The 57,074-nt window shown below is 63.3% G+C and carries 50 protein-coding genes (2 of these 50 cut by a window edge); 24 read left to right on the top strand and 26 right to left on the bottom strand.

Annotated features, from left to right (window positions below; genetic code table 11):
- Positions 1-1,142, bottom strand: partial view of a methionine adenosyltransferase gene (metK, locus tag XI08_RS32510; RefSeq protein WP_027545107.1) — the 5' portion only. The gene continues 55 nt to the left of window position 1, outside the view; the window shows 1,142 of its 1,197 coding nt (coding positions 1-1,142); its start codon is at positions 1,140-1,142; its stop codon lies off the left edge, out of view.
- A gap of 63 nt (positions 1,143-1,205) precedes the next feature.
- Positions 1,206-2,561: a hypothetical protein gene (locus tag XI08_RS32505; protein WP_271577525.1), complete on the bottom strand. Its 1,356-nt coding sequence runs from the start codon at positions 2,559-2,561 to the stop codon at positions 1,206-1,208.
- A 168-nt stretch (positions 2,562-2,729) separates the two neighbouring features.
- On the opposite strand from XI08_RS32505, the gene XI08_RS32500 reads away from it, so the two are divergent.
- Both XI08_RS32500 and XI08_RS32495 read left to right on the top strand, forming a co-directional pair.
- Entirely contained in the window at positions 2,730-3,818 is a 1,089-nt protein-coding gene (locus XI08_RS32500) for a retroviral-like aspartic protease family protein (RefSeq protein ID WP_271577524.1), read from the top strand.
- Between the two features lie 98 nt (positions 3,819-3,916).
- Positions 3,917-5,635 carry a caspase family protein gene (locus XI08_RS32495; protein WP_271577523.1) on the top strand — a complete coding sequence of 573 codons (1,719 nt, stop codon included), beginning with the start codon at positions 3,917-3,919 and terminating at the stop codon, positions 5,633-5,635.
- Between the two features lie 172 nt (positions 5,636-5,807).
- Here the strand turns inward: XI08_RS32495 and XI08_RS32490 are convergent, their stop codons facing one another.
- The 6 genes from XI08_RS32490 to XI08_RS32465 form a co-directional block, all read right to left on the bottom strand.
- A complete protein-coding gene (locus XI08_RS32490) occupies positions 5,808-6,926 on the bottom strand; it encodes a cobalamin-independent methionine synthase II family protein (protein WP_027545103.1) in 1,119 nt (372 codons plus the stop codon).
- Between the two features lie 72 nt (positions 6,927-6,998).
- A complete protein-coding gene (locus XI08_RS32485) occupies positions 6,999-7,715 on the bottom strand; it encodes an ABC transporter ATP-binding protein (RefSeq protein ID WP_271577522.1) in 717 nt (238 codons plus the stop codon).
- Positions 7,708-8,463, bottom strand: a complete 756-nt coding sequence (locus XI08_RS32480) for an ABC transporter ATP-binding protein (protein ID WP_094891507.1) — start codon at positions 8,461-8,463, stop codon at positions 7,708-7,710. The genes XI08_RS32485 and XI08_RS32480 overlap by 8 nt, the downstream gene beginning before the upstream one ends.
- Positions 8,460-9,488, bottom strand: a complete 1,029-nt coding sequence (locus XI08_RS32475) for a branched-chain amino acid ABC transporter permease (RefSeq protein ID WP_027545100.1) — start codon at positions 9,486-9,488, stop codon at positions 8,460-8,462. The genes XI08_RS32480 and XI08_RS32475 overlap by 4 nt, the downstream gene beginning before the upstream one ends.
- Before the next feature lie 8 nt (positions 9,489-9,496).
- The gene (locus XI08_RS32470; RefSeq protein WP_271577521.1) at positions 9,497-10,366 is read right to left on the bottom strand and encodes a branched-chain amino acid ABC transporter permease; all 870 of its coding nucleotides are present in this window, start codon (positions 10,364-10,366) and stop codon (positions 9,497-9,499) included.
- A gap of 133 nt (positions 10,367-10,499) precedes the next feature.
- The gene (locus XI08_RS32465; RefSeq protein ID WP_271577520.1) at positions 10,500-11,678 is read right to left on the bottom strand and encodes an ABC transporter substrate-binding protein; all 1,179 of its coding nucleotides are present in this window, start codon (positions 11,676-11,678) and stop codon (positions 10,500-10,502) included.
- A gap of 532 nt (positions 11,679-12,210) precedes the next feature.
- Between XI08_RS32465 and XI08_RS32460 the strand changes: the two genes are divergently transcribed.
- Positions 12,211-12,495 (top strand): hypothetical protein, encoded by a 285-nt coding sequence (locus XI08_RS32460; protein ID WP_271577519.1) that lies wholly within the window; start codon positions 12,211-12,213, stop codon positions 12,493-12,495.
- 118 nt (positions 12,496-12,613) lie between these two features.
- Here XI08_RS32460 and purU read toward each other — a convergent pair whose 3' ends face one another.
- Complete coding sequence (purU, locus tag XI08_RS32455) at positions 12,614-13,477, bottom strand: formyltetrahydrofolate deformylase (protein WP_271577518.1); 864 nt, start codon at positions 13,475-13,477, stop codon at positions 12,614-12,616.
- Positions 13,478-13,635: 158 nt separating this feature from the next.
- Here purU and XI08_RS32450 point away from each other — a divergent pair, with 158 nt between their 5' ends.
- Positions 13,636-14,478 (top strand): uroporphyrinogen-III synthase, encoded by an 843-nt coding sequence (locus tag XI08_RS32450; RefSeq protein ID WP_271577517.1) that lies wholly within the window; start codon positions 13,636-13,638, stop codon positions 14,476-14,478.
- 34 nt (positions 14,479-14,512) lie between these two features.
- On the opposite strand, the gene XI08_RS32445 is transcribed toward XI08_RS32450, so the two are convergent.
- From XI08_RS32445 to XI08_RS32430, 4 genes are all read right to left on the bottom strand, one after another.
- Positions 14,513-15,958: an adenylate/guanylate cyclase domain-containing protein gene (locus XI08_RS32445; protein WP_271577516.1), complete on the bottom strand. Its 1,446-nt coding sequence runs from the start codon at positions 15,956-15,958 to the stop codon at positions 14,513-14,515.
- Positions 15,959-16,100: 142 nt separating this feature from the next.
- Positions 16,101-16,781, bottom strand: coding sequence for a redoxin domain-containing protein (locus XI08_RS32440; protein ID WP_271577515.1), 681 nt, complete (start codon positions 16,779-16,781; stop codon positions 16,101-16,103).
- Between the two features lie 32 nt (positions 16,782-16,813).
- Complete coding sequence (locus XI08_RS32435) at positions 16,814-17,494, bottom strand: redoxin domain-containing protein (protein ID WP_271577514.1); 681 nt, start codon at positions 17,492-17,494, stop codon at positions 16,814-16,816.
- 21 nt (positions 17,495-17,515) lie between these two features.
- Complete coding sequence (locus tag XI08_RS32430) at positions 17,516-20,839, bottom strand: adenylate/guanylate cyclase domain-containing protein (RefSeq protein WP_271577513.1); 3,324 nt, start codon at positions 20,837-20,839, stop codon at positions 17,516-17,518.
- A 285-nt stretch (positions 20,840-21,124) separates the two neighbouring features.
- Between XI08_RS32430 and XI08_RS32425 the strand changes: the two genes are divergently transcribed.
- Positions 21,125-22,375, top strand: coding sequence for an MFS transporter (locus XI08_RS32425; protein ID WP_271577512.1), 1,251 nt, complete (start codon positions 21,125-21,127; stop codon positions 22,373-22,375).
- On the opposite strand, the gene XI08_RS32420 is transcribed toward XI08_RS32425, so the two are convergent.
- Positions 22,372-23,046 carry a Crp/Fnr family transcriptional regulator gene (locus XI08_RS32420; protein WP_027545089.1) on the bottom strand — a complete coding sequence of 225 codons (675 nt, stop codon included), beginning with the start codon at positions 23,044-23,046 and terminating at the stop codon, positions 22,372-22,374. The genes XI08_RS32425 and XI08_RS32420 overlap by 4 nt on opposite strands.
- 337 nt (positions 23,047-23,383) lie before the next feature.
- Between XI08_RS32420 and XI08_RS32415 the strand changes: the two genes are divergently transcribed.
- The 7 genes from XI08_RS32415 to XI08_RS32385 all read left to right on the top strand — a co-directional run bounded on the left by XI08_RS32415 (position 23,384) and on the right by XI08_RS32385 (position 30,537).
- A complete protein-coding gene (locus tag XI08_RS32415; RefSeq protein ID WP_027545088.1) occupies positions 23,384-24,205 on the top strand; it encodes an ABC transporter ATP-binding protein in 822 nt (273 codons plus the stop codon).
- Positions 24,202-26,133 carry a long-chain fatty acid--CoA ligase gene (locus tag XI08_RS32410; protein WP_271577511.1) on the top strand — a complete coding sequence of 644 codons (1,932 nt, stop codon included), beginning with the start codon at positions 24,202-24,204 and terminating at the stop codon, positions 26,131-26,133. Before XI08_RS32415 ends, XI08_RS32410 begins: the two co-directional genes overlap by 4 nt.
- The gene (locus XI08_RS32405) at positions 26,130-26,255 is read left to right on the top strand and encodes an ABC transporter (RefSeq protein WP_271577510.1); all 126 of its coding nucleotides are present in this window, start codon (positions 26,130-26,132) and stop codon (positions 26,253-26,255) included. The genes XI08_RS32410 and XI08_RS32405 overlap by 4 nt, the downstream gene beginning before the upstream one ends.
- Positions 26,252-27,145 carry a branched-chain amino acid ABC transporter permease gene (locus tag XI08_RS32400; protein ID WP_027545085.1) on the top strand — a complete coding sequence of 298 codons (894 nt, stop codon included), beginning with the start codon at positions 26,252-26,254 and terminating at the stop codon, positions 27,143-27,145. Before XI08_RS32405 ends, XI08_RS32400 begins: the two co-directional genes overlap by 4 nt.
- A gap of 3 nt (positions 27,146-27,148) precedes the next feature.
- The gene (locus XI08_RS32395; RefSeq protein WP_271577509.1) at positions 27,149-28,222 is read left to right on the top strand and encodes a branched-chain amino acid ABC transporter permease; all 1,074 of its coding nucleotides are present in this window, start codon (positions 27,149-27,151) and stop codon (positions 28,220-28,222) included.
- A 46-nt stretch (positions 28,223-28,268) separates the two neighbouring features.
- Positions 28,269-29,552 (top strand): ABC transporter substrate-binding protein, encoded by a 1,284-nt coding sequence (locus XI08_RS32390; protein ID WP_271577508.1) that lies wholly within the window; start codon positions 28,269-28,271, stop codon positions 29,550-29,552.
- A 145-nt stretch (positions 29,553-29,697) separates the two neighbouring features.
- Complete coding sequence (locus tag XI08_RS32385) at positions 29,698-30,537, top strand: ABC transporter ATP-binding protein (RefSeq protein WP_027545082.1); 840 nt, start codon at positions 29,698-29,700, stop codon at positions 30,535-30,537.
- A 60-nt stretch (positions 30,538-30,597) separates the two neighbouring features.
- On the opposite strand, the gene XI08_RS32380 is transcribed toward XI08_RS32385, so the two are convergent.
- Positions 30,598-31,752, bottom strand: coding sequence for an AGE family epimerase/isomerase (locus XI08_RS32380; RefSeq protein ID WP_271577507.1), 1,155 nt, complete (start codon positions 31,750-31,752; stop codon positions 30,598-30,600).
- 86 nt (positions 31,753-31,838) lie between these two features.
- On the opposite strand from XI08_RS32380, the gene XI08_RS32375 reads away from it, so the two are divergent.
- Together XI08_RS32375 and XI08_RS32370 are read left to right on the top strand one after the other, a co-directional pair.
- Positions 31,839-33,062 (top strand): phenylacetate--CoA ligase family protein, encoded by a 1,224-nt coding sequence (locus tag XI08_RS32375; protein ID WP_271577506.1) that lies wholly within the window; start codon positions 31,839-31,841, stop codon positions 33,060-33,062.
- Between the two features lie 434 nt (positions 33,063-33,496).
- Entirely contained in the window at positions 33,497-33,703 is a 207-nt protein-coding gene (locus XI08_RS32370; RefSeq protein ID WP_271577505.1) for a hypothetical protein, read from the top strand.
- A 162-nt stretch (positions 33,704-33,865) separates the two neighbouring features.
- Here the strand turns inward: XI08_RS32370 and XI08_RS32365 are convergent, their stop codons facing one another.
- Positions 33,866-34,051, bottom strand: coding sequence for a hypothetical protein (locus XI08_RS32365; RefSeq protein ID WP_271577504.1), 186 nt, complete (start codon positions 34,049-34,051; stop codon positions 33,866-33,868).
- Between the two features lie 511 nt (positions 34,052-34,562).
- Here XI08_RS32365 and XI08_RS32360 point away from each other — a divergent pair.
- The 3 genes from XI08_RS32360 (at position 34,563) to XI08_RS32350 (ending at position 37,011) form a co-directional block, all read left to right on the top strand.
- Positions 34,563-35,090, top strand: a complete 528-nt coding sequence (locus tag XI08_RS32360; RefSeq protein WP_271577503.1) for a TVP38/TMEM64 family protein — start codon at positions 34,563-34,565, stop codon at positions 35,088-35,090.
- Positions 35,091-35,178: 88 nt separating this feature from the next.
- Positions 35,179-35,604, top strand: a complete 426-nt coding sequence (locus XI08_RS32355; protein WP_271577502.1) for a hypothetical protein — start codon at positions 35,179-35,181, stop codon at positions 35,602-35,604.
- Positions 35,605-35,799: 195 nt separating this feature from the next.
- The gene (locus XI08_RS32350; protein ID WP_271577501.1) at positions 35,800-37,011 is read left to right on the top strand and encodes a glycosyltransferase family 4 protein; all 1,212 of its coding nucleotides are present in this window, start codon (positions 35,800-35,802) and stop codon (positions 37,009-37,011) included.
- A 271-nt stretch (positions 37,012-37,282) separates the two neighbouring features.
- Here the strand turns inward: XI08_RS32350 and XI08_RS32345 are convergent, their stop codons facing one another.
- A complete protein-coding gene (locus tag XI08_RS32345; protein ID WP_271577500.1) occupies positions 37,283-38,239 on the bottom strand; it encodes a class I SAM-dependent methyltransferase in 957 nt (318 codons plus the stop codon).
- Positions 38,240-38,562: 323 nt separating this feature from the next.
- Between XI08_RS32345 and XI08_RS32340 the strand changes: the two genes are divergently transcribed.
- The 6 genes from XI08_RS32340 to XI08_RS32315 all read left to right on the top strand — a co-directional run bounded on the left by XI08_RS32340 (position 38,563) and on the right by XI08_RS32315 (position 46,471).
- Positions 38,563-40,206, top strand: coding sequence for an ArnT family glycosyltransferase (locus tag XI08_RS32340; protein ID WP_271577499.1), 1,644 nt, complete (start codon positions 38,563-38,565; stop codon positions 40,204-40,206).
- A gap of 4 nt (positions 40,207-40,210) precedes the next feature.
- Complete coding sequence (locus XI08_RS32335) at positions 40,211-41,359, top strand: glycosyltransferase family 4 protein (RefSeq protein ID WP_271577498.1); 1,149 nt, start codon at positions 40,211-40,213, stop codon at positions 41,357-41,359.
- Positions 41,360-41,363: 4 nt separating this feature from the next.
- Positions 41,364-42,632, top strand: a complete 1,269-nt coding sequence (locus XI08_RS32330) for a polysaccharide pyruvyl transferase family protein (RefSeq protein WP_271577497.1) — start codon at positions 41,364-41,366, stop codon at positions 42,630-42,632.
- Positions 42,632-44,551, top strand: a complete 1,920-nt coding sequence (gene asnB / locus XI08_RS32325) for an asparagine synthase (glutamine-hydrolyzing) (RefSeq protein WP_271577496.1) — start codon at positions 42,632-42,634, stop codon at positions 44,549-44,551. Before XI08_RS32330 ends, asnB (XI08_RS32325) begins: the two co-directional genes overlap by 1 nt.
- Positions 44,541-45,461, top strand: a complete 921-nt coding sequence (locus tag XI08_RS32320; protein ID WP_271577495.1) for a class I SAM-dependent methyltransferase — start codon at positions 44,541-44,543, stop codon at positions 45,459-45,461. The genes asnB (XI08_RS32325) and XI08_RS32320 overlap by 11 nt, the downstream gene beginning before the upstream one ends.
- Positions 45,462-45,535: 74 nt before the next feature.
- Positions 45,536-46,471 carry a lysylphosphatidylglycerol synthase transmembrane domain-containing protein gene (locus XI08_RS32315; RefSeq protein ID WP_271577494.1) on the top strand — a complete coding sequence of 312 codons (936 nt, stop codon included), beginning with the start codon at positions 45,536-45,538 and terminating at the stop codon, positions 46,469-46,471.
- On the opposite strand, the gene XI08_RS32310 is transcribed toward XI08_RS32315, so the two are convergent.
- Genes XI08_RS32310 through XI08_RS32295 form a run of 4 tightly spaced genes read right to left on the bottom strand, consistent with a single transcriptional unit; the run spans position 46,453 to position 52,078 of the window.
- Complete coding sequence (locus XI08_RS32310; protein WP_271577493.1) at positions 46,453-48,450, bottom strand: hypothetical protein; 1,998 nt, start codon at positions 48,448-48,450, stop codon at positions 46,453-46,455. The genes XI08_RS32315 and XI08_RS32310 overlap by 19 nt on opposite strands.
- 25 nt (positions 48,451-48,475) lie before the next feature.
- Entirely contained in the window at positions 48,476-49,183 is a 708-nt protein-coding gene (locus tag XI08_RS32305) for a class I SAM-dependent methyltransferase (RefSeq protein ID WP_271577492.1), read from the bottom strand.
- 11 nt (positions 49,184-49,194) lie between these two features.
- Positions 49,195-51,072, bottom strand: a complete 1,878-nt coding sequence (gene asnB / locus XI08_RS32300) for an asparagine synthase (glutamine-hydrolyzing) (protein WP_271577491.1) — start codon at positions 51,070-51,072, stop codon at positions 49,195-49,197.
- Position 51,073: 1 nt separating this feature from the next.
- Positions 51,074-52,078, bottom strand: a complete 1,005-nt coding sequence (locus XI08_RS32295) for a glycosyltransferase family 2 protein (RefSeq protein WP_271577490.1) — start codon at positions 52,076-52,078, stop codon at positions 51,074-51,076.
- Between the two features lie 281 nt (positions 52,079-52,359).
- On the opposite strand from XI08_RS32295, the gene XI08_RS32290 reads away from it, so the two are divergent.
- Positions 52,360-53,589, top strand: a complete 1,230-nt coding sequence (locus XI08_RS32290; protein WP_271577489.1) for an aminotransferase class III-fold pyridoxal phosphate-dependent enzyme — start codon at positions 52,360-52,362, stop codon at positions 53,587-53,589.
- Positions 53,590-53,651: 62 nt separating this feature from the next.
- Here XI08_RS32290 and XI08_RS32285 read toward each other — a convergent pair whose 3' ends face one another.
- The 5 genes in view from XI08_RS32285 to XI08_RS32265 are tightly spaced (at most 49 nt apart) and all read right to left on the bottom strand, a layout consistent with a single transcriptional unit that may run on beyond the window.
- A complete protein-coding gene (locus XI08_RS32285; protein ID WP_271577488.1) occupies positions 53,652-54,311 on the bottom strand; it encodes a hypothetical protein in 660 nt (219 codons plus the stop codon).
- Positions 54,312-54,315: 4 nt separating this feature from the next.
- Positions 54,316-55,092: an imidazole glycerol phosphate synthase cyclase subunit gene (locus XI08_RS32280; protein ID WP_271577487.1), complete on the bottom strand. Its 777-nt coding sequence runs from the start codon at positions 55,090-55,092 to the stop codon at positions 54,316-54,318.
- A 5-nt stretch (positions 55,093-55,097) separates the two neighbouring features.
- On the bottom strand, positions 55,098-55,736 hold the full coding sequence (hisH, locus tag XI08_RS32275) for an imidazole glycerol phosphate synthase subunit HisH (RefSeq protein ID WP_271577486.1): 639 nt from the start codon (positions 55,734-55,736) through the stop codon (positions 55,098-55,100).
- A 49-nt stretch (positions 55,737-55,785) separates the two neighbouring features.
- A complete protein-coding gene (locus tag XI08_RS32270) occupies positions 55,786-56,967 on the bottom strand; it encodes an N-acetyl sugar amidotransferase (RefSeq protein ID WP_271577485.1) in 1,182 nt (393 codons plus the stop codon).
- 37 nt (positions 56,968-57,004) lie between these two features.
- Positions 57,005-57,074: the end of an SDR family oxidoreductase gene (locus tag XI08_RS32265; RefSeq protein WP_271577484.1), read on the bottom strand. 743 nt of this gene lie beyond the right edge of the window; 70 of the gene's 813 nt are visible here — the last part of the coding sequence; its start codon lies off the right edge, out of view; the stop codon is at positions 57,005-57,007.

The raw sequence follows: 57,074 nt of genomic DNA, 5'->3' as shown, positions 1-57,074 counted from the left end.
CCCTCGTTGTCGGGCGTACGGCCGAAATGGCCATAGGCCGAGGTGCGCGCGTAGATCGGGCGGTTGAGGTCGAGATGGCTGCGGATGCCGCGGGGCGTCAGATCCATCGCCTGCGCCGCCGCCTTCTCGAGCTGATCCTCCGGCACCTTACCGGTGCCGTGGGTGTCGATGTAGATCGACAGCGGCCGCGCCACGCCGATGGCGTAGGCGAGCTGGAGCGTGCAGCGGTCGGCGAGACCGGCGGCAACGATGTTCTTGGCGACGTAGCGCGCGGCGTAGGCCGCGGAACGGTCGACCTTGGTCGGATCCTTGCCGGAGAACGCGCCGCCGCCATGCGGGGCCGCGCCGCCGTAGGTGTCGACGATGATCTTGCGGCCGGTCAGGCCGGAGTCGCCGTCGGGGCCGCCGATGTAGAACTTGCCGGTCGGGTTGATGTGCCAGATGGTCTTCGGCGTGATCCAGTCCTTCGGCAGCGCCTCGCGCACATAGGGCTCGACGATGTCGCGCACCTGGTTCGAGGTGAGGTCCGGCACCAGATGCTGGTGGGAGACCACGATCTCGCGCACGCCGACCGGCTTGCCGTTCTCGTACTGCACGGTGACCTGGCTCTTGGAATCCGGGCCCAGCACCTTCTCGCGGCCGGAGTGGCGCGCCTCGGAGATGAGGCGCAGGATCTTGTGGGCGTAGAAGATCGGCGCCGGCATCAAGTCGGGCGTCTCGTTGGTGGCGTAACCGAACATGATGCCCTGGTCGCCCGCGCCTTCTTCCTTGACCTCGCCCGGCTGCAGCGCATCGACGCCCTGGGCGATGTCGGCCGACTGCGGATGCAGCAGAATCTCGATGTCGCAGGTCTTCCAGTGGAAGCCTTCCTGTTCGTAGCCGATGTCCTTGATCGCGGCGCGCACGACGCCCTCGATCTGCTCGTTGGTGACGGACTTCGGGCCGCGGGTCTCGCCGGCGATCACGACCTTGTTGGTGGTCGCGAGCGTTTCGCAGGCGGCGCGGATCTGCCACGGGTCGATGCCGGCTTTCGGCCCCTCGCGGTAGAACAGATCGACGATTTCATCGGAGATCCGGTCGCAGACCTTGTCCGGATGGCCTTCGGACACGGACTCGCTGGTGAAGAGATAGGACGCGCGCATCAAGAAACCCCTTGTTCCGCCACTGGACGGCGGTTCGTTTGCGATGTTTACCTTTGGATTATGTCAATCACGCCGGCGCGAGATGACGTAGGATTCGTCAAGAAACCAGAGCCCGTTGTACTTTCTCAGCACGTCCCTGGCGGCATCCAGAGTGCGGCCGTTTTGAGTCATTTCTGTCAACCGGTCGTCCTCGATTTGAGCGACATACACCGCCGCATTCCACGCTGCAAAGGCTGTCGAGGTTCCGATGGTACCCGTCACCTCGTTGGGCAGCGCTTCCATATCATACCTGAAGATCGAGCGGTTGTCCGCATAAGCATTAAAATTTAGGTCGCGGCCCAACGATCCGAGCTCATACTTGACTGCGCGCAATAGCTCATGACGGCTGACCGCGAAAGGATTTTCTCCAGGCCAGATTGCCTGAATCATTTCCATGCCGGGATCGTGACCATGAGAGTGAATACCGATCAGGCGCCCCCCCGGCCGCAATGCCCGCGCCAGAGGCGCAATGATCCGCTTTGCCCGGAAATTGACCGAGGACAGCGCGCGGTATGGCTGGGATGCAATAACGAGGTCGAAATTGGCCTCGGTCTGGCCCGGCCGCGGAATGGTCGAATCCAGCAGGAACCGATGGTCCTCGCGATAGAGCACCAGGACGACGGGCCGCTCGTAGAGCGGCATGGCCGTGCGTGGGCTGATCGCGGCGCGCCAGTTCTGCTCCAGGAACGGCCGCAGCTCTGCGATCTGCTGCTCGAACTCGCCCGACGAGGCTCCCCGTAGCGGAACCTCGTGCCAGACGGTGGCGGCCGCCGCTGCGGGCGATGCCGGGGTGAGCCAGGGCGCCTCCGAGTAGAACATGTTGGTAAAGACGAACACCGACGCAGGATGCTCGAAAATGCGATCCGGCACCTTCTCCAGCGTCAGGCGCAAATCCTCGAGACTGAGCTCCTTGCCGGCCACATAGAACGGCATGTGTGGATAGCGCTGATGCGTGGCGCGCAGCACCCGCGCGAGCACCGTGCCGTCGCCGACACCGGCGTCGAACACACGCAGCGCCGGCGGGCGCGGATGGATCGCGGCGAGCTCCAGCGCAACCCTGTCCGCGATCACCCGCTTTTCGCTACAGGTGTGGACGAACAGCAGATATTTCTGCCGGTTCTCGAAGAAACGGAAATTGCCTCGCGGATCGCGCTTTTCCGGGGGCACCTGAAGCCCGCGCGGCGGCGGCAGGCCGCCGGTCGTCGATGCCGCGATATAGGCCTGGATCCGCTCCAGCGTGTCGATGGTGATGCGCTTGCCCTCGCGCAGGCGCTGCACGAGCTTCCCATCGTTCACGGCGCGCCGGCCAAACGTCGATTCCGCCATGTCCGCCGTGCGGCAGAACTCGGTGATTTGGCTCAGGATTTCGTCGTTTTTCATCTAGTGGGATTACGGTGGGCAGAAAAGTTGGGACCCACGTCCTAGCAAATTCTGCCCACTCAGGGAATACCCTCTGGAATTGCTCTACGCCCAGTCGCCCCCATCGTGCATTTGGCCGCGCCTACACTTGTCGGTATAGGTGGCGGATGGGGAAGTTCGGGGCTGGATATGTTCAGGGTGATTTGGCTCGCCGCTTGTCTTCTGGCGGCAGTATCGGGCGGCGCGCACGCAGGTTACCTGGACGAGAACCCCGACGAATTATTCGCATCGGTCTATGAAAGGATCGGCGCCCTGCCCGTGGCGGCGGCGCGCGACCCATTTGTCTGGCTGCGTCTGGAAGAGCTGAAGCGCGAGCCATGCGACCAGAAGAGCATCGGCGATCTTGCCCTGATGCTGGACAAGCTCGGCTACCGGCGGCAGGCCGCTGACGGGCTTTACAAGTTCGTCATGAATTGCGGCGCGCCGATCACGGCACTGCATCGCTCGATCAACATCTATCTCAAGCTCACGGATTATCCCCGAGCGGTCGAGGTCGCCGACGAGTTCATCCGGCGCGCACCAACCAATCACGACGCGCATTACTTGCGGGGCGTCGCGCTTGACGGCGTGCAAGACTACCGCCGCGCGCTGGCCGATTATTCCGACGCCATCGAGCTCTATGGTACGGACAAGAAATCGATCTCAAGTCGCGTCTTCCTGCGCATGGCAGGCGCCTATGCCGCTCTCAAACAGTTCTGCGAGGCAACAGCGCCGATCAGTCTATGGGTTGCGCTCGATCCAGCCGCCCGCGATACCAGCCAGACGCGAAAAATCATCGCGGACTACGAGAGCCAGGGCAACTGCGTCGCTTCGACCGGATCACGCAAGGAGAGCTTCCCTCTGCGCGGGGGAAAGGACGTTGTCACGGTGAAGGCTGCGATCAACGGCGTCTCCGGACTGTTCGTCCTCGATACCGGCGCGAGCTATGTGTCCGTGAAGGCCGCGTTTGCCAGCCGCGCCAAAATCTCGGACGCTGGCGCAAGTGAGATCACGCTCATCACGGCCAACGGCCAGAGCAAGGCAAAGCTCTCCAGGGCCGACAAGATTGCGCTGGGCAAGCTGGAGGCAGCCAACGTGCCCGTGGCAATTCAGACCACGGACGACAAGAGCTTCGGTGCCGGTGTCGACGGTCTCCTCGGCATGAGCTTCCTGTCGCGGTTCGAAGTCCAAATGGCCGGCGGCGTCATCGAGGTCCGCCCCCGCCAACCGAAGAAGTAGACCTGCATCCGAAAGCACAGGATCTGAACCGTCGGTCCCTTCGGGGCGACAAAGGGGCACGCCCCTTTATCTCTCACGTCGCCGGCATCCGAGGCCCCATGCGCCGCCTGTTCTTGGCACTCTGCTTGCTCACCGCAGCGCTATGGTCGGCGCCCGCATCCGCCCAGTCGCGCAACCAGCTCGGGCCGCTCTGCACCACCGAGACCACGCCGGCGGACCAGATGGTCGACGCCTGCACCAAGATCATCGCGCTGAAGGTCTTCAAGGGCGAGCAGCTTGCGCCCGTCTATTTCTGGCGCGCCGTGGGCTGGAACAAGAAGGGCGACTACGCCAAGGTCATCGCCGATACCACGGAGGCGATCCGGCTCCAGCCGAGTCAGGCGGTCTATAACCTCAGGGGATCGGCCTATTACGACAAGGGCGACTACGACATCGCGATCACCGATTTCGACGACGCCCTGAAGCTCGGCCCGCCCAGCGGCATCATCTTCCACAACCGCGGCAACGCCTGGCGGGGCAAGCACGACTATGCCAGGGCGATCGCCGACTATGACATGTCGATCAAATCAGATCCGAGATCGGCGTTCTCGTTCCAGAACCGCGGCATCTCGAAAGAAGCACTCGGCGATCTCGACGGCGCGCTCGCCGACATCAACCAGGCGATCCGGCTCGACCCGATGCTGCCGCAGCCGCTGATCAACCGCACCTCGATCTGGCGCGCCAAGGGCGACCTCGATCGCGCCATCGCCGATGGCAGCGAGGCGATCCGACTCGCCAGGGAAAAGCCGCCGGCCAACATCATGACGCCGCCGAACAGCGTGCTGATCTCTGGCTACACCCATCGCGCGCTGGCCTACGAAGCGAAAGGCGACTACGCCCACGCGCGCGACGACTACAAGGCGACGCTGGCGATCGTGGCCTCGGACGCCGGCAGCAAGGCCAATCAGGCGACCGCAAAAGTGCGGCTGTCGCTGGTGAGCGATGCAGCCGTGCCGATCCCGCGCGACGCGCCCTCGCCCACAACGCAGCCAACAGCAGCCCCTGCCCCGCAGCAGACCGGCGCGGCACCTGCGCCCCCGCCTGCTCCGGCCGTGCGCGGCACGCGCATGGCGCTGATCATCGGCAACGGCGCCTATGCGCATGTGAAGGCGCTGCCCAATCCACCCAACGATGCCCGCGCCGTTGCCAAGAGTCTGCGCGACATCGGCTTCACGGTGTCGGAGGGCGTCGACCTCGACCGCGCCGCGATGCAGAAGATGACGCGCGACTTCTTGCGCGATGCGGCGCGGGCGCAAGTTGCCGTGGTCTACTATGCCGGCCACGGCGTGCAGGTGGACGGCCGCAACTATCTCATTCCCGTCGACGTCGAGCTCAAGCCGGGCACGGGCATGACGGAGGCGATGATCGACATGGATACGATCATGGCCGGCCTCGACGACCAGGTCCGCACCAACATCTTGATCTTCGATGCCTGCCGCAACAATCCGATGGCACAGCAGGTGGCTTCCGCAGGCAGCAGTCGCGGCATCGAGGGCGCCTCGGGCCTCGCCGCTCCAACCAGCCTCGGCGCCGGCGCGACGCTGGGCGCCGGCACGCTGATCGCCTTCGCCACCGCGCCGGGCCAGGTCGCGCTCGACGGCGAAGGCGCCAACTCGCCGTTTTCCGCCGCCCTCTCCCGCCATATCGGCACGCCCGGGCTGGAGGTGCAGCAGATGCTGACGCGGGTGCGGGCGGAAGTGGTGTCGACCACGAAGAGCAAGCAGGTGCCGTGGTCGAACTCGTCGCTGCTGGGTGAGGTTTACCTGGCGGAGAAATGAGGGCGGGTTTGCGCTACTTAGCGTAAGCGTCTGCACTACCCGCCACGCTCTCGGTTGTCATCGCCCGCGAAGGCGGGCGATCCAGTATTCCAGAGACGGCGATGGATGCGGAGAGGCCGCGGCGTACTGGATTCCCCGCCTTCGCGGGGAATGACAGCGCAGCAAGCGGAGCTCAGTTGCCCCACACTTCCTTCGCGATCTCGACCGCCAGGCTCAGCTTGGCCCACTGCTCCTCTTCGGAGAGGATGTTGCCTTCCTCGGTCGAAGCAAAGCCGCATTGCGGAGACAGCGCGAGCTGCTCCAGCGGCGCGAATTTGGCGGCTTCTTCCAGACGGCGCTTGATGTCGTCCTTCTTCTCGAGCTCACCGAACTTCGAAGTGATGACGCCGACCACGACGACCTTGTTGCCCTTGGGCAGGAAGCGCAGCGGCTCGAAGCCGCCGGCGCGGTCGCTGTCGTATTCGAGGAAGTAGCCGTCGTAATTGGTGCCGGCGAGCATGGTCTCGGCCACCGGCTCGTAGCCGCCCGAGGAGATCCAGGTCGAGCGGAAATTGCCGCGGCAGACATGCGTCGTCACGACCATGTCGGCGGGCTTCTCGGCCAGCGCGTAGTTGATGATGCGCGCGTAGATCTGCTGGAGGCCGTCCGGATTGTCGCCGCGCTCGCGCGCCTTCTGCAATTCGTCCGGCGAGCAGAGATAGGCCCACACGGTGTCGTCGAACTGGAGATAGCGGCAGCCGGCATCGTAAAACGCCTTCACGGCCTTGCGATAGGTCTTGCCGAGGTCCTCGTAGAAGGCCTCGAGATCGGGATAGACGTCCTTGGAGATTGCCTTGCGGCCGCCGCGGAAATGCAGCACCGCCGGCGAGGGAATCGTCATCTTGGCGGTGACGTGGGCCTGGTCGGCGCACTTCTTCAGGAAGCGGAAATGATCCAGCATCGGATGGTCGTCGGGGAAATCGAGCTTGCCAATCACGCGGACCGCGTCATGCCGCGTCTCGACACCCGCGAACTGGATGCCGGTGTCCGGGTGGAACATTTCGCAGCCGGTGAGCTTGGCCAGGAAGTCGAAATGCCACCAGGAGCGGCGGAATTCGCCGTCGGTCGCGAGCTTCAGCCCGACCGAGGCCTGCTTGTGCACGACCTTCTCGATCTCCATGTCCTCGATCTTGCGCAGATCGTCGGCCGAGATCTCGCCCTTCTCAAGCCGGCTGCGGGCTTCCTTGATCTTGGCGGGGCGCAGGAGGCTGCCGACCTCGTCGGCGCGGAAGGGGGCTTTGGTTCGCTGCATTTCTTGTCTCTCCCGTAATTTCAGTCGGCGCTCGTTGTACTCTCTCTCCACACCTGCGGGGAGAGGCGAAGATTAGTGGGCCACCGCCCCTGCGACGCCGAGGTGGCGCTCCAGGACCGAGGGGTCGGCCTTCAGCGCAGCGCTCGGGGCGTCGTGGACGATCGTTCCGCGTTCCAATATCACAACGCGGTCGGCGAGCCCCAGAATCTTTTGTGCATTCTGCTCGACGATGATGGAGCAGATGCCGCCGGCACGGGTGATGGTGCCGATCGCCTTCAGGAGCTCTTCGACGATGATGGGGGCGAGGCCCTCGGTCGGCTCGTCCAGCAGCAGGACCTTCGGGTTGAGGGTCAGCGCGCGGCCGATCGCCAGCATCTGCTGCTCGCCGCCGGAGAGCTGGTTGCCAAAATTGCTCCGCCGCTCCTTCAGCCGCGGAAACATCTCGTAGACCCTCTCGACCGTCCAGGGACCGGGCTGGGCCACCGCGGTCATGTTCTCCTCGACTGTGAGCGAGCGAAAGATGTTGCGCTCCTGCGGCACCCAGCCGATGCCGGCGCGCGCCCGCTGGTCGGGACGGAGCGCGGTGACATCCGTGCCGGCGAGCGCAACGGTGCCGGAGAATCGGCGGGTTACGCCGACGATGGAATTGATCAGCGTGGTCTTGCCGGTGCCGTTGCGTCCGAGCAGCGCCAGCACCTGCCCTTCGGCGAGGCGCAGGGACATGTTGGGCAGCACCACCGCCTCGCCATAGCCGGCGCGAAGTGCGTCGATTGCGAGCAGGTCAGACATTGACCGCCTCCTCGCCGAGATAGACCGCCTTCACCTGCGGATCGCGCGCGACCTGTTCGGGCGGACCTTCGGTGAGCAGCGCACCGGAGACCAGAACCGAAATCCGGTCGGCGAAGGAGAACACAAGATCCATGTCGTGCTCGATCAGCAGCACCGTGACGTCGCGCGGCAGGCTACCTACGACGGCGAGAATGTCGTGGCGCTCGCTCTCGGGCACGCCGGCGGCGGGCTCGTCAAGCAGCAGAACGCGCGGTTTGGCCGCGATCGCGACCGCGATCTCGAGCAGGCGCTGCTTGCCGTAGGGCAACGTCACGGTCTGTTCGTTCATGACGTCGAGCAGATGGAAGCGCGCGAGCAGATCGGCGATCTCGCCGTTGACGTCGCTGCGCGTGCCCATCCGCCGCCACCAGTCGCCGCCATGGCCGAGGCGCTCGGAGACGGCAAGGCCGATGGTTTCGAGCGGGGTCAGGTCGGGATAGAGTTGGTTGATCTGGAACGTGCGCGACAGGCCGCGCAGCACGCGCTTGTGCACGGGCAGGTCCGTGATGTCCTGGCCTTCCAGCAGGATGCGCCCGGAATTCGGCTTCAGCACGCCCGTGAGCTGGTTGATGACAGTGGTCTTGCCGGCGCCGTTCGGGCCGATCAGCGCATGGCGGGCGCCCTGCTCGATCTTCAGGGACAGATCGCGGGTGACACGGAGACCACCGAACTGCTTTTCGAGGTTCTGGGTTTCGAGCGCGATGGTCATGCGTCGCTCTCCGGCACGGCGACGACCGCCTTGCGACCGGCAATCTGCTTGATGATGAGGTTCGGCACGTACAGTACCCAGCGATGCAGGCGCTGGCGGCCGACCAGCACGATCACGACCAGCACGAGGCCGATCCAGAACTGCCAGTATTGCGGGGTGATGGTGGAGAACAATTCCTGGAGCAGGCGGAACACCACCGCGCCGATCAGCCCGCCATAGAGATAGCCGGTGCCGCCGATCACGAGCACCAGCATCAGGTCGGCAGAGCGCTCGAAGGCGAACACGTCGAGCGAGGCGATCGCGGTGGTCTGGGTGAACAGCGCGCCGGCGATGCCGGCATAGAACGCCGCCAGCGTATAGATCGCGATCAGGCGGCGGTTGACGGGAATGCCGATCGCGGCCGCCCGCAGCGGATTGTTCTTGATCGCACGCAGCGACAGGCCGAACGGCGAATGCACGACGCGGCGGGCGAACAGGAACAACACGAACAGCACTGCCAGCGAATAGAAGAAGCCGGCCTTGCCGAACATGTCGAACGGGATCTCGCCGAGGATCGGCTGCATCTCGATGCCCTGCAGGCCGTCGGTGCCGCCAGTGATGTTGGAGAAGCGCTCGGCGAGCGCTTCCAGCAGCAGCGCGATGCCGAGCGTCACCATCAACCGGGTCAGGTCGACGCCGCGGATCACCAGGAAGCTGGTGGCAAAGCCCAGCACCATCGCGGCCAGGCCGGCCACGATCAGCGCGAGCACCGGCTCGTTGATGATGCCGTGAAGCGCAAGCAGGCCCGCGGCATAGGCCCCGACGCCGAAGAAGGCGGCGTGGCCGAGCGAGACGATGCCGGCATAGCCGAGGATGAGATCGAGCGACATCGCAAACAGCGCCAGCCGCAGGATGTCGGTCATGATCAGATAGCGCGTGGGAAATGCAAAGCCGCAGGCCAGCACGATCAGCCAGAAGGCGACTTCGCCATAGTGCCAGCGCGCCTGGCGCTGGGCATGATAACCGACGTCGGAAGAAGCGCTCATCGGCGAACTCAACGCGCGGCCGTGCGGCCGAACAGGCCGTTCGGGCGCCAGATCAGGATCACGATCATCATGGTGTAGATCACGAAGGGGCCCATCTTCGGCACGTAATACTTGCCGGCGACGTCGCCGATGCCGAGCAGGAGCGAGGCCAGGAACGGACCAGTGATCGAGGACGAGCCGCCGACGGTGACCACGATCAGGAAGTAGATCATGAACTTCAGCGGGAAATACGGGTCGAGGCCGAGGATCTCGGCGCTGAGCGCGCCACCGAGGCCGGCAAGCCCGCAACCAAAAGCAAAGGTGAAAGCGAACACCTGCGGCACGTTGATGCCGAGGCCGCTGGCGGCGCGCGGATCGTCAACGGCGGCGCGCAGCCGGCTGCCGAAACGCGTCTTGGCCAGCACCATCTGGAGCGCGATGGTGAGCAGGCCGCAGATCACGATGATCATCAGCCGGTAGCGGCCGATGCCGACGCCGAACAGCTCGAACTGGCCCTGGAGCGCGGCCGGCAGGTTGATGAAGACCCGCGACGAGCCCTGGATGTAGTCGACGGCGGCGACCGACATGAAGGTCAGGCCGATCGTGAACAGCACCTGGTCGAGATGGCTGCGCGTATAGAGATGGCGGTAGAGCGTACGCTCGAGCGCGATGCCGATCGCCGCCGACGAGACGAAAGCCAGCGGCAGCGCGGCGAAGAACGGCCAGCCCATCCGGTTGACCAGCACCATGCAGACATAGCCGCCGGTCATGGCGAAGGCGCCGTGGGCGAGGTTGACGAAGTTCATCAGGCCGAGCGTGACCGCGAGCCCGCAAGCGAGCACGAACAGCAGCATGCCGTAGGCAACGCCATCGAACAGGTTGGTGAGGATAGAGGTCATCGTAAGCGGGTGAACCCTGGTAATCCCTCGTCATTCCGGGGCAGCGCGCAGCGCTGAACCCGGAATCCATTTCAACAATTTCGAGATCCCGGGTTCGCGCTGAGCGCGCCCCGGGATGACGCGCTTTCGCGCGTCACTTCTTGGTCTTGCCGAGGTCCTTGACGGCTTCGAAGGTCGCGAACTCGACGTTGTAGAGCTCGCCGTCGACCTTCTCGACCTTGCGGATGTAGATGTTCTGCACGATGTCGCGGGTCTCGGGGTCGATCGAGATCGGGCCGCGCGGGCTCTCCCACTTCTGGCCCTTCATCGCCTCGACCAGCTTGGTGCCATCGGTGTCGCCATTGGTCTTCTTCAGCGCCTCGTAGATGAGGTGGATACCGTCATAGCCGCTCACCGCCATGAAGCCCGGACGAGTGCCGAAGGCCTTCTTGTAGGCCGCAACGAAATCCTTGTTCATCGCGGACGGATGCGCCGCCGAATACAGGTGCGCGGTGACCGTGCCGAGCACGGCATCGCCCATGTTGTTGAGGAGATCGTCGTCGGTGACGTCGCCCGGTCCGATCACCTTGATGCCGGCCTTGTCGAGGCCGCGCTCGGCATACTGCTTCATGAAGTTGCCGCCCTGTCCGGCCGGCACGAACACGAAGATCGCGTCGGGCTTGGCGTCCTTCATGCGCTGAAGGAACGGCGCGAAGTCTGGGTTGGCGAGCGGCGTCTTGACCTCTTCGACCACCTCGCCGCCGCCGGCGGTGAAATTCTGCTTGAAGAAGTTCAGCGCGTCGTTGCCCGGCGCGTAGTCGGAGGTGAGCGTCGCCACCTTCTTGATGCCGTTCTTCACCGCCCAGTCGGCGATGATGGTCGAGGACTGCGCCAGGGTGAAGCTGGTGCGCACGATGTAGGGCGAGCGCTCGGTGATGATGGAGGTGCCGGCCGCCATCACGACTTCCGGAATCTTGGCCTGCGTTGCCAGCGGCGCGGCGGCGAGGGCTGCCGGCGTCACGCCGAAGCCGGCGATGAAATTGACCTTGTCGTTGACGATCAGCTCCTGCGCGGCCGTCTTGGTCTTGTCGGGAATCGCAGCGTCGTCCTTGAGGATGATCTCGATCTTCTTGCCGGCGACGGTGTCGCCCTTCTGCTGCATGTAAAGCTTGATCGCGTTCTCGATCTGCTTGCCGGTCGAGGCCTGGCCGCCGGTCATCGGCAGGATCAGACCGACCTTGACGGTGTCCTCGGCCCTGGCCGGCGCGACGGCCACCAGGCCCGCAACGGCGGCCACCGCGGCTGCCCAAGAAAGTTGTTTGCGTTCGAACATAAGAGTGTCCCTCCCCTTGATTCCTGACCTCTTGTGCGGCGAACCGAGTGCCCGGTCCTTGCCTCACTCTAGCTCACGCGCGAGCCTTATCGCGCGCCACATGGCGTCCTTGGCGCCCCCCTTGTCAATCGGACGTTTGGCGACCAATCGGCGCAAGCCGGGCGTCCCGTTTTCCGACGGCGGGGAGTGATGTTGCGGTTACGTCGAGGTGACCCGAACGCCCCCGACCTTGGCCGCTTTTATCTATTTGTACGATTGTACAAATAAAATGGACCTGTCAACGAAAAAGCCCCCTCGCCGGCCAAGCCACTTTGTCGCGAGCCCCGCGCCGCAGTCTAGAAACGCGACGGGCCGCGTGGATGGAAGATTTCGTCTTTCTTTTGCAGAATTGGTACATCCGGGGCCCCGGGCCGGCTCCAACTCGGTAACTTATTACCTACCTCGAATAAGTCTCTTTTACCTTGTTGAAGGCTACTCTCTCGGCGCCAGCCTGACCCGGCGTCCAACCAGACCGAACCCGCGCGTCCCCACAATGCCTAAGCCTTTCCGCTCCCTCCTGCCCCTCCTCGCGCTTGCCGCGGGACTGTCCGGCTGCGGCACGGTCAATGAGAAGCTGTCCGCCGGCATGGGCGATTACGTGCCGCAATGGGCCGGCGGCCTGCCGGCCGACGCCCCGCCGCGGGCAGGCACGCCGCAATACGACGCCTACATGAAGGAGCGCGAGCGCAAACGGCTAATGCCCGCGGCTGATCGCGAGAAGGAAGAGCAGGCGCAGAAGGGCGCGACGGGCGTGACCTCAGGCAACGCGGTGCGCTGAGGGATAGCCGTCATTCCGGGGCGATGCGTCAGCATCGAACTATGGTGCGCAATTGCGCACCTGAGAATCTCGAGATTCCGGGTTCGCCGCTTCGAGGCGCTCCGGAATGACCTTCGGATCAATCCATGAACACCACGGTTTTGCGGCCGTTGAGGATGACGCGGTCGTCGAGGTGATAGCGGATCGCGCGCGCCAGCACCCGGCGCTCGATGTCGCGGCCCTTGCGGACGAGATCTTCCGGCGTGTCGCGATGGCTGATGCGCTCGACGTCCTGGTCGACGATCGGACCCTCGTCGAGGTCGCGCGTGACGTAATGCGCGGTGGCGCCGATCAGCTTGACGCCGCGCTCATGGGCCTGGTGATAGGGTTTTGCGCCCTTGAAGCCGGGCAGGAACGAGTGGTGGATGTTGATGCAGCGGCCGGAGAGCTTGGCCGACAGATCGTCCGACAGGATCTGCATGTAGCGCGCCAGCACGACGAGATCGGTTCCGGTCCTGGCGACGAGATCGAGGATCTGCGCTTCCTGCTCGCGCTTGGTCTCCTTGGTCACAGGCAGATGATGGAACGGGATGCCGCCGAAATCGAGCCCGGCATAGACCTCGCGCGGATGGTTGGAGACGATCGCGGTCGGGACCATCGGCAATTCGCCGGTGCGCCAGCGATAGAGGATGTCGACCAAGCAATGGTCGGACTTCGACACCAGCAGCATCACCTTGCGATGCGCGGCGCGGTCGCGCATCTGCCACTCCATGCCGAAGCGCTCCGCGATCGCGGCAAAGCCGGTCTGGAGCGCGGACAGCTCCACGGCGAGATCGGCGGCGGTGAACACCACCCGCATGAAGAACTTCTTGGTCTCGACGTCGTCGAACTGCTGCGCGTCGAGAATGTTCTGTCCGTTGTGGGCCAGGAAGGTCGACACCGCCGAGACGATGCCGGGGCGATCCGGACAGGACAGGGTCAGGACATATTGATGATCGGGCATGGCTCTTGATGAAGGTTTGGGCAAATGATGCGGAACAACCCGCGATTTGCGCCCTGCTCTATCACCGACCCCGCCCTTGCGCCAATCCCAAGACTTGCTTCTACCTGAAACGCAGAGTCAGGATGAACGGACAATTGCGATTTATACCGGAGACGCCCATGGCCGACCGCTTGAACGGCTACCGCATCCTGATCCTGGAAACGCGCGAGGAGGCGCAGTTCTCAAAGCTCCTCGCCGAGCAAGGCGCCGACGTCGTGCAGTGCCCGATGTTCACCATCCACGATGCGCCGGACCCGGTCCCGGTCGAGGCCTGGATCCGCCGCGCCATCGACAGGCCCTTTGACGATCTCGTGCTGATGACCGGCGAAGGCCTGCGGCGGATCATGAAGCTCGCGCGGGCCCGTGGTCTCGACCAGGCTCTGGTCGCAGCCCTCGCCAAATCGCGAAAATTCACCCGCGGGCCGAAGCCCGGCAAGGCGCTGCGCGAGATCTCGCTCGAGGCGCAGCAGACCACGGAGAAGCCGACCACCGAGGGCGTGATCGAGATGCTGGGCAAGCTCGACCTGAAGGGGCATCGCCTCGGCCTCCAGCTTTATCCGGACAAGGACCATAGCGCACTGACCGGCGCACTCTCGGCGCAAGGCGCCGAGGTCGATACCGTGCTGCCCTATGTCTACGATCCCAAGGCGGCGGATGCCAACATCGTCGCCGCCATCGACGACATGGCGGAGGGGCGGATCGATTCCATCGCCCTGACCAATCTTGGTCAGGTCCGCCGCCTGATCGAAGCCGCCAAGGCGCATGGCAGCGAAGCAAAGTTGCACGCAGGCTTGGAGCGGACGCTGATTGCGTCGGTGGGCCCTGCCGTGTCGGGGGAGCTCGCCGCGCATGGCCTGCGCACGGACATCGCACCGGCCGATGAGGCCTATTTCATGCGGCCGCTGATTTCGGCGATGGCCGTAGTGCTGGCGGAGAAGAAGCCGAAAGTACCGGTGACATGAAAAATCTCCGGCAGGGTCGTGCCGGAGCAGGATCCTAACTACGCACGACACGATAGACGCACGCATTTCCTTCGACGCCGCGGAGAGGTGCATCAAACTCAACGATGGCGTGGCCTGCGAGGAGGCCGCTGACGCCCGGCGCCGAATAAAGCGCTTCCGAGAGACAGATTTCGCCGGCATCGGCCAACGCTTGCACGCGCGCCGCAACATTCACGGTCTGCCCGAAGTAGTCCAGATTTTCATTGAGGGTCACTGCAATCGACGGACCACAATGCGCTCCGATCTTCAGGATGATGCTCGGATCGCCATGCTCGCTGTTGTAGCGTTCTATCTCTCCGAGCATATGCAACGCCGCAGAGACCGCGTCTGTCGGGCGGGAGAAGACCGCCATCACGGCATCCCCGATCGTCTTGACGATGGCGCCGGAATGCGCCTGGACGGTCGCTCCCAGCAAGGCAAAATGCTCGCGGACCAGGGCATAGGCATTCAGATCACCGAGACGCTCGTACATCGCGGTCGAACCCTTGAGATCCGTGAACAGCAAGGTCACCTGCCGGATGCCGAGGCCTTCCCGCTCGTCGACGCGTTCCGAGCGGAACAGGCGGCGGAAGGTATGTCGCGCAAGTAACATGCCGCCGGACATATACGGTTCGAACTCGAGCGCAGGCTTGGTCGTCTGGGCCAGGACTTCGGGCGGCCAATTGATCAGGAGCAATGAGCCTCGCACTGCGCCGGAGTTCTCCACGTCGATCACAACGGGGCCGGGCGGGACGACGGACAGCGAAGGCGAAAAGCGCCGCGCATCATATCCGACCCGCAGGACGGTCGGCGCGGTTGCGGGTTCGCCTGCGACCGAGACCACGAATGCAGCCTGCGTTTGGATGTTGACGCCGGCCAGGGCACCGGGACCGAGGTCGGCGCGAAGAGATGTGGTCGAGCCCGGCGGCAAGAACGCAAGTCCGCGAACCAATCCACGCAGGAAATCGAGAAATCGGACCTGCTGACCGGGCATGCGCGCGTCGCCCAAGAAACGAAGCTTCCAGTGGAAATCCTCGATCGAAAGGGAATGAGGATCATGAAATGGAATCCGCCGGAGGTGCGGCGAGACCGTAAACGTAACCTCAATGAAATCGTCGAGGTTGGTCTCACCGCTGACGTCGCAGAGGCCGCAAACGTAATGGGTCTTCAGGGTACGCAGAGCGCCAAAGCTGTCGAGCACCATGCCGGACTGGGGACAAACAACGTCCCAACTCATCTCGAACAACCCGCTCCTGGTCGCATGGAGAAACAGGTCGATGCTTTCCGCCTCGGTAATGGCGCGATCACGCGCGAACGCCAGGGGATTGATCCGGTAGAGCGAGAGATCGTCACCGCTCCTGATAAGCGTTTCAAATTTCGAGATCACGCGTGGGCTCCAGGATCGGGCCTGCTCAATCTCGGTCATCTTGCTTTCGAGGAGTCGCTCCTGGATGTTGGTCATCGTGCGCCTGAGTCGCGTTTCAAACTGATGCGTATTTCACGCGGCTACGGATCTCCGCGATGGCGACAACGCCTGCGGAAAAGAAGCCGCGGGTTGCAGCGCGTTGAGGGCAGCATTTGCACCGCCAACCAGGCGACAATGCCTAGCTTGCCACCTGCGAGGCGGCCGACATCAACTCCTGGGGGCTCGGAGCCCCGAACATGCGCTGGCCGCCGTCGGGAACCTCGGTAAAGGTCCAGCGCACGATCCCCTCGCGATCGAGCAGGAACTGGCCGAACAGCTGGCCCTGGCCGGTTGCCGCCATGCGCTGATCGGCCTCCATCATCTCGTAGCCGTCCTTTTTGTTGAGGTATTCGGCAGCCGCCAACCGATTCATCGGCCCCGACGTTTCGCCGGGCATGTCGACCTGCATGCTCATGATGACGTCCATACCCACCTTGCGCGGCCACTCGGTCTCGTGGTCCGTAAACTCGAGATTGGGCAGGCCGAACGCGCGGTGCGAGACCCGGTCGGGGTCGGACGCGGCGAGCAGGTTGGGCAAGGGATGATAGCGGAAGTAGAGCCGCGCGCGTTCGATGGGCGTATTCACGACCGTGAGACTTTCGACGCCCTTTTCGTGCAGCGCTGCGCCAAGTTGCGCCTGTGCCGCGATATGGCGCCGACAGAACGGGCAGTGCAGCCCTCGAAACAAGCCGATCAATATCGGGCTCTGCCCGCGAAAATCTTCGAGCGCGATCTTTCCCTCGCGTGTGATGGCGTCCAGCACAATATTCGGTGCACGATCGCCCGGTTGAAGTGGTCCATCGGCATGACGTTCTGACATGGTTGAACTCCCTCACTTTTAGCTAACGGTGCTTAGCCTGCCACCTGCGAGGCAGCCGACATCAACTCCCGGGGGCTCGGCGCCTCGAACATGTGCTGGCCTCCGTCAGGAATCTCGGTGAAGCTCCAGCGCACAATCCCCTCGCGATCGAGCAGAAACTGCCCAAACAACTGGCCAAGGCCGGTTGCTTCCATGTGCTTGTCGGCTTCCATGATCTCGTAACCGTCCTTGTTGTTGAGGTAGTCAAACGCCGCCAGTCGATTCATCGGTCCGGATAATTCGCCCGGAATTTCGACCTGCATGCTTCTCACCACATCCATGCCCACCTTGCGCGGCCACTCGGTTTCGTTCTCCGTAAACTCGAGATTGGGCAGGCCGAACGCACGGTGCGAGACCCGCTCGGGGTCGGACGCGGCGAGCAGATCGGGCAATGGATGATAGCGGAAGTAGAGCCGCGCGCGCTCGATCGGCGTATTGACGACCGTGAGGCTTTCGACGCCCTTGTCGCGCAGGGCGGCATCAAGCTGCGCCTGTGCCGCGATATGGCGCCGGCAGAACGGACAGTGCAGGCCTCGATACAAGCCGATCAATATCGGGCTCTGCCCGCGAAAATCCTCGAGCGCAATCTTTCCCTCGCGCGTGATGGCATCCAGCACGATGTTCGGTGCGCGTTCGCCCGGTTGAAGCGGTCCGTCGACATGAAGTTCTGACATGGTTGAACTCCTTCATATGACCTAGTCAAGAAATGGCAGCACGATCAGCCCGGCGGGATCAAGCCCGTGGCGGGCGCAGACATCGTGGGCCAGGGCGAAATACCGGTCGGCCTCGGGCATGTCGCCTCGATCAAGGCTCAGCGTGGCGAGACCATCATAGCATGGAAAAAGCTGCTGCGGTTCGCCGGTTTCGTTCGCCACCTCGATTGCCTCGTTGTAGCAGCGGGCGGCGAGATCGGGGCGGAAATGGCATTGGTGGATTTGCCCGAGCACGATCAAGGGCACGGAGAGATGCTCGCGCTGATCGAGCGCACGGTCGATTTCGATCGCCTTTTCGGCAGCCGGCACCCCTTCCTCGGTACATCTGTCCGTGAAGGTGCAACAGGCAACGGCAAAATTGGCAAGCAGGCGCGCCTGGAAGCCGAGATCGCCGATACGACGCGCGACATCGAGCCCGCGCCGGCAAACCTCCACGGCCTTCGCCGGATCGACGATCGTGTAGAGCACGCCGAGATTGGTGTAGCCGCGGCAGGCAACGTTCAGGAGGCCGGCGGCTTCGGCGGCTGCGACACTTTGCTCCACCTCGCGCACTGCCTCCTGGTGTCGTCCAAGCCGCGCCAGCGCAACTCCCTTGGTGTTGAGGGCCTCCGCAATGGCACGTGCCGCCTCGAGCCCGCTTTGCTCGTCCGCGTCCGCCGGTACGGACCGCGCATGGCCGAGCGCCTCGTCTGCCCATCTTGCCGCGGCCACGTGATCGCCCGTCCGAAATGCGAGACGGCCGCGCTCCTGCAACAGATGCGCCCACTCGATGGGTGCGTCGGTCCCTCCCAGCAGGTTGGCCGCCTCGGCGTAATGCGTCTCTGCCTTGATCCGCTTGCCGGCGTCCCACAGCAATCGGCCAAGCTTGCGAAGAATTCGCGCTTCCCCGATCCGGTCCTGTATGGCGCGGTGCCCCTCCAACGCGCTCTGATAGTGCTCCTCGGCCGTGTTCCGGCGGCCAGCCGCGCCACAGAGGTCCGCAATCCGCTCATACAGGACCAGACGTTCCGGCTCCCGTTCGCCGCCGGTCAACAGCACGGCGAGGGCCTGTTGGTAGAGACGGATGGCATCGTCATTGGCATAGCTGGCGCGTGCGCGATCGCCGGCCGCGCGCAGATAGCGCGCGCCTTTCGGCTTGCTCGCGCTCAGACTGAAGTGATGTCCGAGCAGGATGAGATCTTCGAGGCGCTCGGGCTCATGGCCATAGAGCCTCTCGAGCGCCCCGCCAATCCGTCCATGAAGCTCGATCCGGCGCTGCAGAAGCAGGTTTTGATAGATCACGTCCTGAAGCATGGTTTGCGTGAAGCGGTAGGTTCGCAGCGAAATCGAGTTCGAGCCCGCGATCTCCTCGACGATTTCCGCGTCGCATAGAAGTTCGAGCCCTGCTTCCACCCTTGCCGGCTCGGTTGCCGCCGCACCGAGAGCAGCCGCATCAAAACGCGGGCCGATCACCGCGGCCTCCTGTGCCAGGCGGCGCACCTGATGCGGCAACCGGTCGAGACGCGCCAGCAACAACGCCTGAATGCTTGCCGGAATATCGGCGGCGGCTTCATCCGACGTCATCCGCCACTGCGCGCCGTCGCGCTGCAGGGTGCCGGCTTCGATCAGGCCGCGTATGATCTCCTCGAGGAAAAGCGGATTGCCGCCGGCGCGATCGAGGATTCGACTGAACAGACGTCCCGGTGGTTCACGCCAACCGAGACTGAAATAGGCCGCGAGCAGCTTTTGTCCGTCGGCGTCGCCAAGCGGGGGCAGCCGGAGGGTTGCGTGACTGATCCTGCTCGAACCGAACTGGTCCAGTTCCAGCATCGGCCGGTGCGTAAACAGCAGCATCAGCCGCGTCCGCTCCAGTCGGTCCATCAGGAAGCGCAACGCTTCAAGAGACACCGCATCGGCCCAATGCAGATCCTCGACGATGATCAGCAGTGGCGACAGTGCCAGGCGGCGTTCGAAGACGGTGCGAATCGCGAAGAATATCTGCCGGCGGAGCTGTTCGGGCTCGACATGCCTGAGCACGGCGTTGGGGTCGCCGAGGCCGAGTACGTGCAGATAGAGCGGCATCAGGCGGTCGGCCTCGTCAGTAGCGAGGCCAAGCTCCGACAGCGCTTCGGCGACCTTCGCCTCCGCCTCTGTGGCGCTCGCCTTCTGCGCGATGCCATAGGCACTGCGCAGCACGGCGGCGAGTGTGCCGTATGATTGTTCGCCGAGCGGCGAGCACGCCGCCTGCCGGATCGCCACGCCGGCGAATCGATCCTGATCGCGGATGTGCGCGACGAACTCCCTGACCAGGCGCGTTTTCCCGATGCCGGCTTCACCGACCAGCCGCACCAGTTGAGCTGCGCCGCCGCGCGCGCGATCTAGGCTGCCGATCATGCGCGCAAGCTCGGCGTCGCGCCCTATCAACGGCGCATTGAGGCCCAGCGTGTCGAGACCTCGCGCCGCACGGGGCGTGTCGAGCGGCTCCTTCAGACGATGGACCAGTACGCTGCCCATCTTGCCCTTGAGCGAGACCTCGCCAAGCGAGTCATAGGAGAACGCATGCCGCGTCAGACGGTGAGTCAACGGCCCGACCAGCACCTCGCCCGGAGCCGCCATCGATTGTAGTCGCTGGGCGGTATTCACCGTGTCGCCGGTCACCGAATAGGATTTGGCAACGCCCACACCGAGCCCGCCCGCGACGACGTGACCGGTGTTGATGCCGACATGGAGCAGCAGCGGTGAACCTGCATACGCCTTCGCGCGTTCGCTGAGGCGCGCCGTCCGGTCGATCATGTCGAGGGCAGCGCGCACCGCCCGCTCCGGGTCGTCCTCGTGCGCCGCCGGCGCACCAAACAGAGCAAGCAGCGCATCGCCGATGAATTTGTCCACGAAGCCGCCAAAGCTTTGCACCGCGGCCGTCAACTCCTCGAACAACTCGTTTTGAAGCGTCTGCATGACCTCGGGGTCGAGCCGCTCGCTCATCGCCGTGAAGCCGCTGAGGTCGGCAAACAGCACGGTGATGGTGCGGCGGTTCGCCTCGCTGTCGATCTTGTCGGACTGAGGTCGAAATGAGGCCTGAGCCTCCTCCGTCGGCGCGAGCGGCGGAGAGGAGGACCGGATCGGGAGCGTCGTCGGGCTCGTCCGCGCCGATGCCTGCCCTCCGCCTGTGGGAACCTCAGCGACGAAGGCGCCGCATTTCGGGCAATAGGCGAAATCCGGCGCGCATGGAAAGCCGCAGCCAGGGCACGCGTTCGGCTGCTTCGTGCCGCACTTCGGGCAGAAGGCAAAGCCGCTCTGGACCTCTAAACCACAGCAAGAGCAGTTCATGGGTCAAGACCTCGCGGAAGCCGCGATGGCGCATTCTACTGGACCTGCGGGCCCAGGAACCAGGCAAGCATGGCCTCGTCGCACGGGAAGAGCAAGCGTGGTTGGTCTACCCCTTCCGTATGGCTGTGCGAGGAAGCGATGCTGCGGGCGCACTGGCGCACCGCGCGTCGTCGGCAAGCATGGCGGCATGCGGTAGCGCCAATTGACAGGGGCATGGCCGGGGCTACCCTGCCGAACAGAAGAACAAAAATAAGGGGGAATCGCCGTGACACCCGTCATCGCATCTTGAGCACATCCGCACTCGCGCCATTCCGCATCCGCAACTATCGCTTCCAGTGGCCGTCCGACCTGCTCACCTCCTGGGCGTTCGAGATCGAAACGCTGGTGCTCGGCTGGTACATCCTGGTCGAGACCGGATCGGTGCTGCTACTGACCATTCTCGCGTCGCTGCAATATCTCGGAACGCTGATTGCACCGGCGCTCGGGATGATCGGCGACCGCATGGGTCATCGCGATCTCCTTGTCGTGCTGCGCCTTACCTATACGGCGCTGGCCTCCACCATTATGGTCCTGGCGCTCACCGGCCACCTGGCGCCGCTCAAGGTCATGATCATCGTGACGATCATGGGACTGATCCGCTCCTCCGATCTCGGCCTTCGCAGCGCATTGCTCGCCGACATCATGCCGGCCGAGCAGCTGGTCAGCGCGATCAGCATGTCACGCACGACCCAGGATAGCGCCCGCATTGCCGGAGCGCTGACAGGCGCCGGCCTCTTCGCCGTGCTCGGCATTGGATTGGTTTATGCGGCAGTCGCAAGCCTCTACCTCGTGGCCGCGATTCTCATGTCCTGCCTGACCCGACCGAAAAGGACCGTTGCCACGACGGACCTGCCGGCGAACAGCCACGCCATTTCAAAGCTGCTCGACGAGCTGAAGGAAGGGATTGTCTACGCCTGGAATGGCCCTGGAATGGGTGCCGCGCTGTGCGTCGCCTTCCTCGCCAATCTCACCGCATTTCCCTTCACAGGCGGATTGCTGCCCTACATCGCGCGGGAGATCTTTCATACCGACCAGACCGGCCTCGGTTATCTGTCGGCGAGCTTCGCCGTCGGCTCGCTGATCGGCTCAATCACGCTGAGCCTCGTCGGCGGACTGCGCATTGCCCGGCTGCTGATAGGCGCGACGCTGGCCTGGTACGCCATGCTGCTGGTGTTCGTCGAAATCAGGACCATGCCGGTGGCCATGGCCTGCCTTGCACTCGCCGGCATCGCCCAGAGCATGTCGATGATCTCGGCCGCCGTGATCCTGATGCGCACGGCGAGCGCGCATCTGCGCGGCCGCGTGATGGGCGTGCGCATGATGGTGATCTACGGTCTGCCGATCGGATTGCTCGCAGCCGGCAGCCTGATCGACGTGATCGGCTATTCCGCGACGGGTTCGCTCTATGCCGCGTCGGGCTTCATCGCGATGACGGCGATCGCCTTGCGCTGGCGCGCCGACCTCTGGCCCGTGCACGCCCCCGCCAATGCGCGCTAGTCCCCGTACCCGCGCAGCCGCTCGACATCGAGGATGGTAACGCCGCCATATTCGAGCCGCAGCAGGCCCTCCTTCTCCAGCCGGTTCAGCGCGCGATTGGCGTTCTGGCGGGACATGCCGGAGAGCGCCCCGATCTCCTCCTGGGTGATCTCCAGATGCGCGGTCGATTCCGGATAGAGGATCGGGTTGAACAGCGAGGCGATGCCGCGGGCGAGGCGCGCGGTGGCGTCCAACGTGCGGTTGACCTCGAGCATGCCGATGAACTGGCCGAGCCGCTCGTTGAGCTGGCGCACCAGGAAGCGGTTGAAGCCGACGCTGTTCTCGAACAGCCACATGAAGGCGCTGCGCTCCATTAGCGCGACACGGCTGTTGCGCAGCGCGACCACGTCGTAGCGGCGCGGCTCGTTCTTGAGCACGCTGCCCTCGCCGAACCAGGCCCCCGCGGTCAGCCCGGCAAGGCTCGTCTCCTTGCCGTCGCGCGACACCCCGCCCATACGGGCAAGGCCAAAGACCATGCCGGCCCAATAGTCGAACGTGTCGCCGCGCATGAACACGGCCTCGCCGGTGCCGTAGGACCGCTCCGTGATCCCCGCGCGCGCGACCTCGATCTCCGCTTGCGTGAGCTCGCGCGACCAGGCGGCGATGCGCTTCAGTTGATCCTCTGAAATCATGATCCCGAAGCCAGCCGCACTGTTTCGTCACTCCGTCCTTCTGTTGCACTGCAACACGACCGCTCCGGCCACCATCCGACGAAAGATGAAGACCGCCACCGCCTCAAAAACTTTGTCGCAGAATTGTCAGGCCGGAGACATTTCAAAATAGCGCTTTCCCCTATTGAGAACCACCTCGGGCGATGCGGCTTTTGATCCCCTAGCGGGAACGAGAGCCTCACGGGTCCGGTCGGGACCAATAGCTGCATGGTCTGGCCGACACGACCGTACTAGGATCGCCCGACAGGAACCGACGAAGAGCGCAAATCAAGCGCCATCACCGGGAGGGATTTGTTTGGTGGCTACCAGTCTTGAAGTGCGCGGCGTGTCCTTGCGGTTCGGCGGCGTCCGTGCGCTGACCGATGTCGGCTTCGCCATCAGGGACGGCGAGCTGTTCTCGATCATCGGCCCCAACGGGGCCGGCAAGACCTCGATCGTGAACTGTATTTCCGGCCGCTACAAGCCGACCGAGGGCCAGCTGTTCTATCAGGGCCGCGACATCACCGGCCTGACGCCGAACGCCCGCGCCTCGCTCGGCATCGGCCGCACCTTCCAGAACCTGGCCCTGTTCCACCACATGAGCGTGCTCGACAACATCATGGTCGGCCGCCATCACCTGTTGAAGAACAATTTCCTCACGGGCTCGCTCTACTGGCTCACCGGCGCGCGCAAGGAAGAGCTCGCGCATCGCCGCAAGGTCGAGGAGATCATCGACTTCCTCGACCTCCAGTCGGTGCGAAAGGCGCAAGCCGGCACCCTCTCCTATGGCCTGCGCAAGCGCGTCGAGCTTGCCCGCGCCATGGCGCTGGAGCCGCGCCTCATCCTCCTCGACGAGCCGATGGCCGGCATGAACTTCGAGGAGAAGGAGGACATGGCCCGCTACATCGTCGATCTCAACGAGGAGTTCGGGATGACGGTGGTGATGATCGAGCACGACATGGGCGTGGTGATGGACATCTCTCACCGCGTCATGGTGCTGGATTTCGGCCGCAAGATCGCCGAGGGCGATCCGGGTGCGGTGCTCGCCGATCCCCACGTCAGGCGCGCCTATCTCGGCGAAGAGGACGAGGTGCTGGTCGATCCCGACGATGCTCCGCCGGCGCAGGAGAGCGCGGCATGATGGATTATGCAGGCCGCGTCGCGCAGGCCGATACCTATCCCAAAATGCTCCGGCTCAATGCCAGGGAGCATGGCAACGACATCGCGCTGCGCGAAAAGGATCTCGGGCTGTGGCGTGTCTTCACCTGGAACGATTACCAGACGCGCGTGCGCGATTTCGCGCTCGGCCTCGTCGAGCTCGGCCTTGGGCGCAACGACGTCATCGGCATCATCGGCGACAACCGGCCGGACTGGGTCGCGGCGGAAATCGCCACCCACGCGATCGGCGGCCTGAGCCTCGGGCTCTACCGCGACGTGCTGGACGAAGAAGCCTCCTATCTCCTCAATTATGGCGAGGCGCAGCTCGTCTTCGCCGAGGATGAGGAGCAGGTCGACAAGCTGCTCACCCTCGCCGACCGCGTGCCTGATCTGAAGCACATCATCTATTCCGACCCGCGCGGAATGCGGAAATACGACGACCCCAGGCTGCTGTCGGCGGAGAAATTCGCCGAGCTCGGCCGCGCCCGCGCTGCGCGCGAACCGGGGCTTTACGACAAGCTCGTCGACGCGACCAAGGGCGAGGACGTCGCAATCCTCTGCACCACGTCAGGCACCACCTCGCATCCGAAACTCGCAATGCTCGCCGCCGGCCGCGTGCTCGGCCATTGCGCCACCTATCTCGCCTTCGACCCCAAGGGCCCGGACGACGAATACGTCTCGGTGCTGCCGCTGCCGTGGATCATGGAGCAGGTCTATGTGCTCGGCAAAGGCCTCTTGTGCCGGATGAAGATCAACTTCGTCGAAGAGCCCGATACGATGATGAATGATCTGCGCGAGATCGCGCCGACGTTCGTGCTGTTTGCGCCGCGCGTCTGGGAATCGATCGCCGCCGACGTGCGCGCCAGGGTGATGGACGCGACGCCCTTCAAGCAGCGCCTGTTCGATATCGGGATGAAAAGCGGTCTTGCCGCGCTCGAACAGGGCCAGCGCTCCGACTTTGCCGACGCCATCCTGTTCCGCGCGCTGCGCGACCGGCTCGGCTTCACCCGCCTGCGCTCGGCCGCAACCGGCGGCGCGGCGCTCGGGCCCGATACCTTCAAGTTCTTCCAGGCGATGGGCGTGCCGCTGCGCACGCTTTACGGCCAGACCGAGCTTTTGGGCGCCTACACGCTGCATCCCGAGGGTAAGGTCGATCCTGACACCACGGGTGTGCCGATGGCCGACAGCGTCGAGATCCGCATCGACAATGCCGACGTCCACGGCGTCGGCGAGATCGTGGTGCGGCATCCCAACATGTTCCTCGGCTATTACAAGAATCCTGAGGCGAGCGTTGCCGACATCAAGGATGGCTGGATGCTGTCGGGGGATGCCGGCTATTTCAACGCCAACCGCCAGCTCGTCGTCATCGACCGCATCAAGGATCTCGCGGAAACCTCCCGCGGCGAGCGCTTCTCGCCGCAGTTCATCGAGAACAAGCTGAAATTCTCGCCCTATATCGCCGAAGCCGTGGTGCTCGGCTCGGGGCGCGACGCGCTCGCGGCGATGATCTGCATCCGCTACTCCATCATCTCGAAATGGGCGGAGAAGAACCGCCTCTCCTTTACGACCTACAGCGATCTCGCCTCGCGGCCCGAGGTCTACATGCTGCTCCAGAAGGAGGTCGAGACCGTCAACGCCACGCTGCCGCCGGCGCAGCGCATCTCGCGCTTCCTGCTGCTCTACAAGGAGCTCGACGCCGACGACGGCGAGCTCACCCGCACCCGAAAGGTGCGCCGCAGCGTCATCAACGAGAAGTACGCCGGCATCATCGACGCCATCTACCTCGGCGATCCCGACATCCCCGTCGACACCGTGATCCGCTTCCAGGACGGCACCACGCAGAGGGTGCGCACCACACTGCGAGTGGTGGATCTCGGCGGGCGTGGGCATCTGGCGGAGGCTGCGGAGTGACACACGTGATCGTCATGCGCGGGCTCGACCCGCGCATCCATCCTCTTCCGAACAAGCTTCCGTCCACATTGATGGATTGCCGGGTCAAGCCCGGCAATGACGAGTTGGGTCAGCCGACATGAACACCGCCTTCCTCATCCAGCTCCTGGTTAACGGCCTCGTGGTCGGCACGCTCTATGGCGTGGTCGCGATGTCGTTCGTGCTGATCTACAAGGCGACGCAGGTCGTCAACTTCGCGCAAGGCGAGCTGCTGCTGGTCGGCGCATGGGTGTGCTGGGCGCTGCTGGCGAAATATCAGGTGCCGTTCTGGATCGGCATGCCGATGACGCTGGTGTTCATGTTTGTGTTCGGCATCGCCATCCAGGTCCTGATCCTGCGGCCGATGATCGGCGAGCCGATCATTTCGGTGATCATGGTGACGATCGGCCTCTCGACCGTGCTGCAGGCCACGCTGAAATGGATGTTCGGCGTCAACCCGCAGCCGTTCCCGCGCGTGTTCGAGAGCCAGTCGGTCAGCTTGTTCGGGCTTCAGATCCAGACCGTCTATGTCATGAGCCTGGTGGTCTCGGTCGCGATGATGATCGGCATGGCCTGGTTCTTCCGCGCATCCAAATACGGCCTTGCCATGCGCGCCACCGCGTTCAACCAGCAGGTCGCGCAGTCGCTCGGCATTTCCGTCAAAAGCGTCTTCGCGATGGCCTGGGCGATCTCGGCCACCGTTTCGGCGGTCGCGGGCGTCGTCGTCGCCGTCGTCAACGGCGTATCGTCAGGCCTCGCCGCCTACGGCATCAAGGTGTTTCCGGCGGCGATCCTCGGCGGGCTCGATTCCGTCGGCGGCGCGGTGCTCGGCGGCATCATCATCGGCTTGCTCGAGAACATCGCGCAATATGTCGACAGCGAGTATCTGCACTGGGGCAATCTCTACGAGATCGCACCGTTCTACGTCCTCATCATCGTGCTGATGATCAAGCCCTACGGCTTGTTCGGCACCCACGACATCGAGCGGATCTGACCCATGGCCGGCCCTGCCCTCGTCCCCGCTGGTGATTTCCGCACCTCCTATGCGGCCGACACCACGATCTTCCCGACGGCCACCAGCCGCAACTTTGCGATCGTAGGCGTGCTGCTGCTCTGCCTCGTGCCGCAATTCCTCGGCGGCTACTGGCTCAGCATCCTGATCCAGATCGGCATCTTCTCGATCGCGGCGCTCGGGTTGAACATCCTGGTCGGCTTCACCGGCCAGATCTCGATCGGCCACGCCGCCTTCTTCCTGCTCGGCGCCTTCACCTCGGCCTACATCTCCAACAATGCGCCGATCCCGGTGTTCTTCGCGATCCCGCTCGCGGGCGTCGTCACCGCGCTGGTCGGGCTGATCTTCGGCATTCCGGCGGCGCGGCTGAAGGGACTCTACCTCGTCATCGCGACACTCGCCGCGCAATACATCCTGCTCGACTTCTTCTCCCGCGCCGAATGGTTCACCGGCGGCTCGGTGCCGGCCAGCGCCAATCCGTTCTCGATCTTCGGCTTCACCTTGCGCGGCGACAAGCAGTATTTCTACGTCGTGCTGGCCTATGTGCTGGCGAGCTACATTCTCGTCACCAATCTGATGCGCACGCGCGACGGCCGCGCGCTGGTTGCGATCCGCGACCATTATCTCTCCGCGGAGATCATGGGCATCAACCTCACCAAATACCGCACGCTGTCGTTCGGCCTCGCCGCCTTCTTCGCCGGCATCGCCGGCGCGCTCTATGCGCACTACCAGCTCGTGGTCTCCCAGGAAGGCTTTGGCATCGAGCGTTCGATCCTGTTCCTGGCCATGATCATCATCGGCGGCACCGGCTCGATCATGGGCACGCTGATGGGCACCGCCTTCGTGGTGCTGCTGCCGGAAACGATGGAATTCCTCAGCATCTATTTGAAGGGCGGCGCGATCGACAAGGCGCTGTCGCTCAACAACAACATCACCTTCCTGCGCGAGATCGCGATCGGGGTGATCATCATCGCGTTCCTGATGTTCGAGCCTGACGGGCTCGCGCATCGCTGGCGGCAGATCAAGGCGTATTGGAAACTCTACCCGTTCTCGCATTGAGAACGGGCAACTTGCTAATCAACGAATAAACAGGAGGAGGCAACCAATGAAGACAAAATCCCTTTTGACCACCGCATCGCTCGCCCTCGCGATCGCCGCATTCTCGGCGAGTGCGCAGGCGCAGATCGCGATCGGGCATCTCGCCGATTATTCCGGCGGCACCTCCGACGTCGGCACGCCCTACGGACAGGCCGTCGCCGACACCTTCGCCTGGGTCAACAAGAACGGCGGCGTCGGCGGCAAGCAGATCAACGTCGACACCAACGACTACGGCTACCAGGTGCCGCGCGCGATCGCGCTCTACAAGAAATGGTCGGCGCCCGACAGCAAGGTCGCGGCGATCATGGGCTGGGGCACCGCGGACACCGAAGCGCTGACCGGCTTCCTCGCGCAGGACAAGATCCCCGACCTCTCCGGCTCCTATGCCGCGGCACTCACCGATCCCGAAGGCGTCAGCGGCAAGGCCAAGCCCGCGCCCTACAATTTCTTCTACGGCCCGAGCTATTCGGACTCGCTGCGCGCGATGCTGATGTGGGCGGCCGAGGACTGGAAGGCCAAGGGCAAGCCCGGCAAGCCGAAATTCGTCCACATGGGCGCCAACCACCCCTATCCGAACGCGCCGAAGGCCGCCGGCGAGGCCATGGCGCAGGAGCTCGGGCTCGAAGTGCTGCCGCCGCTGGTGTTCGCGCTGACACCGGGTGACTACAGCGCGCAGTGCCTGAGCCTGAAATCCTCGGGTGCTAACTACGCCTATCTCGGCAACACCGCGGCTTCCAACATCTCCGTCCTGAAGGCCTGCAAGACCGCCGGCGTCGACATCCAGTTCCTCGGCAATGTCTGGGGCATGGACGAGAATGCCGCCAAGACGGCCGGAGATGCCGCCAATGGCGTGATCTTCCCCTTGCGCACGGCGGTGAGCTGGGGCGGCGATGCGCCCGGCATGAAGACGGTGATGGAGATCTCCAAGATGTCCGACCCGACCGGCAAGGTCTACCGGCCCGTGCACTACATCGCGGCGGTCTGCTCGGCGCTGTACATGAAGGAAGCGCTCGACTGGGCCGCCAAGAACGGCGGCGCCACCGGCGAGAACGTCGCCAAGGGCTTCTACCAGAAGAAGGACTGGGTGCCGGCCGGAATGGACGGCGTCTGCAATCCCTCGACCTGGACCGATAAGGACCACCGCGGCACGCTGAAAGTCGACCTCTATCGCACCAAGATCGCGGGTGCGACCGACGGCGACCTCAACGATCTCATGGCCAAGGGCGCGATCAAGCTCGAGAAGGTCAAGACCGTGGAGCTGCCGCGCAAGGCGGAATTGCTGGGGTGGTGAGCCCGGCACTCACCTCACGCACAACTGTCATCCCCCGCGAAAGCGGGGGATCCAGTACACCGCGGCTTCTCAATGGGTCTCGGGCGTCTCTGGAATACTGGGTCGCCCGGTCAAGCCGGGCGACGACTACGGAGAACTTTGAAGCATGACCGAGATCGCCGAAGCCAGTCGTCCCTCACCCAGCATCGTGCCCGCGCCGCCCCTTCTCGGCGTGCGCAATATCGAGGTCGTCTATGACGACGTCATCCTGGTGCTGCGCGGCCTCAGCCTCGACGTGCCCAAGGGCGCGATCGTGGCGCTGCTCGGGGCCAACGGCGCCGGCAAGTCGACGACGCTGAAGGCGATCTCGGGGCTGCTCAAGACCGAGGACGGCGAGGTCACGCGCGGCGAGATCCTGTTCGAGGGCGAGCGGATCAACGGCATCGATCCCGACAAGATCGTCCGCCGCGGCATCTTCCAGGTGATGGAGGGCCGCCGCATCGTCGCCGACATGACGTCGCTGGAGAACCTCAAGCTCGGCGCCTTCACCCGCAGGGACCGCGAGGTCGATGCCGATATCGACATGGTCTTCAACTATTTCCCGCGCCTGAAGGAGCGCACCGGCCTTGCCGGCTATCTCTCCGGCGGCGAGCAACAGATGCTCGCGATCGGCCGTGCACTGATGGCACGCCCGAAGATGATCCTGATGGACGAACCGTCGATGGGTCTGTCGCCGCTGCTGGTGAAAGAGGTGTTTTCCATCATCCAGAAGATCAACCGCGACCTCGGCGTCACCATCCTGCTGGTCGAGCAGAACGCGCGCGCCGCACTGTCAGTGGCGAGCCACGGCTACATCATGGAGCAGGGCAAGGTCGTGCTCGACGGCACCGCGGACGAATTGCGCGACAACGAGGACGTCAAGGAATTCTACCTCGGCGGCGCCGGCGACCAGCGCAAGAGCTTCAAGAACCTCAAGAGCTTCAAGCGGCGCAAGCGATGGTTATAGCGTTTTCAAGCGAAGTGGGAACCGGTTCGCGTGAAGAAAACGCGTCAAAACAAGAGAACTCTAACCTTCCAGCACCTGCTCCGCTTCCGTGACTGCGCAGAGAACATGATAGAACGACGACGCAGGAATGGTGTCGACCAGCGACTTGCCGTCGCGATCGAACTGGTCGTACCAGCCGCCCCGCACGGGATGGCTGAGATAATGCCGTTCGAGCCGCACCAGGGCCGCGCGCGCCTCATCCGCCGCGCCCGCCTCGCCGGACTCGGCTTGCGCAGTCCACGCCTTCGCGATCTCGGTCTGCGGCCACAGCCGGCGCGTGCTGCGGCGGATGTTGCCGATGGCATCACCCTCGTCGCTCAGGCAGCCCGTCGCCTCGTCGCGATAGCGCAGCGCGCTCGCCAGCAGCTCCGCACGTCGCTGCCCGGTCGGGCAGCCCGTGATGCGCTCGAATCCCTTCAGCAGCCAGACCCACTCCGCCTGATGGCCAGGCTCGACACTGACCGGCTCGATCTTCGACCAGTCCTCCTCGAAATACTCGGTCAGGATGTGCCTCTGCTTGTCGTAGAGATTGGCGAGGAACAGCGCGAAGAATTCGCCGGCGCGGTTCTGGAACGACAGATCGTGGGTCGCGTCGAAGCACGCGATCATCGCCTCGAACAGGTGCATGTGCGGGTTCTGCCGCCGCGGCAGCGAGACCGGCAGCCCCTCGTGGACGCCGCCATGCGGCGAGCGCAGATGGCCGTCGAGGAAGGCGAGCAGCGCGTCGATCTCGGCGCGAACCTGCACGTCCTTGTCGAGCGCGTAGACGGTCGCAAGCGCAAACAGGATGAAGGCGTGGTCGTAGGCGTCGCGCCGGGCGTCCAGCACCGCGCCATCCGGCGTCAGCCGGTGCACATAGCCCGGCCGGCCGTCGGGCGCCTTCGCGCGTGCCAGCAGGTGCTCCAGCCCCTTCAGCGCGATGGCGCGCCCCTCCGGATACCAGCCCATCTGCGCCGCCTTGGCGTAGCAGTAGATCTGGCGGGCCTGCACGAACACGCGCCTCGGCGCGGCGGCATCCGCCGTGCCGTCGCGGTGCAGCCGGTCGATGAAACCGCCCGCGACATGGTCCCAGCCGACGGTCGACCACAGCGGCATCGCGTCGTCGATCATGCGGCGTTTCAGGCGCGCGACGACGCCGGCCGTCTCCTCCGCCTCCATGATCCGCTCGTCCGCCATCTCGCTCTCTCCACGTCCCGACAATGGCCGTCTGATACCCATGCCAGCGGCGGCGTGCAACGGATGCCAACCCGGAAAGATCAGCCATGACCGCCCATTACGACGCCCTCGAGACGCGCGAGCAAGCCGCGCGCGAGGCCGAGCTGTTTTCGCGCCTGCCGGGCGTGCTGCGCAGCGCGATGACGGCGCCCGCCTATGCCGACCGGCTCAAGGGTCTGGATCCGGCCGCAGTGACCACGCGCGCGGCGCTGGCGTGCCTGCCGGTGCTGTGCAAGTCGGAACTGCCGGCCCTGCACAAGGCCTCCGCGCCCTTCGGCGGCTTCGTGGCGGCGGCACCGGGCTCGTTCGCACGGCTCTTCACCTCCCCGGGTCCGATCTTCGAGCCGGAGGGCCGGCAGGCCGATCCCTGGCGCGGCGCACGGGCGCTGTTCGCGGCCGGGTTCCGGCCCGACGACATCGTGCTCAACACCTTCAGCTACCACCTCACCCCCGGCGGCTTCATCTTCGACTCGTCCGCGCGCGCACTCGGCTGTGCGGTGATCCCGGCCGGGCCCGGCAATACCGAGCAGCAATTTGAGCTGATCGAGGCCTACCGGCCGGTCGGCTATAGCGGCACGCCGGACTTCCTGAAGATCCTGCTCGATGCAGCGGCCACCGCGGGCCGCGACGTCTCCTCGATCAAGCGTGCGCTGGTCTCGGGTGCGGCCTTCCCGCCCTCGCTCCAGGCCGAGATCAAGGCGCGCGGCATCGACGCCTACCAGGCCTTCGGCACCGCCGATCTCGGTCTCGTCGCCTTCGAGACGGAGGCGCGCGAGGGCATGGTCGTGAACGAGGGCCTGATCATGGAGATCGTCAAGCCCGGCACCGGCGATCCCGTTGCGGAAGGCGACGTCGGTGAGATCGTCGTCACCTCGCTCGACCCGCACCATCCCTGGATTCGTCTCGCCCTCGGCGACCTCACAGCGGCGCTGCCGGGCCCAAGCAAATGCGGTCGCACCAACATGCGGATCAAGGGCTGGATGGGCCGCGCCGACCAGACCACCAAGGTCAAGGGCATGTTCGTCCGTCCCGAGCAGGTCGCCGAGATCGGCAAGCGGCATTCCGCACTCGGCCGCCTGCGTCTCGTCGTCACGCGCCAGGGCGAGACCGATGCGATGACGCTGAAAGCGGAAACGGCGGCAACAAATGAGGCTCTGCGCGAGGAGATCGCGAGCACACTGCGGATGGTGACAAAGCTCGGCGGCGCGGTCGAGCTGGTCGGCCCCGGCACGCTGCCGAACGACGGCAAGGTGATCGCGGACGAGCGGTGAGGCCTAAAATCCTGAGAACTCGCGCCCGTCGGCATCCGTTCGCCGAGTGTGCAAGAGTCTAAGAGGATCGCTGCCCATATCCTCGAGCGGATCACTGAACTTGAATTGGAACTTGCCGCACGTGACTTCGCCGTCGAGAGCTGCGATCGTGGTTAGCTTGCCGGCATTTTCGACGGTGCTACGACCGCCCCCGAAGGCATGGGTTCACGCTGGCGAGCCACCGTGCTAAGCTCCGCCGGCGACCAACAACTCGGTCGCAATCTCAGTTAACTCCCGCCGCCCCCGGGGTCGGTGGTTTTTTTCTTTAACCATTCTATTCCAACGGATAGGCCGGTTCAGGCTACGGATCTTAACTTGGCCTTAAGACCCATTGTGTGGCGCCATCATTTTAGCTAAAAGCGGGCCTGCTCCAGCGTCAGTTGCGTTCAAGAGTCATGATTACGTACAAGCAATACCATATCCAACGATTTGAGCACGGCCATAAGCGCTGGGTTGCGCGCATCACGCGGGCGGATGGCCAGTATATCCGCACCATCCTGCCGGCTTCTGAGCATGCTTACCTCGATACGAAGCCCATGGCGTCCGCCGAGGAAGCCGAGGAGCTTGCCAAGGAAGGCATCGATTTCGGCGGTGTGCATTAGCCGGTTTGTCGAGAGGGTGGCCGGACGAGATCCGGCTGTCTCATCTCGAGCCGCTGTTCATCTGACACGTCTGCGGACGGCGCGGTGCTATCCTCAGGGCCGGGAGCGAGGGGCATGCAACGCACCTCGATGACCGAACGATCCAGTCGCCGGCAGCCAGACCTACCAAAAGGCTAGTCGCAATGGCCTGCGCCGAACCAAAGACTGCGCTTCGATCGCAGCTGCGGCGGCGCGGCAATCCTCCGCCACGTCCAAAAGGCCGATCCGTTCGATGTCAATGTCCGAGAGCGCCGCTTGTTCGCGGCAGATCCGCTCCAGTCTGCGAAACTCCCTCAATTCGCGATTCATTTGACCCTCCCGTTAGATCGGTGGCAGAGTAACGATAAGACATAGAGTCGCGTTAACGATGTCTTAACTGGGGTGTTTGCGAACGCCCGGACTGCCGGCACGCAACAGGCCGCCAGCGTGAACCAGCGCCCCCCAAAGGTCCCGACCTCTTGAAGCGGCTGGGTTGACTAAGATGCGATCAATATCGCCAATCGCGGTAGGCAACTGCAGTCGATGATAAATGGACACTCACTCGTTCAAGCATAGACCGACGGTCGGCAAGCTCCCACGCGTTGAGTCGTCCGCCCCCGCCGCTCGGGCAGAATAACGACACAAGCACTTTACTGTTGTCGCAGTTGAGGGCACCGTCAGCGCCGTCCGGCAAGCGGCCACCAGTAGATTATCCAGTACGGGTGGCACACTCACACGTGCCCATGCAGTCTCCAAAACGCCAGCAAAGATGAACTCGCCCATTTTAGACTCGATCAGCGCTTGGTTTCAGAATTTCGGCAGTCTCACGCCGGGGTCCATAATGGCAGTCTGCCTCATATTTTTGGCAATGGCGTTTATCGCGCTCCCCCGCACGCCGCTTATTTGCGCCGCCGGAGCCGCCTTTGGTTGGAAAGTCGCCGTGGTCATCATATTGAGCGGAACTGTCGGCGCGATCCTGGCTTTCCTAACGTCCCGCTATGTCGCAGCGGACTGGTTTCGTCGAAAGCTTGAGAGAAAGCCTAACTTCGGCGTCGTTGCACAAGCAGTAGACGAAGAAGGCTGGCGCATCGTCGCTCTTATGCGTTTGGGCGTCCCCCTTCCCGGAGCGGTCCAAAACTACCTATTCGGTTTGACGAAGATTGACATCTCGTCCTACTCGATCTCGACGCTTGTCTTCACCGCGCCGCAAGTATTCTTGTATTCGTTCTTGGGCGCGACTGGGCGAGCCTCGCTTCTCGACGAAAATCTGGGCATCTCGCTGGTCACGATGGCTCTGATCATCGCAATTGTTACCCTGATAGCATGGCGGGTAAAAGCTGTACTATCGCGCCGAGCTCCACTGGCCTAGATACCAGCTGGTGTTCCAATCATTTCAGCGGCGTCGGGGGATGCCGCTCATTGGGACGTCGCACCCGCGCTGGACAGAGGTGGAAGTCATGCCGAAAGCTGTCGCAATCTTGCCCGTCGTTCTTGCCATATATTTTCCGATCGCCTGGCACCTAGAGAGCAATTACAAGCCGCAGGAGCCCGGTATTCTGCGCCCTCCATTCGCGCATTACGCGGGGAATGCCTATCTGCGTTACCGGGCCAGTGTGGGAAGCAAGGGTGACACCTCTGCCGAACCCGAGCGCGCAAGGCTGCAGCTGTTCGAGGACGGTAAGCCACTCGGCCCCGCGCACACTGCGCCCCAGGACGTAAGCCAGCTTGGCGCCGGCCGTTTCGCATTTTTTCAAGTTGGCGAAGATCGGCCCGCTTTGGTTTTCTCGACCTCGGACAACTCCGACCCGAACACCAACGGGCGCACCTACCGCATCAACGATCCGAGCGCTCGCGATCCTTACGAGGAGCAACGGCGCCGCTAGGGGCATGGCTTGGAACAAGAAAAATAGCCATCCCAACACTCTTGATCCCACTTGAGCAGACCAACCATTCATTGACCGATGATTCAATCTTCCAGGGTTCGGCGGACGCTTACCGCGCTGTCTGATAGTTGGCGAAGAGCCAGGCCAAATCGCTTTCACGGCACCTCGCCTGATCGGCGAGGGTCGCGCTCGCACATGGATACTTCGGCAAGACTGATCATCGCGTCCCAGCTCTATCCGCCCGACGCGACCACGACGGCGGTCTATGTCAGCAAGATCGCCGAGAGTCTGGCGAGGGATCGTCAGGTCGTCGTGATCTCGGCGACACAAGGCTCGCGCGCGACCGATCAACTGGGCAGGCCCGATATCGTCGAACTCAAGAGCTGGAATCCGCGCAAGTCCGCGATCGTCCAGCGCGCTGCAGCCATCTGCCTTCTTGCGGGCCAGATGTTCTTCTCCGTCTTCAGGCGGGCAAGGTCGGGCGACATCGTGTTCTGCGTCACGACACCGTTCACCCTGCCCTACACCGTGCTGCTCGCAGCTAGGTTGCGCGGTGCAAAGACCATGCTGCTGATCTACGACCTGTATCCGGAAGCGCTCGAAGCGGCCGGCATGATCCGTTCCAACTCGTTCGCGGCCCGGCTGATCCGCTTGGCCAACACGCTGCTATTCCGGCGTCTGGACGCGATCATCGTGATCGGCCGTGACGTACCGCCGCTGATCGAAAAATATCGGGGCGTCGTCGCAAACCAGCTTCACTTCATTCCAAACTGGGCACTGATCCCGATCGGATATCGCAAGGCCGACCCGGCCAGCCGCTTCCGCGCGTCAGATCCGTCCAGATTCATCGTCGGCCTGTCGGGCAATCTCGGCTTCACCCACGCTCCCGCAACGGTTTTCGAAGCGGCCCGCCTGCTGCGGAATGAAACGGACATTCATTTCGTCCTGTCCGGCTGGGGCGTCGGCTGGGCCGTGCTCAACGACCTCTTGGCCAAGGACAGGCTCGAGAACGTCACGGTCCTTGAGCCGGTAGCCGAAGATGAACTCGTCGAATTCCTGTCGGCCGCCGATCTCTGGGTCATTCCCTATCGCCGGCATGTCACCGGCGTCTCGATCCCGAGCCGCCTCTACAATATCCTCGCCGTCGGCCGGCCGGTGATCGTCACCTCGGAAGCGAATTCGGAAGGCGCGCTCGTGCTCGGTGAAGAGGCGATCGGGTGGGTGGTCCCGCCAGAAAATCCCGCCGAGCTCGCGCGAGCCATTCGCGAGGCGGCGGACGATCGACAGGCCACAATGGATAAGGGCGTCCGTGCGGCCGACGTCGCCGAAAAATATCGCGAGGAAGTCGCCCTCGCCCGCTATCGCAAAGTCGTCAACGGCATCAGCCAAGCGCGGACGCGCCGCTGAGGGCACGCACCGTACAAGTAGTCACCACGTTTGACGCGCGTCATAAGACGGTGACCGGCAACGTGACTCGAGGCTACACTTCCCATGGACACTCTCGGCTACTCCGCCAAGCATTGGCTGGGAAAAAATCTGTCGAGCTCCACCGAGCGGACAGCTACCCACATGGCGTTTGGCCATTCCGCAGAGACTACGTGGCCGCGAAACACCGAGTAAGTGGCGCTAGCGAACGTCATCCTCGCTGCCCGAGGGGACGCTGCTAGTTGCGACACAGCTACTTAAGCGGCTTTTCGTACCAGACAAAGTGTGAGAAGCCGTTCTTAGGCCAGCCGCCAGTTTCCTGCTCCAGGATCTTCAGCCCGAACAGATCCGCCAGCGTCTGCAATTCATTTGCGTGATAAAAACGCGCGATCGGCGTAAGAAAAAAGTCGCCGAACTGTTCCCATGATGGCTCAATCGCGGGAAACCTCCACTTGCCTTGCACAAAGCCCAGCGTGGCCCAAAGCGCGAGATGATAAGGCGGGAAAACGGTGAACTTCAGAACTCGGTCGCCGATTTTTTTTCCAAACACATGCTGAACCGCCTTCAGGGGCGGGCTCAGGGCAAAATACAGAGAGCGGTAGAGGTTGTCCCAATTGTAGACTGCATAAAGCATCTTCCCCCCGGGCTTGAGAATGCGAACAAGCTCCATGAAGCATCGCATCGGATCCGGCGTGTGATGTGTCACTCCGTGCGAGATGACGATGTCGGCGACCTCGTCCGCGACGGGAAGCTTGAGGTTAGAGCCGAGAACGCCGTCCGCGTTGAGCGGCGCCCTCTGGATCTGCCGAATCGAGCCATAGGCAAGGTCAATCCCGAACGGCGTTATTCCACGATGCTCCTTGAACGCCTGGACAATGGCTCCCTTACCACACCCGACTTCGATAACGGTGTCAGACCGCGCGAACAGATAGTCGTATTTTGAATCCCGAAGCCAGCGTCCCAACGGAAGGTTGTCGAGATCCATATAGTTGTTGCAGGGAGTCTCATCGTAGTGATCTCGAACGCGGTTGTGGATGCTTTCCGGAATGACCGCCGTCGTTCCTGCATCCGGACGCAAATCGGCAACATTGCCCATGAAGCCGTAGCGCAGTCCAGACGTCTCGCCACGCAAATGATCTCCCTCGATGGAGAGAGAGCCAAGATCAACGGGGTCTCGGAGAAAGCTCAGATATTTGGGAACAAGCGACATCGCATCTCGGCAAAGGCAGAAAACTTCAGGAAAATCCGCAAGGCGGCCGGACCTTAGACTTCTCCGACTTCGCGAAGCAAGCCTCTTGTTGACAGCACACGCCTCATAACGCGAGTTCAGCGCCGATGTCGTAATACTGCATCAAGCCTATGCCCCGATGGGCATATCCGCCCTTAAGGCTTGACAACAAAAGGCAAATTCGAAACATGCTGCGACCCTGGAACCCTTGCGTGCGAGCCACACCGTGACAAGCAAGCCGATGAGCAGTGGCGTCACCTCCCGCTATGCGCGCGAGCGCCATGTCATTGTCTAGCGACACAACCATGGCCGAGCGCTCCGCGCGCATTCGCCTATCGGTTGCAGACCCAGCCGATCTCCTGTTTATTACGGCGGTGGCCATCTGGTTGATCCAGGCCGTCTACATGATTGGGCATGTCGACAGCTGGCTCGACGAAGGCCTCTATCTGATTAAGTCAAGCGAATATTTCAGCGGTCGAGTCCGGCCCTACTCGCTCGAGGACGCGACCGCCTACCCGCCGATCTATTTCTATGTGCTGGGAGCGGCGCAATGGCTCTTCGGCCACGGACATCTGACGGGGCGACTCTTGTCCGTCCTGCTCTCCCTGTGCACGCTCGTTCTTCTGCGCAAGAGCGCAGATCGATGCCTGGGCAACCGGCTGGCCGCCGCACTCGCAGTGCTCATTTATGCCGCCAATCCGATGGTCATCGCGTATATGTCGACCGCGACTCCCTACGCGATCATCACCCTGCTCACCCTGGCATCGTTTCTGGTCGTCACGGAAACCAAGCCGCTCCACCCCTTGCTGCAAACGGCAAGCATGGGCGTGCTTGCCGCCGCACTCGTCCTGATCAGGCTCAATCTCGCAGCCACGCTGCCGATGTTCGCGGCGCTCCATCTGCTCGCAAGCGGACAAGGGCAGAAGCGGGCCTTGGCCACGCTTGGGGGAGCAGCGCTAGTCGCAGGCGCATGTCTCGTCGTCAGCATCATGATCTTCGGGCACGGCCTCTTCGAAACGCTCACCTTCCTGCCCGGCCTTACTCAGATTCTCTGGCGCTTTACCGACGTCGGCACCGAAATGCACGACGTCCTCACCCTCACGCGTTCGCCAAACGACCTGCAGTTCAGCTGGCCCGTGGTTCGCGAGGTCGCGAACCGCTACTTCCTGCAACTCTATCCGGCGTTGCTTTTGCCCGCCATTCCGGGCGGGGTGCTCAGCCTGATGCACTTCCGCCGCATACCGCTGGCAGGCTTCTGCACGCTGTATTTCGTCGTCATGACCCTCGTTCACCTTCTGGGATCCCAGAGCTATTGCCCGCCCTGCCTGATGGCCTATGCCAACTATTTCCTGCCATTTGCGGCCATTCCCGCCGCACTCTGTCTCGTAACGGTCGGAGCAAGAATCCCCGTTTTCGCGAGCCGCACGGGGCTGATCCTGTTCCTCCTTGCTGCGAACTACCACGCCGCTTCGAAGAGCAGGCTTGGAATGCTGATCCCTGATTGGTGGACGAACTCACTCGTCAACGTTCAGGCGCTCGCGCAATCCCTCAAACCGCTTCTTCCTGACGGCCGCATCCTCGTGCTCTCGGACAAATATCAGCCCGTGCAAGCCGTCTGGCTGGCAGGCCGCTTCATCGAGCCCTACAGCGTCAGCCTTTTTCCCAACCTGCGCGAGCCTCTGGACGGTCTCGATGCCGAGACCAAGGCGAAGGCGCGCCATGCTTTGCAGATGCGTGGGTTCCGCGACGCGACAGCTCTTATCGAGGATTTGAACCGACCGACGGCTGCCGTAGCCCTGCAGGAAACGCCTCCGCTGAGTGACATGCTCGCTTTGTACCTCGGAAAACCCAATGCCGAGCAGGTCGAAAACACGCTTCGCGAGCGTTACAGCAAGATAGGCCACGCATCAGAGGGCGGCGTCACCATCTCCGTCTGGATGCCGAAATAAGCTCATGCGCATTCTCGAAATGAACTATGAGTTTCCACCCGTCGGTGGTGGTGGCGGCAAGGCCACCGAAGACCTGGCAGCGGAGCTTTCGAAGCTCGGCCACTCGATCCGCGTCCTGACCGCGCGGCAGGGCAATCTGCCGCGACTGGAAACCAGCGCCGGATTCGAGATCGAGCGCATCTTCGCGTTTCGCAGGCAGCGCGACCGCTGCTCCGTCTGGGAGATGATCGGTTTTATCCTGATGGCCGTTCCAGCGGGGCTGCGAACGGTGCGCACATTTCGTCCGGACGCAATCCACGTTCATTTCGCGGTGCCGACCGGTTTCGCGGCGTGGCTGGTTGCAAAGCTCTCGGGCACGCCATACGTCCTGACGGCGCATCTCGGAGACGTTCCGGGCGGTACGCCGGAACAGACTGACAAGTTCTTCCGCGTGATCAAACCGCTCACCAGGCCAATCTGGCATGGCGCCGCCGCCGTCACGGCCGTCAGTTCATTCGTTGCTCGGCTCGCGCGCGACGCCTATGGACTCGAGGCCCTTGTCATTCCGAACGGCGTCGATGTCGGCAAGTCACCGGCAGCCCCTCGCGCGCCGGGAAGGACCATCAAGCTGATCTTCGCCGGCCGCATGGTGGCGCAAAAGAATCTTGCGTGGGGGCTGAAGCGGCTCGCGGCGGTCAAGGACCGGAACTGGACGCTCGACCTGTTCGGCGATGGACCGAGCAGAACTGAGCTGGAACGGCATTGTGAGGCGCTCGGCCTCTCTGATCGCGTCGCATTTCACGGCTGGGTCGCACCAGAGGAAGTCGATGTTGCAATGTCGCGCTCCGATATCCTGTTCATGCCCTCGCTGAGCGAGGGTCTTTCCCTCGTCGCAGTCAACGCGCTGGCGCACGGGCTCGCGCTCGCCTGCTCACGCATCGACGGCTTTGCCGACGTGCTCGTCGAGAACGAAAACGGACTTTCGGCGCCGCTCGATGATCCGGAAGGCTTTGAACGCGCTCTCGCGCGCATGCTGGACGACAGGGAAGAGCTATTGCGGATGAAGCTCGCCAGCAGCGCCAAGGCAACCTCATTCGACCGCAGGGCGATCGCGGCCCGCTACGAACAGGTGCTGCAATCAGCATCGTCCAAGCTCAGCCAGAGGCGCAAGTGACACAATGCCAGCGCATCAGTACAAATTCGTAAGTCCACGCGTCATCCGCGGCAACCGAGGCGACCTGCTCAGCCGATGGGGCATTCTGAGCGCTGTTGCGATGATGACAAAGAGGCCGATTGACGTCTTCTGCTCGCGGCAGAGCCATTTGCCGCCGATTCCTGCGGCGTCGATCCCCTACGGCCCCGTCTATAATCTCTTTCCGCCCCTGAGCGGCTGGCGATCCCTCGCGAAGGCCGACGTTGCGCTGTGGACCGGGGGCCTCGACTTGCAGGACGATTCATCGCTCGCCAAGCTGTGCCATACCTGGCTCATCTTCTTCATCTATCGCCTGCTCGGCCTCAAGATCGTTTGCGTCTGCCAAGGCGCGGGTCCACTGGAGTCCCGGGTTGGACGCTTTCTTGCGCGGGCCGTGCTCAATCAGACCAAGGTCTTCATGGCACGCGACAAGGGCACCTTCGATCTCGTCTTTTCGCTTCGCTCGCGCGCCAAGTTGATCCGCTCCCACGACGGCATCTTCCTGCCAGGATTTGAGCCGCTCCAACACCCCACCTCGAAGGTGTTCGCCGACCTTGAGAAGGCGTCAAAGGAACATCGCGGGCCTCTCATCGCGATCAACATGCGCCTGTGGTTCCACTTCACGGGCGGATTCCTCCCGTATCAGTTCGCGAAGGCGTCTTTCCGTGAACGCGCCGACGAACGGATGTCGGCATTCGTGGATGCTTTTGTCACGCTGATCGGCCGGCTTCGCGCCGAGATGGACGCCCGGGTGGTACTGGTTTCGATGTACGAGCCGGGCATCGAGGAATGGGAAGACGACGCGACGTGGCTCGGCCGGTTGAAGGCCAGTTTTGCCAATGACCCAGCCGTCATTTTGTGCGAAGATGACCTGTCGATCCCGGAGTTCACTACCCTTATGAACGGTTTCGACCTGGTGATTGGTACGCGGCTGCACTCGACACTGGCCGCACTGAGGCAAGGCGTGAGAGCGATCCATCTTTCCTACACACTGAAGGGCAAGGACATCTTCGACAGCCTTGGGCTGGCGGAGTTCGCGTTCGATCTGAACGGATTCATCGAAGCGCCGGAGGCGGTCTTCGAGCTTGCGCGCGCGACCATCGACCAGGAGGATCTGCCGGCCCGGATCGCCGCGATCACCGCGAATGCCATTGCCGAAAACTTGCAAGTGCTGGACCAAGCGCTGGCCGAGGCATGCACCGCCAAGGTGGCTTCCGGCGGCCAGCGATCCCCCGGCAATCCGCGATCATCCTGATGTGCGGGATTGCCGGTTTCATCGGCGAGTGGGACGCAGCTCGCCTCAGCGATCTGACAGATGCGCTCGCGCATCGCGGGCCGGACGGACGCGGCGTCGATTTCCTGCCGCCGGGCAACGCGATCGGCCTGCCCGCCAGCGCCGTCGGATTGGGACATCGCCGACTATCGATCATCGACGTCGCAGGCGGCGCGCAGCCGATGTGGGACGCGGACCATACCGCCGGCCTCGTCTTCAACGGCGAGATCTACAATTTTCGCGAGCTTCGCAAGGAGCTCGAGGCCCGCGGCCAGCGCTTCTCGACGCATTCCGACACCGAAGTCATCCTTCATGGCTGGCGTGTCTGGGGCCCGCGTGTCGTCGAGCGCCTCGAAGGGATGTTCGCATTCGGCCTGTGGGACACGCGCACGCGAAGCCTGTTCCTGGCGCGCGACCGACACGGCATCAAGCCCCTCTATTACTCGCTTCCCGGCCCCGGCCAGATCATGTTCGCCTCCGAGATCCGGCCGCTGCTGCGCGCCGCGGACCGCGCGGCGACGATGAACAGATCTGCTCTCTACGAGTATCTTCTCAGGGGCTGGTCGGCGCAGGAATCAACGGTCTTTTCCGGCATTCGGCAGCTTCAGCCGGGCTGCTTCATGCAGTTCGATCCCGCGAAGGGAGCCGGCGCAGCAAATATCGAGCGGTACTGGCGCCTGCAAAGGCCTGGCAGTGCTCCACCCGCCGCATCCGCCGAAGAGGTCTCCGATACGCTGCGAACGCTATTTGACAACGCGGTGTCCTCGCATCTGGTAGCCGATGTCGAGGTTGGCGTGCTGTTGTCGGGTGGATTGGATTCCTCGGCCGTTGCCGCCTCGATGGCAAGGCTGGTGGACCCGTCATCGATCCAGGCCTTCACGATCGGATTTGGTCTTCCCGACGACGAGATCCCCTTTGCGAGGTCGGCCGCGAGCCATTGCGGGATCAGCTCGAACGAGCTCCTGGTCGATCCGTCCGTGTTCTCATCGGGCTTCACCGATTGCATTGAGAGCCTGGAAGAGCCGATCGCCCATCCGGTCATGCAGACGACCTGGCAGGCGGCAAAATTCGTCCGGCAGAATGTGAAGGTGGCGCTGCTTGGCGAAGGATCGGACGAACTCTTCGCGGGGTATCCGCACTATCGCCTGTTCAGACCGCCCTTCTCGCTGCTGCCGCGCCGCCTGGTGCGGAAATACGCAGTTGACGTCATGTGTCTGATGCCGGGTAGCCGCACGCTCGCGCGCCTGATGACGCCGGGCTCCTGCCAGCCGGACGCGCTCGAGGCCATCGAGCGCAGGATTCAGGCATGGTTCGGCGGCGACGATGACGCCGATGATATGCTGCGATTCGAGGCCGAGACCGCGCTCGTCCAGAACCAGCTCATGCGCGTCGACAAGCTGACGATGGCGCATTCGATCGAGGCGCGGGTGCCGTTCCTGGACAAGACATTCGCCGAATACGCCAATGCGCTCCCCTTCGGACTGAAGACGGAGAAAGGCGTGGCGAAGGCGATTTTCCGCAAGGCCATGCAGTCCCGGTTGCCGCCGGACGTCCTTCATCGTCCCAAGTCCGGCAAGAAGGGTACACAGGCGCTGCTTCCCATGATCAACGCCCTGCTGGCGCCGGGCGGGCCGCTGCATCATCTGATCGACGAAAAATCGATCGCGGCGAGGGGCTTGTTCGATCCGAAAGCGACGCGCGACTGGATTGATGGTATGGGTTCACCCGCCGTTCGCCACCACCCGATCGAGAGCCGACGGCGCGCCAAATTTGCGCTAGCCCTCGCCGTTCTCGAGCAGTGGTGCCGCCTCTACCTCGACGTCGACCGCAGGACCTCTCCGGTCGAGACCAGACACATTCCAGAACCTTCCAGCGCCCGCCATAGCCCCAATGTCCTCTGACTCCGCTGCAGTTTCCCCGTTCGATCGTCTGGAGCCTTCGCTGTTCACCAAGCTACGGCAGCAGCTCCATCCGATCTATGTCGAGTCGTTCGGCCCGATCGCGGGTTCACAGCATCACCTCGATCGGATGACGGACGACAGTCTGGACGTGAAACGGTCGATCGCCCAATTGTCACTCTTCGAGAAGGAAAGCGGCCGCAGCCTGCGGGGGTTGAAGCTGCTCGAGGTGGGCGCCGGGCTCGGTCTGACGGTGACCACGGCCAGGCTGCGGTTCGGGGCCGAAGCCTACGGCCTCGAACCAGGCGGTGAAGAGTTCAGCGGCACCTACGAACTCGGCCAGCAGCTGCTGGACGGCTGCGGGCTAGATCCCGGGCTCCTCGTCAATGGAGTTGGGGAGCACATTCCCTTCCCTGATCAGAGCTTCGACGCGGTCATATCGTCCAACGTGCTCGAGCACGTCGCCGATCCCGCAGCGGTGATGAAGGAATGCTTCCGGGTGCTGCGGCCCGGCGGCGTCTGCCACATGGTGATCCCGAATTTCGGGAGCTGGTGGGAGGGCCATTACGGCCTGCTGTGGCTGCCGCACAGCCCGCACTGGCTCGGCCGGCTTCGCGTGCGCCTCGCAGGACGGGACCCGGCCTATGTCGACACGCTACAGCTCATCACACCCGCCAAGATGAAGCGCTGGATCGCGCCATTCGGCGGCAGGATCGAGGTCAAGGGATGGGGCCAGGCGCTGTTCGAGGAGCGCGTGCGGTCGCTGAACTTCGAAGAGTATTCAACCCTGGGACTCGCCAAGAACCTGCTGCGGGTATTCCATCAGCTCGGGGTCGTCACGTTTCTGCTTGGCCTTGCACGAATATTGCGCTGGGAGACTCCCATCGTTCTCACCTTCGTCAGGACATCATGAAGCTTCGCCCCGGCCTGCTTCGGCAGTGGACGAGCGCCCCGCAGGTCTCACGGCTGGCCTGGCGCGGCTGTCAATTGCTGATCTCCGCGTCGCTGATCCTGTGGCTGCTGTCGAAGGTTGATTCTGCGACCATCAGCGCGATCGCCGGCTTTCCGCCCGCGGTTCTTGCCATCGCGCTCGTCATCTTTGCGACCAGTCAGGTGTTCGGTGCGTTGCGGCTATGGGTGCTGCTGCGCGGCCAAGAGGCAACGTTTTCACCGCTCTTCCTGATGCGACTGACCTTCATTGGCTTCTTTACCAACAACTTCCTTCCCAGCACGGTCGGCGGCGACGTCTACAGGGCGGCGGCGCTCACGCGCGGCGGCCACGACCTCAAACTCGCGATCCTGACCCTGGTCGCCGACCGTCTGCTGAGCCTTATCATCGTTGTGCTGATGACGGCGGCTGCGCTGCCCTTCACCAATTTCTGGGAGCTGCGGCCGAGCGCGACCGGAATCTCCGCCCTATCGCTCGCGATCTGGATCGCGGCAGCGCTTGCCGTGGTAGGCATGCTGGGCGCCCTGGCGAGCCGTAGCCCTTCGTTCCGGCCGGCGGTCACGAGGCTGGGCCAGAAAATGGCCGCGGCCACCACACGCGCGTTTCGCTTCGTCGGCATGCCGGGCGCCCTTGCGCTCGCGATCCTCTTCTCCGTCCTGAGCTCCGCCGCGTCGATCCTGGCCCAGTTCATCATCGCGCAAGCGCTCGGAATGGGGGTCGACGTCATGCAGCTCACTGCCGTCATCGGCCTCGTGACGCTGGCGGCCCTGATGCCCGTCTCCATCAACGGCATCGGGCTGCAGGAGGCCGGCCTCGTCGCGCTGTTTCAGCTCCTCGGCGTTGCGCAGGAGCCGGCCATTGCCTTTGCAGCCTTCAGCAGAGCGTTGATCCTCGGAACGAGCGTCATCGGTGGCCTCCTGCTGATGTTCTCGGGCCGGGGGTCGGCAGGTCAGGCTCACCGTCCGAACCGGTAGTTCTCTGCGGCGAGATCCGAGCCGCGGTAGAGCCAGCCCATCTGATAACCACGATAGTCGAGCGTCAGGACAGGCCGTGATTTGGGCTGCGGAACGCCCTGAACGATGCGGGTTCGGTTGAACAGATAATAGTCGTGATCGCCCAGGGGCTCTTTTCCCTTCACCTCGCTACCATCGCGAATGGTGAAGGGCCTGGGACGTTCGGGCAACCACCGTCCGAAATAGAGGTCATAGATTTGTGCGCCCCGACAGACGTCCGGCGATGTCAGGCAGAGCTTTTCGAGCTTGTCGCCGAGCAGTGCGCGCTCCTCGCCCCAGCCCATCCAGGACGCGTTGAGCCGGCCGACCTCTGCAAAGCCAGCATCGTCGTAGTTCAGCCAATAGGGACGAAAGGCGGCATACAGCGGACGGAAAGGCGCCGTCTCGATGACGAGAAAGAGCGACAGAATGAACGCACCGATCGCAGCTGGACTCATTCGCGCGCCGGTTTTCAGGATGTATTCCTCCGCGCGCGAGGCGACCACCAGAAGAGAGGCGGTCAGAACGAGAAACAGCGCAATGTTCAGATAGCGGTGGGCGATCGGGACTTCCAGCAAGGCGCCAAGCATCGCGAGCGCCAAGGCGACGAGAAAGAAAAGACCGGCCGCAACGTCATATTCCCGGCGACTAGTCACCAGCGCCGCGTTCGCAATAAGGTAAATGAGGAAAACGAGCGTCGGCATCGCGACGACCAAGATCTCGAACGCGTAGCCGACATAGGCGATCCTCGTTCCAATCGAACTGCTCAGCCCGAAATGCAGCCACACCCCGTTCATCGCGAATGACGGCGTTATCGGACTTGGATGAAACGGCGCCCAATAGGGCTGAAGGAAGGCCGTAGACAGCAGGCCCGCAGCAGCACCGAGAAGCATGGTACCGCCGACCGCCGGCGGAAGGTAGCGCATGATCAGCACTTGCCGCGCAGGACTGATGCGCCTGGTCAGGGTGCCGATCGTAGCGCCGGCTCCAACCAGGCACGCAATGGCGACCGACGCAGCGATAAAGCGGTTCGGGACCTGCCCGCTACCCTTCCCCGACAGGATTTGCATCGGAACCCATGCCCACGAGCTCATGGCATCGGCAACCCCTACCCAAACGCTCTTCCACAAGGGTCTCGGCAGCGACAACGAATACAAGGCCGTGGAGGCGACCGATACGCAAACCGATATCAGGATGCCAATGAGAACGCACCGCGCGGCGGCCTTAGCCGGACGGGCGGGCCATCGGCGCGCAGCCAGCACCCCTGAGGCCATCAACACTGCGCCGAGTATCGGAGAACCCGACAATTTTTCCTGCGCGGCGAGCGTTGCGACAACGATCGCGCCCAGAATTGCGGCGAGCCCATTGCGGGTCCCGCTTGAAAACGCAAGAGCAGCCAAAAGCAGCGATATCGTCGCCGCCAGCGCCGACACCATGTCGTAGTTGAAGGTCTTGATCGTGATGTTGCTCATTGGAAACACGAACAAGGCGGTAACCGAGAAGAGAAGTATCGGCGGACTAAGCGCGTCGAAGCCGCCCAGCCTGGCGATCAGGAGATAGATCGTCAGCAGCAGGAATGCCCCGATCAGCCAGTGAACGGCCTTCAGGACCATGCGGATCTGATCCTCGGCGAGACCCATGGCCTCCATCAGCCGCACCTCGTAGACGGCGACAGGCAAGGTCGTGCGAAATGCGCCCGCCTCGATCTGGCGGTAAGCCCGGTCTGCAGGATCCAGCAGAACGTTGGTGATCGCGGTCTCGTCGATCGTCATGAATTGCGTATCGCGCTCAACCGACGCCAAAATGGGAATCAGCAGCGGAAGCGCAACCGCGATCGCATAGGCCAGGCTCTTGGCTTGCTGTCGCAGGCGCGCCACGATCGCCGACCAGACGATCAAGCCGGCGCCCAGCTCGATGGCGTTGACCGGCAGCCAGTCAGACAGCGGATTGAGCAGGAACATCCTCGATTCCAGTTCGACAAAGGGCCTAGGCCGGCCGCCGCAACACCGCATTGATGGACTGGGCGAACACCTGGCCGCGGTCCGCCGAGTCCAATAGTCTTGCGATCCCTGTGAGCAACCAGCTCGCCGAGCGGGCCGCGTGAGGGAAACCGGGAGAATACAACAGCGATGTCGTCAGCATGCTACCCGCCTGTAGCGTCGCATGCGCGAGGCCGCCGGCGGCTGAGAGCTCGACGATTTCGAATCCCGCGTCACGGGCGAGCTTCTCCACCCCGTAGCGGGTGAAGCGGAAGTAGTCGTGCGGCTGACCGTGAAGATAATAGAGGAACGGCACCGAGAGGATCAGGACACCGCCCGGTTTGAGCACGCGTAGCAACTCGGGAAGCGCCGTCCACGGCTGCGGCATGTGTTCAAGAACCGAGCAGCAGAAGATGGAGTCAAAGGTGCTGTCCGGAACCGGCAGCAGTCCTTGCGCGTCGGAGACGAAATCGAGATCCGGATGGGTGGGGAAGGCGTCCGTTGCGAAGTAGCTGCTGGCCCGGGAGCGGATCGCGGCGCGCCAGGCCAGCCTCCCGGCGCCCAGGTCCAGCGTCGTGCCCTTCACGTGGCGATGGATCATCGGAAGCAGCGCGCCGTAGGCTGTGCGATGGTCGACGGCAAGGTCCCAAAATTCATCGGAGCCGATCGTTCGATCGCAGACTTCGTTCCAACGTCGCTGCAGCCAGCCAATCACAGCCGTTCATCCTATGGAGCAAGGTGGGACAGGCGCGCGTCCAGGCCGAGCCAGATCCACAGCGCGCCCCGATCGTCGCACTTTTTTGCCGCATGGTCGGCCCAGCGTCGCGACAGGACGCGCTGATTGAGGAAGCTCGTTCGTGACGAGGCGGGCATCGGGAGCTGCCGCAGCCACCGTGCGATCGGGGCACCGAACCCCTTCTTCGCCCGATTGAGGATGTCGTCAGGCAGCCGGTTGCGGAGCGAGCGCTTCAATATCCACTTGCTCACACCGTTGCGCAACTTGACGTCGATCGGCAGGCGCCGTGCGAACTCCACCACGTCGTTATCGAGAAAGGGAGCGCGGACTTCGAGCGATTCGAGCATCGAGCTGCGATCCGACTTCACCAGGATATCGTCGGGCAGGTAGAGGTTGGTGAAGAACTCCAGCGTGCGGTTGGCATCGTCACGGGCTTCCGATTGCTCCCACGCCGTTATCGCTTCCCCGTACAGCGTCTCCGGATCCACCTGCTCCTCGAAGAGTTCCGATATTTCCCTGCTGCCGAGGGCGCCGAGCCACGCCGCATTCCACATCGACGGCTTCAGGCTCAGGCCCCTCAGGCCGCGCTTGACCTTGAAATCGAAACTCATGTTCCGCTCGGAGGGCGGCAGCCGACTCGCCAGAACGGAGATCGCCTGATGGATCTTGCGCGGAACCATCCGATCGTACATGCGGGCAAGCCCGAGAATCTTGAAAGGATCGTAGCCGGCAAAGAGCTCGTCGCCTCCGTCGCCCGACAGCGCCACTTTAACGCTCTCCGCAGCGTACTTGCACAGTACCGACGTCGGGACGATGGAACTGTCCCCCATGGGCTCGTCGATACGCCCGAGCAAGGCGACGAGCTCCGATCGCACGGCGTCGAGATCACAGAGCTTGAAGTGCCAATTGCATCCGACGAGCTTGGCGACCCGCTCGGCGTAACGAGACTCATCGAAGCTGGGCTCGGTGAACCCAATCGAGAAGGCGTCAATGGTCTTGGGGTCGCGCGCGTCCGCCGCATGCGCCAGGATCGCCGAGGAATCCACGCCACCGGACAGAAAAAGACCTAGCGGCACGTCGCTTTCGAGCCGTGCGGACACGGACTTGCCGAGAAGATGGTCGAGCTCCTCTGCCCAATCATCTTCCGTCCCCGCGGGCGCTGCGTCGGTCAGAATTGAGAAGCGCCAATACGATCGCTCGATAGGGGTTGGCAGCGGAGCATGGTCGATCTGGGACAGGTTGATATCGAGCCAGCTGCCGGGCCGCAACCGCTGGACCCCGGCGAGCGGCGTCCTAGTTCCTGGGATAAAGCTGTATGCAAAGAGCTTCTGTATCGCCAGACGATCGATGCCGGTCCCCCTCAACGAAGGATGTTTGGTCAACGCCCCGAGCTCGGAGGCAAAGACGAACTCTCCGTTCTTTACGGTCCAAAACAGAGGCTTTTCACCGAACCGATCGCGCGCGAGGACTAAGCGCTCGCCAGCACGATCGAGTAGCGCGAAGGCGAACATTCCGTTGAGCCTGGGCAGCAGTTCCTCGCCCCATTCGACCCAGCCGTGAAGCAGCACCTCGGTATCACTGTGGGATGTCGCGAAGCGATGCCCGCGCGCCTCCAGCTCCGACCGGAGACTTCGGTGATTGTAGATTTCGCCATTGAATACGACCGTGATGCGGCCATCCGGAAGAGACATCGGCTGGATGCCGCCTCCGATGTCGAGAATGGCGAGACGCCTGTGCGCGAGGTGTACGTGCCTCTTCGTATCCGACAGGAAGCCTTCTCCGTCGGGTCCCCGATGGGCAAGCTCGCGCGCCATCGTCCTCAGGACGGCGGGATTCTCGGCGCCGACGAAGCCTGCGATTCCGCACATGTCAGTCGCTTTCAGCCTCGAAATTGATCCGATTCTTTACATCGTAAATACGCTTGCTCTGCGACTCGAAGTAGATCCGGACCATCAGCTCCGCGAGCAACCCCATCAGGATACACATCGTGCCGGTGATCGCGCACAGCGACACGAGAAGCGGCAGCGGCGTCTGGATGAAGGTGATGCCGTCGAAATATTTCAGCCAGAGAGAATATAGGCCGGTACAGAACCCAAGGGCGAAGAAGGCGACCGCGGCTCCGCCGAAGACGTAAATCGGCTTCGTTTCGTATTCGGTGAGGAACTTGACCAGCAGCAGATCGAGCACGACCTTGAAGACGCGCTCCAGCCCGTATTTAGACTTGCCGGCGCGACGCGGGTGGTGCGCGACCGGAATTTCCACCACGCGGCCTCCCTGCCAGGCGGCGTAGATTGGGATGAATCTGTGCATCTCGCCATACAGCCGGAAACCGCGCAGAAGGTCGGCCTTGTAGGCTTTGAGCGTGCAACCATAGTCGTGGAGCGACAACCCCGACAGCCAGGAGATGAGCCGATTGGCGAGCCGCGACGGGAAATTCCGCAGGAGTGCGTTGTCCTGCCGATCTCGGCGCCAACCCGACACGACGTCGAACCCCTCGTCCATCTTGGCAAGGAGCCGCGGAATGTCGTCGGGATCGTTCTGCAGATCACCGTCCATAGGCACAATGACGTCGCCCCGCGCCGCATCAAATCCCGCCATCATGGCGGCGGTCTGGCCGCAGTTTCTAGCGAAGGTGATGACCTTGAACCGGGAATCGGACGCGGCCAGGCGCTCGAGTTGCTGCGCCGAGCCGTCGGTCGACCCGTCATTGACCAGAATGACCTCAACCTCCCGTCCAAGCGTCGAGATGGTCTTCGCGAGCGCCGCACGAAGCGGCTCAATGTTGGCCTCTTCGTTGAAAATGGGAATGACGATCGATAGTCTCGCGGCCCGACTTGGCATTTCCAGCTCTGAAGTCGGCGCAACGTCGGTCATGACAGCCTTCCAGATAGATCCCCACGCTGAGCGATAGAGCTGCCCGCCCCCACCCTTTGACGTGGTACTTCGAACGCAAAGGCATCGTCAACTAGTAGATCTGCAGCCCCCGGCCTGGTGAATTAAGGTTGTCGGCCGCTTGCCTGGGCCCGGCATTTCGGATAGCCAGACATCACTCACTGCCGACATGGACGATGATGTCAGGAACTGGTCAGAGCCTCTACCGACGCGCACGTAAGGTAATGCCCGGCGGAACGCAGCTGCTCTCAAAGCGGCCGGAAATGTTCCTGCCAGAGCAGTGGCCGACTTATTTTAAATCGGCCAAGGGCGCCGAGGTCGTCGACCTCGATGGCAAGACCTATCTCGACATGAGCTATTGCGGCATCGGCGCCACGATTCTGGGCTTTGCCGATCCCGACGTCGATGCGGCGGTGAAGACCGCGATCGACATGGGCTCGATGTCGACCCTGAACTGCGCCGAGGACATCGAGCTCGCGGAACTGCTGGTCGAGCTGCATCCTTGGGCAGACATGGTGCGCTTCGGCCGCGCCGGCGGCGAGGCCATGGCGATCGCGGTCCGTATTGCGCGTGCGGCGACCGGCCGCGACATGGTAGCGTTCTGCGGCTATCACGGCTGGCACGACTGGTATCTCAGCGCCAATCTCGGTGAGACCACCGCGCTCGACGGCCATTTGCTGCCGGGCCTCGACACCAAGGGCGTGCCGCGCGGGCTCGCCGGCCTGATGCATCCGTTCCACTTCAACAAGCTCGACGAGATCGAGGCGATCGTCGCCGCCCATGGCGAGCGGCTCGCTGCGATCGTGATGGAGCCGGTGCGTTCCAGCGAGCCCGAGCCGGCCTTCATCAAGGGTATCCGCGCACTCGCCGACCGCTGCGGCGCCGCGCTTATCTTCGACGAGGTGACCTCCGGCTTTCGCATCAACTCCGGCGGTGCGCATCTCGCCTACGGCGTCGACCCCGACATGGCCGTGTTCGCCAAGGCGATCGCCAACGGTTTTCCGATGGCCGCAATCGTCGGCCGCGACTCGGTGATGGACGCTGCGCAAGAGACCTTCGTCAGCTCGACGGCCTGGACCGAACGCGTCGGCCCGGTCGCAGCCCTGGCCACCTTACGGAAGCATCGCGAACAGAACGTCGCCCGGCACCTGATGCGGATTGGCAGCCGGATCCAGAAGGGCTGGACCGAGGCGTCACAGGCCACCGGCATGCCGCTGCACGTCTCCGGCATCTCGCCGCTCGGCCATTTCGCCTTCGATCTGCCCGACGCTCAGGAGGTCCGCACGCTGTTCACGCAGATGATGCTCGACCGCGGCATCCTCGCCACCGGCTCGTTCTACGCGATGTGGTCGCACACCGACGCCCACGTCGATCGCTACCTGGAAACGGTGAACGAGGTGTTCCGCGGCTTGCGAACCGCGGTCGACCAGAAGGCCGTCAAGCAGTTGCTGCGCGGCCCCGTCGCGCATTCCGGATTCAAGCGGTTGACCTGACCAGATCCCAGAGCGTTTTCAAGCGAAGTGGGCACCGGTTCGCGTCAAGAAAACGCGTAAGACTAGACTCCAAAAATATCGCGCACCACATTGCGCGATGTCGGTGACCTTGCAGCCTTCGGATAGATGCCGTGCAAGATGCTGTCGGCGGCAAGCGCACCGCCATCGATGATGATCGCGCCTGTCGACACGAAGGTGTTGTCGCCCACTGCAGTCTTGCCGATGACGCGGCTGCCACCATACATCACGATGCCGCGGCCGAGCGACGGATAGTCGTTGTCGAGGTTCGCTCCCACCGTGCAGTTGTGATAGCAAATGAAATAGTCCGAATAGCTGGCGCGGCCGAGCACGGTGCCGACCGGATGCTGGACCGCAAACACGTCGGGCAGCTCCACCTCGTAGAACGCATCGAGCGCGTGCAGCGCCTTGTTGAGCGCATAGGCCTTGTCGGCGATGGGATGGCCCGACCGCTCGCGAAACGCCGAATTGGCGAGATAGTAGAGGAAGATCGCGTACTGGTCGGAGTGCCAGTGCGAAAACCGCGCCTCGCCGTTTGCAAAGAACCCTTTCAGCCTCACGCGCGAAAAACAGTGATCGATCCGGCCGAGCGCGAGATCGACGAATTTTGGGAGATCGCCGAGGTCGGCGCCGTCGGGGAACAGGTTCTCGAACTGCTTGCGCACATAGAGAGCGAGATCATTGCGGGCAAGCGAGAGCTGCACGGTGCTAGTTCCTGCTTGAGGAGCTGGCGCGCACGTCGAGGCCGCGCGAGAGCAGATGGCTGCGCAGCTTGATCGGGCTGTGATCGGTGAACAGGAACATCGAGGAGACCGCGACCGCCGAGGCGCCGGCCTCCAGCGCGTCGATCGCGTGCTGGAGCGAACCGCAGCCGCCGGAGACGATCAGCGGCACGCTCAGTACGCTGGCGGCCTTGTGGATCATATCGAGGTCGTAGCCGCTCATGGTGCCGTCACGGTCGATTGAGCCGAGCAGCACCTCGCCGCAATGCAGATCCTCACAGCGCTGCGCCCATTCGATCGGATCGAGCGCGACATGCTCCCGCCCCCCGTCGATGAACACGCTAGCGTGGTTGGGATTGATCTTCTTGTAGTCGATCGACACCGTCATGCACTGGTCGCCGAAGGTGCGCGCCGCCTCGCGCAAAAACTCCGGACGCCGCACGGCCTCCGAATTCACCGACACCTTGTCGGCGCCGGCGCGCAGCAGCATGTTGACATCGTCGAGTGTCTTGACCCCGCCGCCGACGGTGAACGGCATGAAGACCTCTTCCGACATCCGCTCGATGATGTCGACGACGCGGCCGCGCGAGGCCGCGCTCGGCACGATGTCGAGCACGATCAACTCGTCGACGCCGTAATCGTTATAGACCTTCGCCGTCGTCACCGGGTTGCCGGCGGCGCGCTCGTTCTCGAAGAAGCGAACATATTTGACGAGCCTGCCATCGCGCAGCAGGAATTTTGGGATCAGGCGCTTCTTCAGCATCGACGTCAGGGATTCCAGCGCAGGAAATTGCTCATCAGCTCGATCCCGGTGTCCTGGCTCTTCTCGGGATGGAACTGCGTGGCGACGATATTGTCCCGCGCGATGATCGCGGTCACCGGCTGGCCGTATTGGGCGACGCCGACCACGTCCCGCGCGTCCCTGCAGCGCATGGCAAAGGAGTGGACGAAGTAGAACGCCAGATTGCTGTCGCGGATATTGGCCAGGATCGGATGGCTGCGCTCCTTCGCCACCATGTTCCAGCCCATATGCGGAATCTTCAGCGCGGGATCGTTCGGCATCAGCCGCGCGACATCGGCATCGAACCAGCCTAGCCCGCGATGGACCACGCCGTCGTCTGCATGCTCCTCGGAGGTGTTGGCGAGCACCTGCATGCCCAGACATACCGCAAGGAACGGCTTGCCCTTCTCGCGGACATGGCGCTCCAGCATCTCGTTAATGCCGCGGGCGCGGATGTTGCTCATGGCGTCGCCGAACGCGCCGACGCCGGGCAGGATGATGTGGGAGGCATCCGCGATCGCATCCGCCTCATGGGTCACGACCGGGTCGAAGCCGCAATATTCGACGGCGTTCTTCACCGAGCGCACATTGTTGATGCCGTAATCGACGATCGCTACGCCTGACATCGCCTGCTCCCCCGGCGCATCGACGCGCCACCTGTTCGCTCCTGCCAGCCTATCCCTTGCCGCCGCCGATCTCGACGCCCGGATGGTTCGGCCACGGCACCTGCGTGTTGTTCCACTTGTCCATGTCGGGCATGCGGCGCCCCGGCTCGACCGTGTTCGGTGAGAACTGCCAGGGGCTGACCTCGTGCTTGATCGCGATGCCCAGGAACTGCTCCTCGGTGAGCTGGAGATAATCGAGGAATAGATCGAGGCTCGGCGGCCGCTTGCCGTCGAATTCACGTACCAGCGCCTCGCCCTGCTCGCGGGTCATGCGCTTGTTGCGGATATCGATGTTGGCGAGATGGTTGGTCCGGCCCATGCCGCGTTTGATGTATTTGAGATAGTCGCGAACCCCCTGGAAGAAGCACTCGATCTTCTCGTAGTCGTATTCCGGCGGAATGCCTTCGACTTCCTGGCCCTTCCAGCCGAGCTCGCTCTTGATGATGTCGACGTGCTTCTTGGTGTCCCACTTGATGTAGCTGCCGAGACACACCGAGCGGCACTTGATCCGCATCAGCTCCTTGCGCGCCGGATAGACGAACGGATAGAGGTCGCGCTTGGCAACACGGCCGCCGAGAAACTCGTACATGTCGTCGGCGGTGATGCCGAGATTCATGGCGCGGTTGAAGCGCTTCTCGTCGACCTCTTCCATCTCGTCGTAGGAATAGAACGACTGATATTCCGCGAGACTCTCGCCCCAGATCAGGAGCGGCGTCTCGTAGCGGATCGCGACCTGCATGGTGTGGGCATAGATGCCGGTGTGGCAGTGCCAGCAAAAGTCGCCGCGGCGCTTCAGCGACTCCAGCATCAGTTCGCGCACCACGTGCCAGTTCGGCGTGAAGTTCAGCACGTCGACGCCGAGTTGCTTGAACACGCTGGTGTTGTTCTCTTCGATCAGCGGCCGGTAGAACCAGTGGTCGAAGCGTACGACCAGAGGCTTCAGGCCGAGCTTGCGCACGACGTACCAGAGCTGGAACACGCTGTCTTTGCCGCCCGAATAGGGCACGATGCAGTCGTAAAGGCCCTTGTCGCGGTATTGACCTACCAGCTCCATCATCTGCTTGTAGCGATCGTCCCAGTTGATCTGGGTGTCACGGACCTCGATCTGACGGCAAACGCTGCAGGAACCGGATTCGTCGAACGACGTCGCCTCAGCCGTTTCTGGCAGCAAGCATTTGCTACAGCTCAACATTTCAGGAATTCTCGCGATTGCTTGATTTGCTGCGGGCTTACCACGCCGTCCAGCCCCCGTCGACCGCAATGCACTGGCCCGTCACATAGGCCGACAGGTCGCTCGCC

It is taken from the genome of Bradyrhizobium sp. CCBAU 11361 (genome assembly GCF_028128935.1).
Classification (GTDB): Bacteria; Pseudomonadota; Alphaproteobacteria; order Rhizobiales; family Xanthobacteraceae; genus Bradyrhizobium; species Bradyrhizobium niftali.
This window is presented reverse-complemented; position numbering and strand designations above follow the sequence as displayed.

What these genes read in the sequence shown, in the direction of transcription:
- XI08_RS32505 (WP_271577525.1), bottom strand. Translation starts at nt 2,561, where the DNA reads ATGAAAAACGACGAAATCCTGAGCCAAATCACCGAGTTCTGCCGCACG.
- XI08_RS32500 (WP_271577524.1), top strand. Translation starts at nt 2,730, where the DNA reads ATGTTCAGGGTGATTTGGCTCGCCGCTTGTCTTCTGGCGGCAGTATCG.
- XI08_RS32495 (WP_271577523.1), top strand. Translation starts at nt 3,917, where the DNA reads ATGCGCCGCCTGTTCTTGGCACTCTGCTTGCTCACCGCAGCGCTATGG.
- XI08_RS32490 (WP_027545103.1), bottom strand. Translation starts at nt 6,926, where the DNA reads ATGCAGCGAACCAAAGCCCCCTTCCGCGCCGACGAGGTCGGCAGCCTC.
- XI08_RS32485 (WP_271577522.1), bottom strand. Translation starts at nt 7,715, where the DNA reads ATGTCTGACCTGCTCGCAATCGACGCACTTCGCGCCGGCTATGGCGAG.
- XI08_RS32480 (WP_094891507.1), bottom strand. Translation starts at nt 8,463, where the DNA reads ATGACCATCGCGCTCGAAACCCAGAACCTCGAAAAGCAGTTCGGTGGT.
- XI08_RS32475 (WP_027545100.1), bottom strand. Translation starts at nt 9,488, where the DNA reads ATGAGCGCTTCTTCCGACGTCGGTTATCATGCCCAGCGCCAGGCGCGC.
- XI08_RS32470 (WP_271577521.1), bottom strand. Translation starts at nt 10,366, where the DNA reads ATGACCTCTATCCTCACCAACCTGTTCGATGGCGTTGCCTACGGCATG.
- XI08_RS32465 (WP_271577520.1), bottom strand. Translation starts at nt 11,678, where the DNA reads ATGTTCGAACGCAAACAACTTTCTTGGGCAGCCGCGGTGGCCGCCGTT.
- XI08_RS32460 (WP_271577519.1), top strand. Translation starts at nt 12,211, where the DNA reads ATGCCTAAGCCTTTCCGCTCCCTCCTGCCCCTCCTCGCGCTTGCCGCG.
- purU (WP_271577518.1), bottom strand. Translation starts at nt 13,477, where the DNA reads ATGCCCGATCATCAATATGTCCTGACCCTGTCCTGTCCGGATCGCCCC.
- XI08_RS32450 (WP_271577517.1), top strand. Translation starts at nt 13,636, where the DNA reads ATGGCCGACCGCTTGAACGGCTACCGCATCCTGATCCTGGAAACGCGC.
- XI08_RS32445 (WP_271577516.1), bottom strand. Translation starts at nt 15,958, where the DNA reads ATGACCAACATCCAGGAGCGACTCCTCGAAAGCAAGATGACCGAGATT.
- XI08_RS32440 (WP_271577515.1), bottom strand. Translation starts at nt 16,781, where the DNA reads ATGTCAGAACGTCATGCCGATGGACCACTTCAACCGGGCGATCGTGCA.
- XI08_RS32435 (WP_271577514.1), bottom strand. Translation starts at nt 17,494, where the DNA reads ATGTCAGAACTTCATGTCGACGGACCGCTTCAACCGGGCGAACGCGCA.
- XI08_RS32430 (WP_271577513.1), bottom strand. Translation starts at nt 20,839, where the DNA reads ATGAACTGCTCTTGCTGTGGTTTAGAGGTCCAGAGCGGCTTTGCCTTC.
- XI08_RS32420 (WP_027545089.1), bottom strand. Translation starts at nt 23,046, where the DNA reads ATGATTTCAGAGGATCAACTGAAGCGCATCGCCGCCTGGTCGCGCGAG.
- XI08_RS32410 (WP_271577511.1), top strand. Translation starts at nt 24,202, where the DNA reads ATGATGGATTATGCAGGCCGCGTCGCGCAGGCCGATACCTATCCCAAA.
- XI08_RS32400 (WP_027545085.1), top strand. Translation starts at nt 26,252, where the DNA reads ATGAACACCGCCTTCCTCATCCAGCTCCTGGTTAACGGCCTCGTGGTC.
- XI08_RS32395 (WP_271577509.1), top strand. Translation starts at nt 27,149, where the DNA reads ATGGCCGGCCCTGCCCTCGTCCCCGCTGGTGATTTCCGCACCTCCTAT.
- XI08_RS32390 (WP_271577508.1), top strand. Translation starts at nt 28,269, where the DNA reads ATGAAGACAAAATCCCTTTTGACCACCGCATCGCTCGCCCTCGCGATC.
- XI08_RS32385 (WP_027545082.1), top strand. Translation starts at nt 29,698, where the DNA reads ATGACCGAGATCGCCGAAGCCAGTCGTCCCTCACCCAGCATCGTGCCC.
- XI08_RS32380 (WP_271577507.1), bottom strand. Translation starts at nt 31,752, where the DNA reads ATGGCGGACGAGCGGATCATGGAGGCGGAGGAGACGGCCGGCGTCGTC.
- XI08_RS32375 (WP_271577506.1), top strand. Translation starts at nt 31,839, where the DNA reads ATGACCGCCCATTACGACGCCCTCGAGACGCGCGAGCAAGCCGCGCGC.
- XI08_RS32370 (WP_271577505.1), top strand. Translation starts at nt 33,497, where the DNA reads ATGATTACGTACAAGCAATACCATATCCAACGATTTGAGCACGGCCAT.
- XI08_RS32365 (WP_271577504.1), bottom strand. Translation starts at nt 34,051, where the DNA reads ATGAATCGCGAATTGAGGGAGTTTCGCAGACTGGAGCGGATCTGCCGC.
- XI08_RS32360 (WP_271577503.1), top strand. Translation starts at nt 34,563, where the DNA reads ATGGCAGTCTGCCTCATATTTTTGGCAATGGCGTTTATCGCGCTCCCC.
- XI08_RS32355 (WP_271577502.1), top strand. Translation starts at nt 35,179, where the DNA reads ATGCCGAAAGCTGTCGCAATCTTGCCCGTCGTTCTTGCCATATATTTT.
- XI08_RS32350 (WP_271577501.1), top strand. Translation starts at nt 35,800, where the DNA reads ATGGATACTTCGGCAAGACTGATCATCGCGTCCCAGCTCTATCCGCCC.
- XI08_RS32345 (WP_271577500.1), bottom strand. Translation starts at nt 38,239, where the DNA reads ATGTCGCTTGTTCCCAAATATCTGAGCTTTCTCCGAGACCCCGTTGAT.
- XI08_RS32340 (WP_271577499.1), top strand. Translation starts at nt 38,563, where the DNA reads ATGGCCGAGCGCTCCGCGCGCATTCGCCTATCGGTTGCAGACCCAGCC.
- XI08_RS32335 (WP_271577498.1), top strand. Translation starts at nt 40,211, where the DNA reads ATGCGCATTCTCGAAATGAACTATGAGTTTCCACCCGTCGGTGGTGGT.
- XI08_RS32330 (WP_271577497.1), top strand. Translation starts at nt 41,364, where the DNA reads ATGCCAGCGCATCAGTACAAATTCGTAAGTCCACGCGTCATCCGCGGC.
- asnB (WP_271577496.1), top strand. Translation starts at nt 42,632, where the DNA reads ATGTGCGGGATTGCCGGTTTCATCGGCGAGTGGGACGCAGCTCGCCTC.
- XI08_RS32320 (WP_271577495.1), top strand. Translation starts at nt 44,541, where the DNA reads ATGTCCTCTGACTCCGCTGCAGTTTCCCCGTTCGATCGTCTGGAGCCT.
- XI08_RS32310 (WP_271577493.1), bottom strand. Translation starts at nt 48,450, where the DNA reads ATGTTCCTGCTCAATCCGCTGTCTGACTGGCTGCCGGTCAACGCCATC.
- asnB (WP_271577491.1), bottom strand. Translation starts at nt 51,072, where the DNA reads ATGTGCGGAATCGCAGGCTTCGTCGGCGCCGAGAATCCCGCCGTCCTG.
- XI08_RS32295 (WP_271577490.1), bottom strand. Translation starts at nt 52,078, where the DNA reads ATGACCGACGTTGCGCCGACTTCAGAGCTGGAAATGCCAAGTCGGGCC.
- XI08_RS32290 (WP_271577489.1), top strand. Translation starts at nt 52,360, where the DNA reads ATGTTCCTGCCAGAGCAGTGGCCGACTTATTTTAAATCGGCCAAGGGC.
- XI08_RS32280 (WP_271577487.1), bottom strand. Translation starts at nt 55,092, where the DNA reads ATGCTGAAGAAGCGCCTGATCCCAAAATTCCTGCTGCGCGATGGCAGG.
- hisH (WP_271577486.1), bottom strand. Translation starts at nt 55,736, where the DNA reads ATGTCAGGCGTAGCGATCGTCGATTACGGCATCAACAATGTGCGCTCG.
- XI08_RS32270 (WP_271577485.1), bottom strand. Translation starts at nt 56,967, where the DNA reads ATGTTGAGCTGTAGCAAATGCTTGCTGCCAGAAACGGCTGAGGCGACG.